Here is a 56,904-nt window from a genome sequence, read left to right as displayed (position 1 = left end):
GGCACCTCGGGTATCGGCCTCGAAGCTGCGAAGCTGTTTCGCCAGGAAGGCGCCAACGTCATCATCGTCGGGACAAATCAGGTCCGGCTCGAAGCGGCAGCAGGTCAGATCGGCGACGGCGTCACAGCACTACGTGCCGACGTGACCAAGTCTGGGGATGTCGAAAGCGTTGTCAGTCAGATCCGCGAAAAGTTCGGCCGCATTGACGTCGTGTTCGCCAATGCCGGTATGGGCCTGGCGGCGCCGCTCGAAGCCGTCACTGAAGAGCAGATTGACACTCAGTTCGACGTGAACTTCAAGGGTGTGTTCTTCACCGTTCAAAAGGCAGCGCCGCTGCTCGCCAAGGGTGGCAGCATTGTCGTGACGACGTCGTTCCTGAACGAGGTCGGCACACCCGGCCTGTCGATCCTGTCGGCTACGAAGGCAGCTCTGCGCTCGCTGGTTCGATCGTTGGGTGCTGAGCTTGCGCCACAGGGCATTCGCGTGAACGCTGTTAGCCCCGGACCGATCAGTACGCCATTTCACAGCAAGCTTGGACTTTCCAGCAAGCAACTCGATGAAACTGCCTCGGCGATCGAAGAACAGGTCCCTCTTCATCGCTTCGGCGAACCCGTAGAAATAGCCAGGGCGGCACTGTTCCTCGCGAGCGATGATTCCGCATTCACGACGGGATCGGAGCTGGTCGTCGACGGTGGCATGTCTCAGCTTTAATTTCACGAGGAAGCGACGCCTGCTAGGGATCACAAGCCGAAGATGGGATGGCTGGAGTCCAAAGGAATTGCGGTGATAGGGCACTCAACTGGCTACCGGATCACCGCTCGCTCAACCGCCTGGTCGGTAGTTTGCAGCCGGACACCTGCTCGGACGCGACAGCAGTGTGCCAGCTGGCTCAACACACAACGCCAAAACAAAAATGGCCCGCTTCAAGCGGGCCATTTTCGTATCGGATCCGGTAAAATCCGAATTTGGTTGCGGGGAGGCGCAACCACCGATACCGACATTCCGTTCAGGTGGCGATTTGACCAGGGGAGTTCACTGCGTCCCGAACGCAGTGAGCATCTTCTAAGTTATTGATCTTTCTTGGTGTGGCGATCCTCTCCGTCCTGTTTTGTTCACGGTCGTTTCACCCAATTCGTTGCGATTTCATTGCGGCCTCTCGCAACGAGAACGCGCTCGCTGAGACATCGAACGTGAGCGTGGCAAGGCAACCTGATCAGGATCGAAATCAACAACACTAGATCCGCTCAGAAAGAGGAGCATCTGCAGCGGCTTCCAAATGCGCTCAAAACTCTGACCCGTGCGCTGGTCTTTACGTAACAAGCTCAATGCTTTTCAGTCTTGGCTGAGGGGGACCGGCCGGAGATGGAATGGCGGAATCAAAATCCGCTTGATTGTTCAATGAATTCAATGGGCTTTTGGAAAAAATGACAGAAATGCCGACTAGCGAGGTCAATAGCTTGCCGGTCGTTTCCAAACGAAACCCGCACAGAGACCGTCTGGTCAGGCCCTTAAAATTGCTACTGTCTGTTACCGTAGGGCCGCCAAACGACGGCAGTCGCGCGCGGAACGGCTTCATGGTCACGTTGTTGGCCCGCTATGGGCGCAGCTTGAAAAGCCAGCGCGATGCTGGAGACGAATGACCCGCTGATTAAGTGTCCCCGGTGCAACGCCTCGCCGATGGCCGTGAGTTCCGAAAGGGACACGTTCGCGTTGCGCGATATCGCCTTCGGATGCCGCAAGTGCGGCAGCGAGGAAACCGGGCGGCTCCGGCGTGCCGCCCACTCGCCGGTCTCGTCGACTGGCGGTCTTGATGCCGCCTGAGCCGGCTCGCGGTTCAGTCGCCAGGAACACCCCTTGTGCGCGCGACTTGATCCAGCGGACAACTGAAGAATGGAGGACATCATGAAGCCAATCCTAGCCGCCATGAGCCTGCTGGCACTGGCATCGGTTTCCCCGGCGGAAGCGAAGGGCTGCATCAAAGGGGCCATCGTCGGCGGTGTCGCCGGCCACATGGCTGGGCACGGCAAGCTCGGCGCGGCGGCGGGATGCGCGATCGGGCACCATGAAGCCAACAAGGAGAAGAACCCGAGCGACTCGAATGCCCGGGCCCCCTCGGGGCAGAAGTAGCGACCGCCGGCCTGGGAGTCAGCAACATGGCCCGATGAAGATTCGCTCCCACTCCGAGAGCCACATCGAGCGCAGCGGCGGAGAACGCCGCAACCCGCTCGGACGACGCGGGCAGGAAAGGCAATAGAAGACGAGAAGACTCAATTGCTCGATGGAGCCCGGAGGTGCCGGCGCCTGGCTGCTGCCATCACCGATCCAGAGGTCGTCGAGCGGCTCATGGCTCTCGCGCAAGAGTACGAACGCCGGGCCGATGCCTCGCCGGGCACGCAAGCGCCCGACACGAAAGACGAGAAGCACCGAGTCAGACCTCTGGCGATCCCGAGAAGAGCACCGTTGGAGGTATTGCGCGCGGCTCCGGCATCCGCCGTGGCTCGATCCGCTGCTCTTGAGATCGTACCCATTTGGCCAAGTCGAGCAGCCGTCGTCGAGTGAACGGATCTCGGCACTCAACTTCACGGTCGCGCCGCGGGTTCACATTGGCGCATCTCAAGTTCACGTGCGGCCCGCTGCCGCTCATTCACGTCATTTCGATCGCGCCCTCCTCAATCTCCTCTCCCGCTGAGGGAATAGCAGCGCGTGTCGTCCCGCAGGATTCACGTCGAGAGGCCGCGTGCGACCGGAACGCATCAAGCCAGAAGGCTCCGGCGTAAGGCGAGAGCAATGGCACCGGGCAATCGAGACCGCTCCAGCTTTGCGGCGTGCGTTCTCGAGATGAAACACGACGGAGCATCGTCTTTCCGTGCGCCGCCCGTCAAAGCGGCTCGCCAAACTCGGCTCAACGGAACCGATCGGATGTGCAAGCGTTTCAGCTAGCCCCGTCAGCCAACGCAGGTCGCCTCTGCTTAGCACGTCTTCCATTCTCATCCCCGGCGATACCGTCTGGCGACGATGCCGAGCAGACCGCGTCGCGATCCTGAACGATGCTGCCGAATATTTTGCGGCACTGCGGGCCGCGATGGTCCTCGCCGAGCGCGAGGTATACATAATCGGATGGGACATCCATAGCGAGACACATATCGTGGCTCCCACCGGTCGCGTGGATGATGGCCTTCCGCCAATGCTTGGACCATTCCTGAAAGCGTTGATCGAGAAGAAGCCAAAGCTCGTTGTCAACATTTTGGATTGGGACTTTGCTACTCTGTATGCCGCCGAGCGTGAATGGAATTCAGCGGAAAAATTCAGCTCCGGCACCGGTGGCCGCATTCGCTTTTGCCATGATGACAGCCTGCCGCTTGGATCGGCGCAACATCAAAAGATCGTCGTGATTGACGATCTCGTCGCCTTCGTCGGAGGCCTAGATCTCACGGTGCGGCGCTGGGACACGAGCGAGCACGCTGCCAACAATCCGCTTCGCGTCGATCACGAAGGAAAGCCCTATCCGCCATTTCACGACGTGCAATGCATGGTCGACAGCGATGCCGCGGCAGCGCTGGGCGAAGTTGCCCGGGCGAGATGGGGCGCCGCCGGTTGCGCCGTGTCGCACGTCCGGCGGCGGAGCGGCAATCGATGGCCGGACTTCGTCGCCGTCGACGGACGCGATCTCATGGTCGGCATCGCCAGGACCGCACCGCAAACCGTCGATCAACCCGGAATCACGGAAGTGTCGCGGTTGTTCGAAGCCTCGATCGCAATGGCCAACCGGCTGATCTACATCGAGAACCAATTCACCAGCGCCAACGAAATCGCGCTTGCTCTGGCGCATCGCATGGCGCTCGTGCCTTCGTTGAAAGTGCTGATCGTAGCGCCGCGGGGGCACTCGTCCTGGTTCGAATCGCACGCTATGCAGGGAGGCCGGCTCAGTTTCATGTCTCAGTTCGTCGCCGCCGGCGTCAGCGAACGGCTGCGCATCCTCTATCCCACTTCGGAGCAACCGCAATCTGATGCCGCCGCCATCATGGTCCACAGCAAGGTCATGATCGTCGACGACGGCTTTCTTCGTGTTGGCTCGGCCAACCTCAATAACCGCTCGCTGGGTGCCGATTCCGAATGCGACCTCGCCTTCGAGGCAACCTGCGATGAGCACGAGGCGTTCATCCGCAGCGTACGGCATCGATTAATCGGCCACTTCCTCGGGCTCCAGGCGCGTGAGATCGCGTCCAATGAGCAGGACCTTCTGGGGTTCATCGACCGTCACCGATCGTCCGGGGCCGGCAAGAAGCTGGTGCCGATTGAAGAGGAAGGCATCTCCATGCGCGCCGTGACGGAGTTTGTGCAGCCGATCGCCGATCCCAGGAGGCCGCTCGACCTGCGGCGCACCGCGCGCCGGATGTGGACGGCACGGACAATGATCGCGGTCGCGAGCATTGCGCTGTCGCTCGTCGGACTGACGCTCGCATGGCAATACACGTCGCTCAATGCCTTCACCGAGGTCGGTTACGTAACCGGCATCATTTCGCAGAATACACAGTCGAAATTCGCTCCGCTCTTGGCGATCTCGGCGTTTGTGCTGGGCGGACTCGTCGTGTTTCCGGTCCTCGTTCTCATCGCCGCGACAGCGGCCGCGCTCGGCCCATGGCTCGGCTTTGCGGGTTCCCTCACCGGCGTGCTACTGAGTGCATCGCTTCTGTTCATGATCGGCCGCTTCATGGGACACAAGCGGCTGCAATCGCTTATGGGCATGCGCGCCCTGCGAATTCAGAATCGCATCGTGGGCAAGGGGGTGGTTGCGGTCGCCTTGATCCGCATGGTGCCGATCGCGCCGTTCTCGCTTGTCAATCTACTTGCCGGGGCCAGTCAGCTGACCCTACGCGATTTTCTGATCGGTACTATATTGGGAATGGCGCCAGGCATTGCCACCATGGCGGCCCTCGGTGCGCAAATCGCGGACTTTGCCCGCAACGCATCCTGGTCTAGCGCGGTGCTGCTCGGCGTTACCATCGCGGCCTGGATCGGCGTTTGTCTCGGCGCGCAGTTCGTGGTCACTTGGCTTGCCGGGCGCAAGCGGTGACGGACTCTCTTCGCGTCATGACATGGAACGTGCACGGCACGTTCAACCTCAATCCCGATTTTGATCTGGAAGGGGTCAGCGCCATCATAAGAAAATGGTCGCCGGATGTGGTCGCGTTGCAGGAGGTCGATTCGCGCGGACGCACCGACGATCCCTTCACAAAGCTCGCAGATGTAGTGGGCGAACATCGCGCAGAAGCCCGCTCAATCGTGACCGCGGACGGCGACTACGGCCAAGTCTTACTTAGCAGGCTTCCGTTCGCAGCCCCGCCCGCGATTACAGACGTCTCCTATCAGGAACGGGAACCGCGCCGCGCGATCACGGTCTGCATCCGGACATCCCGCGGCGAGGTCACCGTCGTTGCCACTCACCTCGGTCTTTCGATCCATGAGCGCCAGGCGCAGGCCCGCGCGATCGCCCGCCTCGTCGATAGTCCTTGGACGGTGGTGGTCGGCGATTTCAACGACTGGCTTTGGGTTAAATCCGTACGGCGCGCATTGGCTGGCCGTTGCCCGGTGCGTACGCGCCTGCGAACATTTCCATCATGGCTGCCAATCCTACGCCTCGACCGCATTTACACCACGGCCAACGGCGAAATCCTGGAGGCGTGGACTGATAGTGACGCGAAGGCCTATTCGGATCATCTGCCCGTCATCGCCGATATTGCGTTTTCCGGCGTTACTGCCTCGGGTAGCGCAAAAGAGCAAAATTGACGAGCAACGCGTAGCCGTCCGGCGGCGCCCGGTCTCGAGCGGCACGTTGGTCAGGCAGTTGGACGCCTGGCCGCAATCGCCACAATCTTCGCAAACCGTGCTGTTGATGAACATGTACTTGTCGGGGACGGGATAACGGGCGATGCAGATTCAGGATCACGGGCTGGATTTCGGCGTCAACGATGAAGCTATAAGCATCATCCTGCATCTACCCCACCAGTTGCACGGTTTTCAGGTGAGGCTGGCGGCAAGCGCAGCGGCCTCAAGAACAAGTTCAGCGGCAATTTCAAACGAGCGCAGTCGCGCCGTATGGTCGTAGATCTGGGCCGTAAAAATGAGCTCATCCGCACGGGTCTCGGCGATGATCCGGACCAGCCCGCTTTCCACGGTGGCGGGGCTGCCCACGGTCGAATAAGCCAGCGACTCCTTGACCATCGACCGCTCTGTGGGCGAGCAGCGCTGATCCATGTCGTCGACCGGCGGCGGCAGCGGTCCTGGTGAGCCCCGCCTTAAGTTGATGAACTGCTGCTGCAGCGATGTGAATAGATGCTGCGCCTCCGCATCAGTATCTGCCGCAAAGACGTTGACGCCTACCATGGCGTACGGCGCCTGCAGAAATTGCGACGGCTGAAACCGGGAGCGGTATATGTTCAGCGCGTTGAGCAGCTCTCCGGGCGCAAAGTGCGACGCAAAAGCGAATGGGAGCCCAAGCGTCGCGGCGAGCTGCGCGCTGTACGTGCTCGAACCCAAGAGCCAGACCGGCACCCTGAGTCCGGCGCCGGGAACGGCCCGTACCGCCTGACCAGGTTGCACCGGTCCGAGCAGCGTGATCAGTTCCATGACGTCGCGGGGGAAGCTTTCGGCGCCTGCCGCCAGGTTCCGTCGCAAAGCACGCGCCGTTCGCTGGTCCGTTCCGGGCGCGCGGCCGAGACCAAGATCGATGCGGCCCTCGTAAAGGGACTCAAGCGTTCCGAACTGCTCGGCAATGACCAGAGGCGCATGGTTCGGCAGCATGATGCCGCCCGAGCCCACCCGGATCGTCTTGGTGCCCCCGGCAATGTAGCCGATCACCACCGCAGTCGCAGCGCTTGCGATGCCCGGCATGTTGTGATGCTCGGCCAGCCAGAAGCGCCTGTAATTCCAACGCTCGGTATGCTGGGCGAGATCGAGCGAGTTGCGGAAGGCCTGGGCGGCGTCGCTGCCTTGGGTGATCGACGCAAGGTCCAGTACTGAAAAGGGAATCACAATCGCCTCCACCTTTCCCTTCCAGGTTCTCAAGCCAGCACGTCGTCAACTTTCGCGGCGCTGGCCGAACAATTGCATCAGCATCATGAACAGGTTGATGAAATCGAGATAGAGCGCGAGCGCGCCCAACACCGCCTTTTTGCCGGCAGTTTCGCGCGATTCAGTATCGAGATACATCTGCTTGATCCGCTGGGTGTCGTATGCGGTCAAGCCGACGAAAACGATCACGCCGATGATCGAGATCGCGAACTGCAGCGCGCTTGAGCCGATGAAGATGTTGACGAGAGAGGCAATCACAATGCCGATCAGGCCCATCATCAGGAAGGACCCAAAGCCCGATAGATCGGACCGGGTCGTGTAACCGTAGAGGCTCATCATGCCGAAGGTCGTTGCCGTGATGAAGAACACGCGCGCGATCGAGGCTCCCGTGAACACCAGAAAAATGCCCCCCAGCGACAGCCCCATGACGGCGGCATAGAGCGCGAACAGCAGCATCGCCGTGTCTGCACTCATGCGCTGGATGAGAAAGCTCAGGACCAACACGAAGCCGAGCGGCGCCAACATCACCAGCCAGATTAGCGGCGTCCCTGCGATGGCTTGATAGAAGCCGGAAGCTGCGGCGGCATAGGCCACGATACCCGTCAGCGTGAGGCCGCCGGCCATATAGCCGTAGACCCGCTGCATGTGGACGCGCAGCCCCGCCTCGATTTGGGCATCCAGTGACGGCGGAAAACCTGCGCCGCGCGACGGTCGCTGCGGGTTGTAGTCGTAATAGCTCATGGCTTGCTCCGTACGTTGGCTTATTGCCGCCGGGCCGCGGTCGCCCCTGACGCGCCCGTAATGCGCATGCAGGTAAGGCCGATGCAAACCTCATCGGCGGTGTATGCGCTTCTCAGTCGAAAGCTTCCCCCCTGGCTTTCCGGTAAGGCTCGCCGTACTCCTGAAGCGCGATGTATCGACGGAGGCCAGTCTCATTCATCGCCCGCAGAGTACCTTGACGAATATCAGTAATATCAGCATTTAGTCGCTGCCATGCGATGCGCTTGGCTTTCACGCGCTGAGCATTCATCTATTCCTGCTCGAGAGCGGCATCGACTGCGAAGTTTTCAGGAAGGAGCGCTTGCGCGCCCTCGGCACCGTCTCCGTGGAGTTGCCGGCGTAGCTGTCTGTACGCAGGTGGTTCAGTCACTTTTGGCCATTTGGCAGCGTTCAAGGAGCCCCTCGGGATTTCGCCACTTCCACCGCCTGCAGCCAATCTTGCCACGCCGCCGGATCAACCGGTGTCCCGTCGGCCCATTTCAGCGCTCCGATGAGACGCTCCAATTCCGCCGAAGTCCAACCCTCACGTTGCCGTACCTCTTCCAAGAAGACCCGCATCGCATCATATGCCTCGACCAACGTGACGGTCTCAGTCGCATTCATGATAGTCTCGCCCTTCGAGCCTGCTGCATACGATTCATTGCCTCTCTCCGTTAGAGAATTACCTGGTCCAATCAACCACGCTACGCTCCTATTTGGGGGGACCGCTGCTTCCCCTGGTGCTGTAAGCACGGGTGTCATTATTGGGCTCGGGCGCAGCAGGAACGGGGCTCGCGCTAGGTTGGGTATATGCGCTTCGCGGTATGTCGGAGGCCTGGTGCTCCCGTCGTCCGCTACTGGTCCCTTCCAAAGCCCAGAGCATCAGAACGGCGCCAACGCAAGCCATCGCGATCACGAAGATGATCGCATAGGGTACATCTCTGTTCATGCGGTGCTCCTTTGGTATGGCGCTGCTAGCTTCCTATCGACCATAGCTGTCTGACGGCAAGGCGCATGACCGTACGCAACTGCTGCGGGTGTGGAGAACAAATCGACTGCGAGGCATTCCTACACGTTCCCTTACCAAGCGGATGGGGGCGATGCCATCGCATGCGATGCGCTTGGGCGCATTGACGATCGTCAAGGCCGCCCTCGAACTCTCAGCCGATAGTGAGACAATGAGAACTGAAGCAGTAGAGCAAGGGCGAGCGGCGAGTCCGAATTCGCAACTGATTGACACGAGACAAGAGCCCAGATCACGCACCACAGATGGCAAGCGGAGGGCGTCATGGGCATCGAGAAGATGCATCCACCAAAATACTGGGAGATGCGCGCAGAGGAGTTCCGCGCGAAGTCGGACAACTGCGAGCATAGGCAGGTCAAGGAATCGCTCCGTAAGATCGCCAACACCTATGACGGACTCGCCCGACGAGCCAAGTTGATCCGCACCGTTCAGGCCGCCGCAGAGTAATGCCGCCTCCACCTATTGGGAACTATCGCATTTTCAGCGAGTGTTCATCGCGTCCGCTCTATCGATGGAGATGGTGGTTTCCGGGGTGATCCCTGGTGCACCGGGAGTACCGAGGCCACTGGGGCTCCGGCGCTTCGGCGTCGGAGTTTCCCGGCTTACCCCCAAAGTTCACTTTTGAACCAAGCCGCCTACCGTTCGTTGACGCTCGAATGGAGAAAGGCGGCCCCAATGCCTCGTTACTTCTTTCATCAGCATGTGGGTGGGCAAAAGAGTGAAGATACGCGTGGGGAACTATTCCCGAGCGCTGCCACAGCATGTCACCGAGCCGCGCAGCGGATGCCGGCCGGCCTGAAGAGAGCTGCGGAGCGTTCCCGCAACACCTATGTCGCCACCGAAGTAACTGACGGCACCCGAACCCTGTTCGTGGTGAGGGGAACAGTCATTGTCGAACGGCGGTAAGGCCGCCTCTGCGGCGGCGAACCTATTGGCGTCACCGTGCCCGCGATCCGGTTCAGTTGTGCTCCTCCAGTTGGATGGCGCCGCCATGGACCAGACAGTTTGCGTCGGCAGCCGCAAGCATGCCGGCGGGCTCCAACTCCTCCGTCTTGGTCTCGTGGTAGATCACGTTGCATGTGCAACCAAGCTGAAGTGCTTCCGTGGTTCCAGGTGGTGGCACAGAGTAGTCCTGTGTGTGCGGTACTCGCATGACAATCTCCGTTTCTTCGACATCATGCCGCAGCGGCGGTCTGCACCGGCTGCCCGCTTCGATTGGTCCGGACCATCTCCAGAAACGCGTGAATCTGCTGCGCGACGGTCGCCCCCTCGTCGCTGCTGACGCGATTGACTGCGTCACTGAAAGATATCTGAAGTGTTCAGGCGCGAATCGTTCGGTCGGACCAGCCGCTGAGCGATCACACCGATTCCGTGGCGGGTACCAGCCGTTCGGCCGCCCGCTCGGCAAGCCGATCGTACTCCTCGGCAATCTTCAGCAGGCGATCGCGCGAGTGTCTCATGCTGAATTGCTCCGCCTTGTCTCTCGTCCTCTCAGCGCGTTCTTGCCAATGTCGCGGATCAAGCACGTCTGTCATGGTCGGCATCTCCGTACTCATTTTTGTAGACAAGGGGCGTTTGAGGCAACGTTACGGCTCAGCGGCATTTACATGTCGCAACTAGAACCGGCAATTTGTTGAAACTACTTAACTGCGGTGTAAGCGAAGCGTCATGGCCCGCCTTATCGCGGCCGCGTCCAGCAAGCACTTGTGGATCGGGAACTGAAATCAGATGGCGATAGCTGTGCATGACAATGACGGTCAAAGCGGCCGCCAGCTGCGGCCATCGCGCTTCAACAATTCGAATGCCCCCGGGGGACCCTCGCTGCCGGCGGGATAAAATTCCAGACCCTTCGCGCCCGCTTTTTTCCAGGCATCGAGGAACGGTTGCACCGCCCGCCAGGCGGCTTCGACACCGTCAGCCCGTTGAAACAGAATGTTGTCACCAATCATGCAGTCGTAGATCAGGGTCTCATACCCCGTCGCTGGTTCGATCTTGAAGTAGTCTCGATAGCGGAACTTCATTTGTACGCCGCCGGTCCTGATCAAAGGCCCCGGCACCTTGGTATTGAATTGCAGCGTAATGCCCTCTGTCGGCTCGATACAGATGACGAGATAGTTCTCAGCCAGCTGCTGGACGTGCGTAGACTGAAACATCGCAAAGGGAGCCTCGCGGAATTTTATCGCAACTTCCGTGCGTTTCATGGCGAGCGCCTTGCCGGTGCGCAGGTAGAAGGGGACGCCGGCCCACCGCCAGTTGTCTATATGCAGCTTCATAGCGACGTAAGTCTCCGTAACGCTATCCGGCTTTACATTTGGGGTCTTGCGATAATCCGGAATCTCGTTATCGCCAATCGTCCCGGCGGTATACTGCCCACGCACGGAGTTGTTCAGCGCATCCTCCTCGCTCTGGGCCTGGATCGCAGCCAGGACCTCGTCCTTTTCTGAACGCACGTTGTGGGCGTCGAAACGTGTCGGAGGCTCCATTGCGATCAGCGATAGCAGCTGAAACAGGTGGTTTGGCACCATATCGCGCAGCGCGCCAGTCGCGTCATAGAAGCTGCCGCGGTGGCCAACGTCGATCTTCTCAGCCACGGTGACCTGCACATGATCGATATGATGGCGGTTCCAGATCGGCTCGAACATTCCGTTTGCGAAGCGCAGAACCAGAATATTTTGGACTGTCTCCTTGCCCAGGTAGTGATCGATTCGGTAAATCTGGTGTTCATCGAGAATACTCAGCAGTTCCGCGTTCAGTGCGTGCGCTGACGCCAAGTCCGTCCCAAACGGCTTTTCCACCACTAGCCGTCGCCAGGTGCCGTTTTCTTCCTTCAATAAGCCGACACGACCGAGCTGGCGCGCGATCGGCGCGAAAGCATCAGGCGGTGTCGCCAAATAGAATAGCCGATTGCCGCCGGTATTGCGCGAGGCCTCCAATTGTTCGAGCCGCTCCTTCAGCCCATCGAAGGACAGGGAGTCCCCAGGGTCGGCTGCGACGGAGGTGACGCATTCGAGAAGGCGATGCGCGACCTTGTCATCCACGGGGCGGGTTGCGAACTGACGCAACCCCTTCATGAGCTTCTCGCGCAGCGCTTCGTTCGACATGGGATACCGCGCAACGCCGACGACGCAAAACTGTTCCGGCAATAATTCGGCTGCCGAGAGGTTGTACAGCGAAGGGATCACTAGCCGGTTGGTCAGATCCCCAGTGACACCGAAGATGACAAGGGCACAGGATCGTGGCTTCTGGTTGGACTGGAAATCTATCACGAACAGCTGACCGTGAATTGGTGAAATGGCGCTGACTTCCCCGAGCCGAGACCGCCGTGCTGCTGGAGCTCTCGGCCGCCTTCAAATCGGGGAGCAACCGCCATCCACTCTCGTGGAAGGAGTTCAAGTGGCTCTCTGCTGATGCCATAAAGCGCGCGCGCTGCCTTGACCGCCGTCAATATATCGAGGGCCTATAAGACGATTGCGACCGAGGCGGACAGAGTGCGCAGACCACAGATTCAGAGAATACGGAATCGAGAAGGACCGCAGCCGAGATCACGTCATGCTACCCGGCATGAAGCATCGAATCGTGGTACCCAACGGCGCCTTGATCGGCCAGACCATCGTCCTGCCGTCCCGGTTCGGCCCGGTGAGCACGGCATCATCGGGAACTACGATCCACTCGTTGTCGATGCGGACACGAAAATGACCGTCTTTCGATTCCCAATCCGGGTCGGCAATCGCGAGACCGTCAGTTACCGAACAACATGGACCTTTGCCGGACTTGAGACTGTCGAACCATGGCTTGAGTGGAGATAGCGAATAGCGGCCGTCGTCACGTGCGTGGACGGTGCCGATCAGCAGCGAGACGAGAATGATAAGGCTCAATCGCGCAAGGAAGTTTCCATGATTGCGTGCCAAGAGCTGGTAAGGCCGTGAGCTGTTAACGCCATGGCGATCGCGCCTAGCGGTTCCTAATTCAAGGTTCAAGGAAAGTTATGTGATCACCGGCGCCGACCTTGATAACAGTCAACCTGGCAGATCATTGCCGCGGCTGCGCAAAAGCGCTTGCGGTCTCGTGTGGATATTGGCTACGCACCGCGCCCTTTGGCCTCGCAGTTCGCACACTAGAGAGGTCTGGGCCGTTAGCAAGCGCCGTGTGCAGCTCTGCCCCGACGATGGCGCCCGCGCCGAATGCAGCCCGCATTCGCTTTGGGTGTCCAGAAGAGTTGCTGGATGAAACCGTCCTTTCCGAACCCGGACCAAGGCCGACCAGTATCTGCAATGACGGGCGTCAATGCAGCGAGCGCGATTGTAGCGTAGGTGCTGCAATAGAGTGCAAAACCCTCGGGCCAACAATTAGCGAACCGGGGGCCAAGCAACTGAGCTTTGCAAAGGCAGCACGGTTGGCAATGGAGAAGACGATATGGTGACCACAACGCAACGCGCATCCGCGACCGAGCGCGGAACTACATCCTCACTGATCGCAAGTGACCGCGTGGAGGGAACTGCTGTCTACGACGCACAGGGAAAGCGTATCGGAAAGGTCGAACATCTCGTGATCGACAAATCCGGCGGTCGCGTCATCTACGCCGTCCTAAGTTTTGGAGGCTTCCTTGGTATCGGCGCGAACCACTACCCGATTCCCTGGCAGATGCTGGATTTCGATGAGAGGCTCGGCGGATACCGCGTGGGCATCACCGAACAGCAACTCAAGAACGCTCCGAAAACCGAGCAAGGGGAAAGCTGGGAGCAAGCGAACCGCGAGCGCGACGAAGAGGTCTATGGCTATTGGGAGCAACCCGCACCAGAGCAGACTTCGTCTCTCATATCTAGCGACAGCGTCGAAGGAATGCCTGTCTTTGACCTACGCGGCAAGCGCATCGGTAAAGTCGAGCGCCTGATGATCGACAAGCTCACCGGCCAGATCGCCTACGCGATCCTGAGTTTCGGCGGCTTCCTCGGCGTCGGCGAGGATCAGTATCCAATACCCTGGTCGATGCTGACCTACAACGAAAAGCCCGATGGCTTCCAAGTCGACATCACCGAAGAGGAGCTAAAGAACGCCCCGAAAATCGAACCAGGCGAAAACTGGGAGCAAACAACTCGGACCCGCAATCAGGACGTCTACGACTATTGGGAAGTCAGGTACTATTGGATCGTCGGATCCGATATTGCGTAAGCACTAGTGAGGTGCTGATCGCGCTTTTGAGCAGGCTGCGGTGGATCGCCTCGCCCCGGTTGACCGTCGTCATGGTGGAACCAAACCCAGCAACCTAGATTACCCGACGGGTGGGGGGACCAACAGGAGAGTCTCCCATGAGGATAAATTGGCTTTACACGACGGCGATGGCATTGGTGATTTGCGCCGGTCCCGCCATTGCGCAATCGCCGGAAGGTTCGCAGAAGCGCGAGGAGAGCCCACGCGCCCAGTCACCGGCATCTCAGTCTAGGGAAATGGAGCGTCCATCCGCCCAGTCGAAGGAGATGGATCGCGGCGGCGCGGCTGATCGCAACAAGGAGCGCGCGCAGTCCGAGCCGAAGGGCGGCGCCAAGGACATGCAGCGCGGTGAGGCCCCGTCACCGGCCGAGCGCAGCAAGGAGGCGCAGAAGCCGCAGGACCGCGACTCCAAGGAGCCGACCCGTGAGAGCCAGGATCAGCCCGGCCGTGGCGAACGCGTACCCTCGAGCACGGCGCAGCAGAAGGACCTGCAGCAGGGCCGCGATGCCAAGCCGGCTGCCGACCAGAAGCAACAGGCTGAGGAAAAGCTGCGGGGCCGCGAAGGTCAAGCCAAGCAGGACCGCGCGCAGGACGCCACCAGGCCGGCCGATACGAAGCAGCAGCAGACCCAGCAGCAGATCGATCGCGATCGCAAGGAGCAACGCGATCAGGCCGCCCAGCCGTCCAAGTCCTCGCCGCAGCAGAGTTCGCGGCCGGCCGACAACACACAGACCCAGAAGACCGGCGAGGCGCCGGATCAATCGAACCGCCAGACTTCCTCGGGTGCGGTCAAAGACGATCAGCGCAGGCAAGTCGTCGATCAACTGCGGCGCGACAGGACTGCCACCAACCAGAATCTCAATGTCCAGGTCAATGTTGGCACGCGGTTGCCGCGGGGCGTGCAGGCGCGCCGGTTGCCGCCCGATATCGTGCGGATCATGCCGCAATACCGGGACTACGAGTACACGGTGATCGATAATCGCGTTGCCATTATCGATCCGCGACGGCGCGAGGTCGTCGATATTCTCGACGACGGACCGGGTTACACCAGGACGGCCGCTTACAGCCGCGACCGGGTTGTCATAGACGATGAGACGCGTAGGCGGTTCAGGGAATTGGTGCGCAACTCCTCGACGACGGTCGGCTCGACCTCGCCTTCAGCAGGCGGAGGCGGAACCTCCGCGTCGAACTGTCTGTCGCTACAGCCGGTGCCGGAAGAACTGGCGCGCAACCATCCAGAGCTCGCCAACTACCGCTATCTCGCTATCGGCGACGAAGCAGTGCTGGTTGACCCGCATCAGCAGAAGATCGTCCAGGTGATCGACTAAGGCTGGCTGCTCTCTCTCTCTCCGTTCTTCTCGGGGAGAGGGTTGGGGTGAGAGGCCACACGTTTCCGCGATATCCCGGCCCATCGAATGGCGGCCACACTATGCGCAGCAATCAGGCAAGAAGAGTTTCACGGATTATTCCTAGCTGCAAAGGAGCCGCGACGACAACCAAAGGCCTGCGCCGATCGATAAGCGTAGGTGTGAACTTGGACGGCAAAACTGATGGCCATCAATGAACGTCAAGCAATGATGCCTGATGCTCCAGTGCCACGGAGGCGCTGAACAGGAGCAACCTTGAGGTGAAGATATTGATCGTACTAACCTCGCACGACCGACTTGGAGACACTGGAAAGAAGACGGGCTTCTGGTTCGATGAGTTCGCTACGCCCTACTACATCTTTAGGGATGCCGGCATCGCTCTTACACTTGCGTCTCCCGAGGGAGCCTGCCGCCGGTCGATCCAAGAAGCGAGTGGCCCGAGGCGGAGACCGCGGCGACTATTCGCTTTCGGCGCGACGGTTACGCGCAAGCCGAGCTGGCGAACGCCCGGATGCTGTCTAGCATATCGGCCCGCGACCATGATGCCGCCTTCTACCCAGGAGGCCACGGCCCCTTGTGGGATCTCGCCAATGACCCCCACTCAATCGCGTTGATCGAAACCATGTTCCGCACGGGTCGTCCTCTGGCCCTCGTCTGTCATGGGCCCGGCGCCTTGCGCTCCACCATGGCTTCAAATGGCCGTCCACTTGTCGACGGCAAATCGGTCACCGGGTTTTCCAACCTCGAGGAGGCTGCAGTTGAACTGACGGACGCCGTACCGTTCCTGGTCGAAGATATGTTGAGGAACAACGGCGGCAACTATTCCCGGAAAGACAAGTGGCAGCCCTATGCCGTTTGCGACGGCGATCTGATCACGGGACAAAATCCGGCATCCTCGGAAGCCGTTGCGAACGCTCTCCTTGATCGATTACGGATCAAGGGTCAGGCCATGAAAGGTGGCAACGCCTGGACCCGGAACGCCTGAGTAGTACCGGAGACGCGGCGCCGGCCGATCGGACAAACCAAATGGGAGCTCGTCACCGTGGAAACCAAGTCTTTCTCGGGCGCCGAAGACATTCTGTGTGGGTGCCACAACCTTAGGTGACGGGCCGCTCGCACCCGCGCATTCCGAATGCCAGAAATAACACAGCTAAGGAGAACTTCATGAAATTCCGTCCGCTCCATGACCGCGTCGTGGTCAAGCGCATCGAAGCCGAAGAGAAGACCAAGGGCGGCATCATCATTCCCGACACAGCCAAGGAAAAGCCTTCCCAGGGCGAGATCACCGCCGTAGGCCCAGGCGGCCGCGACGAAGCCGGCAAGCTAATCCCTGTCGATCTCAAGGTGGGCGACCGCGTGCTATTCGGCAAGTGGTCTGGCAATGAGGTCGTGCTCGACGGCCAGGATCTGCTGATCATGAAGGAGAGCGACATCCTGGGCGTCCTCACCGAGGCTTCCACCGCCAAGAAGAGCGCGGCTTAGGCGCTTAGCCCGCTCCCTCATCCTGAGCAGCCCGCTTCTCGAAGGATATGCTGCAAGCTCAAATCTGATCCCTCGAGAACCCGACGAGCCGCTTGGCCTCCAGGCGAGGACCCTGAGCCTGCGCGAGCAGGTGAGCTGTGCGGGCAAACTTCCAGCCGGAGTTCCTCAACAGCGTCGACGGAATCTCCTGCTCCACCGCTTGCAGAAGAGCGAGAGGGGGCCAGACTGTCGGGATACAGCTCGGTCGCCTCGAGCTGCTGGAGCCCGTCTTCAGCGTCGACCCGCAACCTCGTCGATGCGACCCAGGAGATCTGCTGGATCTTCATAGACGCGGAACGCTCCGGATTGTCGCAACTCGTCCGGCCCGTAGCCGCCGCTTAAAAGACCTACGCCCAACGCGCGACATCGGATCGCCGCCAACATGTCCCAGATACTATCGCCAACAACGAATGCGGTTTCGATGGGAACGCTCAGCCGTTCGGCAGCTGCCAAAAACAAATCCGGGTCGGGCTTGGCATATTTGACGTCATCACGCGTCACGACTGGAACCACATCCGGATCGACCCCAAGCGAATTCAGATTGACGGCTGCGGTTTCCAGACGGCCGCTGGTCGCAATCGCCCACGGAATGCCGGCCTGCGACAACCACTTCAACAATTCGCGAGCTCCAGGCAAAGGCCGAATCCGATTCGACTGCTGTCGGTAAGCGGCAGCATGGGCGCGGCGAAGCCGCTCAACGCGTTCAGTGCTAATTTCAATGCCGGTTTCGCGAAGAAGCTGATTGATGAATAAGCCTCCGCTCATTCCTATCCTGCGATGGATGCGCCAAACCGAGAGTTCGATGCTCTCTGCATCGAGCGCCTCCTTCCATGCAAGAACATGCTGATAGACGCTGTCAACCAGCGTGCCATCGAGATCAAACAGGAAGGCGGGTTCGATAACTGATGAGTGTCTCGGCATTCTATTCGTCAGGTCTCGACGCCAATCCATTCACGCCAAACGGTGAGCAGAGCCGCCATAATCACCGGGCCGAGAAAGAGACCGATCAATCCAAACGATTCCACCCCGCCGAGGATTCCGATCAGTACCAACAGGAAAGGTAGCTGCGCAGTGCCTCCAATCAGCGCCGGGTGAATGAGATTGTCACCGATCAGCAAGATCGCTGCGCCAAAAACAATTAGGCCTACGGGCGCCAGCAACGTACTGCTGTGAGAAGCCAATATCAGTGCAGCCGTGGTGAGCGCGATCCATGCGCCTAGAGGCACCATCGCCAACGCCGTCGTCACAGCAGCGAACAGCAGCGGATGCGGCACTCCCGTCGCGACATACGCGACACCGATGGCGGCGCCTTTCAGGATCGCAGCTGCGATCGTCCCGTTCACTGTGGCGCGGATTGCATCGGCGATCCTGCTTATCAAGCGCGCGCCAGGATCCCCGATTAGATCGCCGGCGGTGGTCATGGCGCGATCCGCCAGCCAGACGCCATCACGGAACGCTACAAATAGTGCGATCAGCGTAATTGCAAAGAGAAATAGACGATGCAACAGCGCGCCCCCGAGGGCGCCCGTCCACGACGTGAGATTTTCGATATTCACACCGCGAAGCCATTCCCTCAGAACGTCGGGATTGCTGAGGTTGGTGCGCCACCAGAGCTCGAGCTGCTGGCCGGCGATCGGCAGCTGCGCAAGCCAGATCGGGACTGCAATTCCACTCTCACGCAGGCGGTCGAGCGCACGTAGAAAAGCGCCGCTTCCCTGGGCAATCTGATGCGCCACCACAATCAGGGGCACAAGCAGAACAAGCCCGGTCAGAAGCGTAAACAGCAACGGAGCTAACAAGGAAGAACGACGGCTGGAGATCAGCCGCGCGAAATGAATGTAAACCGGCCAGATCGCAATGGCGATTAACGCTGCCCAGGTCAGCGCCACCAGGAACCCACGCGCAACCCAGAGCGCCAAGAGCACTACCCCGATCGCAATAGCTGATTGGGTGATCGCCCGGACGCGTGAATCGAAGATTGGCTCCAACGTGCCGATCGACCGAAGCCCACCGTCATTGCTCGGTGTGAGTTCATGAAGCTGCATAATAACTCACGAGTGTTTCGCCGCAAAAACGACCGGTTGCGGCAGACAGACTACAACCACATGCCTCTGCGCACATTGACGACCATCAACTGCCAGCGCCGCCGCGAGGGAGTCTGCGAGCATAGTCCTGCGATGAACATCAATGACCAGGAGCGCGAGCGGAGTTACTTCAAATCGGCATCACCCCTCATGCCACATCCGGCTTAGCCGATGGCACTCTGGTTCTGAGGGCACTCGTGAAGCGGCAGTCGAACTCCAGCTTCGGTCTGTGGAAAATTACTGCCGACAGCTTGACAACAATCAAGGCTCGATCCCCGCGCCGCGCGGAGATTAGAGTGACAACCGAGCTGACGCGCGCAAGTGTCCCGGCTGCAATGGTCGCCGACACAGCACGTGCTTCACCGACGCAATGGTGTCGTCACTTATTCAGTAGCCATCGCTGTGACGCGCCCGAAAGGTACGGCTCGGATCCATCACAATCAAGGAGACCACCATGAACCGACTTCTCTGTTCCGGCGCTTTGCTCGTGATTCTCGGCGGTACCGTCGCCACAGCTCAGAACGCAAGCGACACTCCTCAAAGCAACAACGCTCAGGGGGCGCTGAACCCGGCACAGCAACAGATGGTCAGCAATAGCCTCTCCAGCACGCCCTCGCAATCCGCGCCATCTGGCGCGCAGCCGCAAGTCGGTGACAAGGTTCCGGAGTCCATGTCGGCGCAATCCATGCCGCATAATGTCGTTGACCAGGTCCCCGAGGCGAAGGAGCTGCTCTTTGTCAAACTGCCAGACCGTATCCTGCTCATCGACCCCGACACCAAGCTGATATCCGAAATTGTCACCGAGCCGGCCACCACAGGGTCGACCGCCGGCAACCAGGATCGGTAGGACTACCAGTGCCTCGCCAACGGCCTGGCCCAACCTTGAAGGCGAAGGAGCTTTGATGAAGACGTCTCACCTCCCGCTGCTCCTGGCAGCCACCTTGGCCGTCGTCACGCTTTCGAAGCAGATCGATCGCGCAGCGGCCCAAGAGATCGGGCTGACGCCTCTGGAGGCGACGGAGGTCGCCAAAGGCTATAGCGCCGAGGCGCTCAAATTCCGGTCTGTAGTCGGCGACAAGCACGACAGGATAGGAAGAATCAGCGACTTCATCTTCGGCAAAGACGGCAATATTTATGTGGTCGTTGCGGTAGACGATTCGACGGGCCTGCCTGGCCATCCCGTGGCGATTCCACTCCGTCAATTCAAGCTGGACGAGTCGCCCGACTATGCCGTTCTGCCGGGCGCAAGCCGCACTTCGCTCGCAAAGCTGCCGGTTTATGTCGGGCACTGACACGGTGGTCCGAACCTTCGCATTGCTTGTTACTGATCGTCGGCGCACACCCTAGCCGCATGGATCACACGCTAGAACTTGCTGCCGAAAGGAGCATTCTGAATTGAGCCTCGTCAGTGCGCGAAGGCTATGGTCCCGTATGCTTCAAGTTGGGAGAATGCCATGGCCAGACACAATGAATTCACCCGTCGATACCTCGTCCGTCGCTGCCAGCGATGGGCTCGCGCGAAACTGGTGGCTGTTCAATCTTCGCGGCATCTTCGGAGTCCTGTTTGGCTTGACTGCTTTGCTCTTTCCCGGACCAACCATGTTGTCCCTCGTGATATTGTTCTCGGCCTATATGCTGTTTGACGGAGTGGCAGGCATCATTTCCGCGGTCCGTGCAATGCGCCGCCGGGACCAATGGGGTTTCTTGATCTTCGAGGGTCTCCTCAACATCGCTGTTGGCGTCGTCGCTCTCCTCTGGCCCGACCTCACCGTGGTTGCGTTCGTGCTCCTGGTCGCTGCATGGGCCATCATCTCGGGTGGATTGATGATGGCGGCCGGGTTCCGACTGAACATCAGTCATGGACGATGGTGGTTGGTGGTGGGCGGATTGTGTTCGCTGATTTACGGGGCGCTGCTGATCGCTATGCCACTCATCGGTGCGGTCGTGCTCACGTGGTGGATGGGCGCTTATGCGCTCGTATTCGGTATCTCTTTGATCATTCTGTCGTTCCAGCTCCGCTCCAGGCATCGGCATGCGGTCACGCCCAGCACGGCGGGAACTCCGGCATAGGTGACATTTTTATGACTTCCGCCACACGCAAGCCGAGCCAATCGGATGGTCCGCCACAGGATCGTCTGGTCAGTGATGCCGAGAAGGCCAATGACGAAGAGTTGCTGGAGGAAAGCTTGATCGAAACCTTCCCGGCAAGCGACTCACCATGCTGGACCGCCTTGACGCGCGTCGGGCCGCCTGACCGAAAAGGCCACTATGTGAAGCGCAAAAAGAAAGCGGCTTAGGGCGCGGACTCCTTAGCACGTAACCAAAATCGGGCTGCGAGTTTGTCATATCGGATCGCGACACGCCGACATTGCTTGAGCCGCGACATTTCCGTTCTGGAACAGCATCAAAGTGGGAATGCTGCGGATGCTACGCGGCAAGATCCACTTGCGGATCGGTATCGACCTTCAGAAATCACACCTCGGGTTCGCATTCGGCAGCGACCTGCTGGTAGATTGGATTGGCGAGATTGAGCTCTCGCTTCAATCAGCCGCGGCAGGCTGCCGCGCCCGACTGAACAGATCGATCATTGCGCGGTTGAAAGCCGGTATGTCGTCAGGCTTTCGGCTGGTCACTAGACCTTGATCGGTCACCGCTTCCTCATCCACCCACAACGCCCCGGCGTTTCGAAGGTCGATCTCGAGTGACGGCCAGGATGTCATGCGCCGGCCGCGCGCTTCATCGGCATTAATGATGGTCCATGGGCCGTGACAGATCGACGCCACTGGTTTGCCAGCATCGAAAAAGCTTTTCACGAACGCGACCGCCTTTGGCTGCATCCGCAAGGAATCAGGATTGATGACGCCGCCGGGCAGTAGCAATGCGTCGAAATCCGCCGAACTCGCATGGTCGAGTTGCACGTCGACGGACAGCTCATCGCCCCAATCGGTGAAATTCCAGCCGTGAACGCGGCCAGTCTTCGGCGAAACGAGGCTGGTCTTGGCGCCAGCGTCGTCAAGCGCCTTCCGCGGCCTGACCAATTCGACGTACTCGAACCCGTCGGTGGCAAGAATGGCAATCTTGTAGTCTTGAAGTGATCCGGCCATGGTTCATCTCCTTGTCTAAGCGAAGGTCAAGAGGAAGCTCGCGCATGTACGCGTTCACCGGTCCCCCTCGTCGATGCGAGCTTGGTGGTGTTGTGTGGATCGATCACGTATTTCTTGGCCGATCCGTCATGGAAGCTCTGATATGCTTCTACCGCCCTCTCGAGTGGTATGACTTCGGTATTTAGAAGTCCCGTGAGATACGGCAGCCGGTCCCAAAGAATGGCCATCATCAGCTCGCGATTGTAATGCATGACCGGACACTGACCGGCGGTGAAGGATGGCGATTTGACCCAAGCCGCGGGGAAACCTAAGGTCATGAAGCCCTTCTTGTTGAGTTCGTTCGGTGCATCCGGATCGAGATTGGTATAGACGCCAGGGATGCCCATGGCGCCTGCGGGCTTGATCACCTCCATCAAGATGTTGAGGACAGCCTCCTCCTCGTTCTTTCCGCTGCCGTCCGGCCCATAACCGTGGCATTCCAGTCCGACACAATCTACGGCGGCGTCCACCCAGCGCGAGCCGTTGCCGAGGATCTTCTCGATCTGATCGGGAACGGGCGTGGCGCTCGAGGGATCAACAACCTCGTAACCGGCGTTCTTGACGAGATCGCGCCGCGCCTTGTTGTGGTCGCCGACGATAATACAGGAGGCTCCGAGCAAGTGTGCGCTGGCCGCAGCGCAACGTCCGACCGGGCCGGCGCCGGCAATGTAGACGGTTGAACCCGTGCCGACGCGCGCCTCGACACAACCGTGATATCCGGTGGGCAGGATGTCCGATAGCAGAGTGAGATCCCTGATTTTCTCGATCGCCTGCTCCTTGTCAGGAAACTTCAAAAGCTGGAAGTCCGCCCAGGGCACCATCATGTATTCGGCTTGGCCGCCCTGCCATCCGCCCAGGTTGAAGCCGTACGCTCCGCAATATCCGAGCTCCTCATTGGCGTTGAGACAAACATCGGTATGACGTTCCTTGCAGTTCCGGCATGTGCCACAGGCAACGTTGAAAGGCACAGAGACGATGTCACCAACCTTGATGCGCTCCACATGCGAGCCCACCTCAACCACTTCGCCCGTATTCTCATGACCCAACTGCATTCCTGAGGGTGCAGCGAAGCGGCCATGATAGATGTGCAAGTCGCTGCCGCAGATATTCGTCGTGATCAGCTTTAGAATAACAGCATGTTCGATTTTCTTCCCTTTGGGGTCCGCAAGCTTCGGATATCCTCTGTCCTGGACCTCCAGTTTGTAAGGCCCTAGAAACGTGACTGCACGGTTGGTTGCGGCCATGGCTTGCTCCTCATAGGATCCGCTTGAAAACGGTGGCGCTACTCTTTCGTCCACGAAAATAAGCGACCCAGAAGAACGGCGCCTTGGCAAAGGTCAATCTTTTGCGGGCTGTTCGTTGACTTTCGATGTCCACGGTAACAGGGAGCGACCGGGCCGCTTGCCGATGGAGAAGGTCCGGCCGCGGCCCGTTCTGGCAGAACGCAACGAGCTGTCTGATTCTGACAGCCCTATTCCAGGGGCTCGGCCGAGCCGCAGATCAGGAAATCGCCCTGACGCCGACGGAGTCAAAGGAGGTCGCCAGAGGCTATTGGGCTGAAGCCCTCAAGCCAACAAGGGCGAAATGATCGTAAGGATCAGCGACTTCATCTTTGGCAAGGATGGCAACATCTACGCCATCCTCGCGGTCAGCGATCGCGTTGGCCCCGGTCGTCATCTCGTCGCAATTACCTTCCGTGTCCTCAAGCTCGACGATCCACGCGGGGAGATCGTGCTTTCAGGCGCCAGTCAGGCAGCTCTTGGAAAACTGCCTTCTCGGCAGCCCATAGCGCCACCGTGGCTCTTTCCTCTAGGCTGTTTCTTCCCGTCGGCAATCGCTGTCGCGTATCAGCCAATACACCACACCCAGCGCGAGGATAACGGTCGCGAATGCCAGCGTGTGCAGGGCATCCGTTTCGTTCAAATCGAGAATGATGATCTTTCGGCAGATGGCAAGCAGCGCGATCACGATCACGGACCGGATCTGCACCACTGCCTCTCGACGTTCAGCCACCACCAACAGGGACTTCTTGAACTCCAACGCAATGATCACGGTAAAGATCATGCCGAAAACGGCCTGGAATACCCTGAAATCAGACGGATCCAGACTGCCCGCCAGCACCAGCCCGAACAATATCTTCAGGCTCAGTGTCCAGACCGCCGCGACCACTACGATCGCAATCAGGAACGTCAGGAAGAGCACTACAGCGTGCTCAAACCATTGATAAAGTGACGTCAACCCGAACTCGCTCTTCGTCTCCTGGAATTCATCCTTAATCGACATGATCGCCTTCGCCCTCTTCCTTTCGCTGGCCTGACGCGCATTGTCGGGCCTAGCCGTCAGCCGGGACCGCACTGGACCATATGGCCGGTGAATATTCTTCCGCCTTGACTGCTGTCAGCAGATGTCCGGCGCTCATAGTGCCACGCTCATTTTTTACGCGATCCAATTGAGAACCATCAATGCACGGCCCTTTGGCGCTTGCGATGATCCAAGTGCGAGGTGTCCCACCCTCGCTGCCCGTTCCCGGGCGTCCTCCCTTGACTTGGACCGCCAGCACTCAGCTGCGCGGTCCTTTCTTTCTCCACGCGAAATGAGAGATCAGCTGTCGCCGGCGCGGATCCACGACCGAACGGAAGGCGGCGCATCAGGCATCACATTGACGCGATATGGCGCCGTTGCCGGGCTCCGCGACTTTGAGCACCTCAATGGCGCAGTACACCGAAGCTCAACGTCCCGATCACAGAGCGTTATTCGCCGCCTGAAGGCCACAAGGCGCACTTACGTCTCGAGACAAGCGAGGTCCTTGGAACACACTGCCAATAGTTCACGGCACGTGATTGCAAGAACTCGTCCCCTCTACGAAGGGTGGCCTGGGTCCAAATAGTAGAGCGGCGTCTTCTTGGCGCGCTGCGGCGTCATCTTGGCAGGGTCTGGCGCTCCGGGAACGCCGCGCGGCCCCAACAGCTCGCGTTGAATGTCATCTTCTGACTTCTCGGGTTCAACCCCGTTCATGGGAGGGTCTTTCGGCATGCTCTTCTCCTTGCCTCGACACAAAGTACTCTGCGCTGTGGCTCATCATGCTGCTCACGAAGCGGCGGTACGGCGATCTAGGAGTACTAGTAATCGCCATTCGAATAGTTTCGCAGCGAGCAAAGCTTGATAGCTGTCAAGGCACGTCGTCGCGGCAGGCCGCTACTATGGTCGGACCCGGAACCGACGGCTATTCTTGGAGTTAGACATGACCAGCACGACCTTCAACAGCAATGCTGACCTTAACATCGACTCTGCCTCCGCGATGCTTGCCAAGAATTGGTGGCTGTTCCTCCTGCGGGGCATCTTCGGAATTATCTTCGGATTGCTCGCTTTTCTCTTTCCGGGTCCCACCATGCTTTCGCTGGTGCTGTTCTTCTCGGCCTACATGTTGGTCGACGGCATAGCTGGAATCATTTCCGCCGTTCGTGCGATGCGACGAAAGGATGAATGGGGACTGTTGATATTTGAAGGCCTTCTTAATATCGCCGTCGGCGTTGCTGCCTTTATCTGGCCTGGCCTGACAGTGCTTGCCTTTGTTTTTATGGTCGCCGCCTGGGCGATCATCTCAGGCGCGCTGATGCTGGCTGCCGGCTTTCGCCTCAAGCTTGATCATGGCCGCTGGTGGATGGTTCTGGGCGGCTTGTTGTCGCTCGTTTATGGCGCGCTGCTGGTCGCCATGCCGCTGATCGGGGCGGTGGTGCTGACGTGGTGGATGGGAGCTTACGCGATGGCCTTTGGTATTGCGCTGGTCGTCCTGTCCTTCAAGTTGCGCGCCCGACAGAACGAGCAGGCAGGCACCTCCGCTGTGGCGGCGTGAGCGACGAGCGGGGTTCCGTCAGCGCATCTTCGCGGATGGGGCCAACAGCGGACGTAACCAGACAGCGTACCGCCGCTCGTGTCGAGTGATCTTGCTAGGAACGGCCCGGAGCGTCGGAACGAAGACACAACTGCGGCATTCATGCTCGACAATCGGAAGTGATCCGATGCCTTTGGTCCGACATGAGCACGGCAATCGGACGATGTCCGCCGGAACCTTTCTGATTGCCGCGCTGGTCATCTGCCGCGATGCTCGTGACCCGCAACGAGACCTGACGTGTTAACTTGGCTCTCGCCCGCCTCTGAGGGCGTTTCGTCATGATCGCGCGAACGATCGAGATTGTCGCGGGTGCCGTTCTGGTCGTTCTTACTCTGCGCGACGTGTTCGACACGGTGGTGGTCCCTGGCGAGAGCAGAGGCGCCTTGCGCGTTGCGCGCAGGCTTCTCGTGGTGGCGGTCCCGATCTGGAAGTGGGCACGTCGCGGCAAAAAGGCGGTTTCGACCAGTTTCGCACCAGCGATCCTGATGGGATCCTTTCTCATCTGGATGGGCCTGCTCCGGCTGGGTTTCGGACTAGCTGCGTATGCTTTGAGCGACTGGTTCTCACCGTCTCCCGATTTCCAGCAGGCGCTGTTCATCGCCGGAAGCGCCCTCTGTACCGTCGGCCTGAGCGGCATCGAGGCGCACGGGCCCGCGCGCTGGGTCCTGGTTTTTGGCGGCTTCTCAGGCCTGTCGGTCCTCACGATGGCGGTGACTTACTTGCTCGAGGTGCAGGAGGGCATATCTCGCCGCGACTCCGGGATTTTGAAGCTCACGACGGCCGCAGGCGAGCCGCCGTCTGCGCTAGGACTGCTGGAACGTTACGCGGACCTCGACTCACCCGAGGAAATCAGGCGCGTTCTCTATGGCGGGCGCGACTGGTGCGCACCGGTGCTCCAAAGCCATGCTTCGCACCCTACCCTGATCTACTTCAGGTCGGCGTCGGTAGGCGCCGGATGGCCGGCGACCCTTGGGGCAATGATGGACCTCGCGCTCATCCTCGAACTGCTGATCGATGATCCGGGCAGCCGAGCTCCCGCGGTTCTCCTTCGCAGCGAAGGGTTGCGGCTCATTGACGAATTAAACCGCGTGATCGGCCTCGATCCGCTAGTTGACGATACGCCAGCAGCGTCCGTGCCGCAGCTCTGCGCCCGGCTGGCTGCCGCAGGCTACAAGCTGCGACCGTCGATCGATGCGCTGGCGTTTGCGGATCGGCGCCGTAGGCATGGAGCGCGCGTCAGGGCCGCTGCGGCGCATCTTGGTACGACGGCGACGCCGTTGCTGCCCTGATTGCCTCGCCGCGCTATGCGGCCGTTAGCCGACAGCACAGTCGCGCCAGAGCTTCAGGCCAGAAACGGGGAAGAACGGACTGGCGGGTGGGTGTTCGGAACAAGGCCAGACAATCGGTCTATGAAACGTCACGTTGGATTGCGTCGAACCCTACATCCGTCAGTTCGACTGTCCCCGAGTCCGGAACGCCGACGTATCCAAGCTGCTTCAACTCGGAAACGGCGACCGCAACGCTGGGATCGGTCCCGAAGTGTGAATCAAGAGTCGCGATAGTCATGCGGGCACCGGGTTTTCGGTGTGTTGCACGAAAAAATGCGAGGATCTCGCAGGCGGTTTCACTGAGCGGCATTTTTGCTTCCATCTGATCCACTTTCTTCGGCTGATCGGGCATGCCTAGGCACGGTCAGGACCATCCGCACAGCGCCGTTGACCCAGAAGCGATACATGGAAGGTCCAGTTTTACCGGGCTGCGAGGGCGCGATAGTGGCGCAAGTAATCCCGTGCCATCCGCTCCGCCGTGAAACGCTCTTCGAAGCTCGCGCGTACGCGCCGGCGATCGATTTGCCCAAGCCGCGTCACGGTCTCGATTGCTTCGTCCTCATTTTGGACGATGAAGCCTGTCACGCCTTCCTCTATAATCTCAGGCACCGAACCGGACCGGTAGGCGATGACCGGCGTTCCGCAGGCCATGGCCTCAATCATCACTAGTCCAAACGGCTCGGGCCACTTGATTGGGAAGAGCAAAGCAGCGGCTCCTGCAAGGAACGGCTGTTTCGAGGCGTCATCTACCTCGCCGACGAGCTGGATTTGTATGCCGTCGATCTGAGGCTCTATCTTCTCTCTGAAGTACCCACTTTCGGCGCGAGGGACCTTGGCAGCAATCCTAAGCGGCATTCTTGCTGCGAGAGCGATGCGGATAGCATCTTCAGGGCCTTTTTCGGCGGTCAAGCGCCCGAGAAACGCCAGGTATGATCCGGCAGCAAATGACGCACGGAACTGGTCGATGGGCAGACCGTGATACACCGTTCCGCACCAGTTTGCGTTGGCGAGCGGAATGCGCTGATTATCCGAGATGGATGCGAAGCAAGCTTCTGGAAATTTGCTGGCCACGGCTGGCAATCCCGGCAGATCCAGCCGGCCGTGCATCGTTGTGATGAATGGTACGCCCGCTCGCTTGAGGATAGGCAGATGTAGCCAGTCGATGTGAGCGTGAATCACGTCGAACTGATTGGAGCAATCGGATACTGCTTCCAGTTGGGCAGCCAAAGCCGCGGTGGGGTCTGAGCGTGGTCGCCCAAGGCGAAGGGCTTTGGGCCAAACGGGACAAAGTGTGGCGCGGGTCCTGGAATCGCCGCTCGCAAAGAGGGTGACGTCCTGCCCGAGTCCGACGAGTGCATCGACGAGCCAGGCGACCACTCTTTCCGTTCCACCATAGAGCTTCGGCGGGACGCTTTCGGCCAGCGGAGCAATTTGAGCTATCTTCATTCAATCACTCCCAAATGGCGCTTGCGCTCCGGCCGCCAGCATTCAGACCGGCGAGCATCAGCGAAGGACCCTGGCGAGGGCCGCGTATATCAGTCGGAGCGCGTTCATTGGTCGACCCGAAACCAACGATATCCGTAGCCGTCGAGTTCGATCGTCGAGTCCCCGCAGGAGTTCGATGAGTACACGCGATTGCCGAATAGATCAGTTAACTTGGGCGCCGCCGGGAAGTCATCGACTTGCGCTCGGCACTCGGACTGCGACAGGTTGTGCAATATCAGCACCGACTGACCTTCCCACTCGAATTTCTGAACCAGAATGGAGAGAGAATTCGCGTTCGGAAAACTCAGATCACCCCACCCAACTTCCGTGCAGGACTTGCGTAATTCGACGAGGCGCCGCATCCAGTTGTAAAGAGAGTCCGGATCGCGCTGCTGGGCGGCAGCGTTGACCTTGGACGGCGCGTACTCGGCCTCTTGGATCATGTCGTAACGCAATCCGGCCGCCGGGTGAGTAGAGAATCCACCGCTTTCATCATCCGTCCATTGCATGCAAGTCCGCACCGGCCATCGCTCCGGAAGCGCGAGATTGTCGCCCATTCCCAGTTCATCTCCGTAATAGATGACCGGTGTGCCAGGGAGACTGAAGAGCAGGCTGTATGCGAGTTCGATCTGCCGGCGGTCATTGCCAAGGATGCAGGCCAGACGACGACGAATTCCGCGTCCGTAAAGTTGCATTTTTCGGGACGGGGCAAAGGCAGCATAGACTTCCTCACGCTCTTCAGGTTTCAAGCGCCCGAGGTCAAGCTCGTCGTGATTGCGCAAGAACTGGGCCCACTGAGCGAACGGGGGCAACCGAGGCAGTGCGGCCAGACACCACTGCAGGGGCTCGGCACTTCCGCGCGCGAGCGCCAGAAACAGGTGCTGATTTAGAAGAAACGCGAATAGAAGGTGTATGCGCGATCCACTGCCGAAGTAGTGGTCGAGTTCGGAAGGGGCAACATTCGCTTCCGCCAGCAATACAGCGTCACCTTTGCGCCATGACAAGAAGTCACGCAGCTCTCCGAAGAACTCGTATCGGCGCGTTGGAGGACGGTCCGGGCGTATCTCCTCCACAACGAAGGGGGCGGCGTCGATGCGAAATCCCGACACGCCGAGTTCAAGCCAAAAGCCAACGATTTTGAAGATTTCTTCGCGAACGGCAGAAGATGCAATGTTCAGATCGGGCTGGTGCTGGTAGAAGCGGTGATAATACCAGGCTCGGGCGCAAAGATCGTAAGTCCATACACTCAGTTGCACGCCCGGAAATACGACGCCCTCCGTGCTGTCTTCCGGTTCCGTGTCTGACCAGACATAGTACTCGCGAAATGCCGACCGATGATCAGCGCGCGCCTGTTGGAACCATGGATGCTGCTCAGAAGTATGGTTGATTGGCAGATCGATGATCAATCTCATACCGCGCAGGCGCGCTTGATGGCTGAATTCAACGAAGTCACCGAGCGTTCCAAGTGCGGGCGCTACATTGTAGTAGTCCGTCACGTCGTAACCATGATCGAGCCCTGGACTTGGATAGAATGGAAGCAACCACAGGCAATCCACTCCCAGCTGGGCGATATGGTCGAGCTGCGCTACCAATCCCTTGAAGTCGCCGATACCATCGCCGTTGCCGTCTTTGTAGGTGGCCACGTTCAGGCTGTAGATTGCTGCGTTCTTGTACCAGAGGTCGAGCAACGGCCATTCCTTTTTGAATTACTCTTGCAGGACAACCGCGCTTACGTCCGCTCTATCGCTGTGGGCGGCGCGCTACGGCAGGCTCGCCGCCAACTCTTGCCTTCGTCTAACTCGCCTCCATCCAGCTGTGGTTGGACGCGCGTTATGAGTCCGCGCCCTGGAGCGCAATTAGGCAGCGATCATGGCAGAACCGGCGATCGGATACTTTCTACCGATTTGGTGCTCCAGTGCATCGCGATCCACAATTCGGACCGTTCGAATCCCAATTAGAGCAATGACACCGCGCTGCTGCAGATCTGAAAACGCACGACACACAGTCTCCACGGACACGGCGAGGTACTCGGCGAGATCATACCGCGTGATCGGAAGCCGTATGTCTCCTCGCTGGTCTCCGTAGCGGTCCTCAAGCAGCAGCAGGAACGCACTCACCTTGTCCGCCGTCGTGACACCCCCGAGGACTATGAGCTGCTGTCGGGTACGTTCTAACGATTGAAAGGTGATCTCTCTCAGTTCTCTTGCGAACTGGCGATCGCGCTCGCCGAGATTCTCTAGCCGCGCCCCGGAATAGCCCGCGAGCACGGTCTCTTCCGTAACGGCCTCGATCGCTACTTCTCTCTGGCTGTTCCCGACAAAGAAGAAATCCCGCACCAGCATCAGGTCCAGGATCTGCCGCCGTCCATCGGTGCGGATAGTCGACCATCGTACCGCGCCGGCAATCACGTAGTACCAATGTCCCGCGGTGCCGTTGTCTTCCGGAACCTGCTGGTCGCGGTTCAATTTGACAATTGCCGCCGACCCATCGAGCCCCTTCAGCGCGTGCGGCTGTGCGGCGAGCATCCTTCGATAATAGTCCGCTGGGTGGATTATCGGCTTCATCTCGTTGTCCTTTTTTTCGGCGCACTTTCGGTGGGAGGAACGATCCGCTCGTCGGCAGTCAACTATCAGCAATATAACCGCGTAAACTTGGGAAGTTTTCGTACGTAGAAACACGTAACGGCCCGGCGATGCCCTGCAGGACGCCCTCCTGACCGCGCAGCATCGCGGACAAGGTCCGTCGCTCTCTCATGGCGATGTGTGCGACGGAGTCATCGCCCCCTGCTTTTGCGCCATCGGACTACGGCACAATGGTCCCTATGACTTCACGTCGATCCAGGCGCAGGCTGCCGCATGTGCGCAGCAATGACGGTTGGACAATCGAGGCATTCAGCCGCGGTGTCGATTAAGCGATCTGCGAATTGACAACGGTCAGCGCACCCGTGATTCAAAGGGTGTACTCGCTAAGCCCACTAACAGTCACAGGAGCGAGACATGGAAGCAACCACGACCATCCCCCGTCCCCTTTCGAAACTCATCATCAGCGCAGCCACGCCGTGCCGACAGAACGCGGCGAAGTGGACGCGATATTCCGGCCTGGCGGCGCTTGCCGGAATATTGGCCGTCCTCAGCAGCAATCCCGCGCTGCCGCAGGCTGGCGTAGCTCTCGTCAAGGTTGACTTAAGCGTCGTCGCTCAGGGCTATCGCATGAGCAAGGTGATCGGCAGCACCGTCATGAACGACAAGAATGAGAAGATTGGAAGCCTGGACGACGTGATTGCCGCCAAAGATAAGAAACAACTCGACTTCGCGATTCTGCAGGTCGGCGGCTTTCTCGGCGTAGGCGGCCATCTGGTCGCAGTCCCGTTTGATAGCCTCGTCATCGATGACACCGGCAGCAAGATCACTCTTCCTGGCGCATCCAAAGAAGAGCTCAAGAAGCTATCGGAATTCCACTACCGATCCTCTTGACGGTCACGTCATATGTCGACGTCAAGATCAACCGACACGATCCTGGACCGGACCCGCACCCGCGAGGTGACCGCTGTGTTTCACTCGCGACGTGCGCTCGATGACGCGGCCCAGGATCTTCTTCTTTCAGGATTCGATCGCTCCGACATCGACATCAGCGCGTCTCCCGACGAAGTGCAGCGACGGCTGAATTACGCGGTCATTACTCCGGCCGATCTCGCCGACCTGCCGGCCGCGCCGAGACAGCCCTTCTTTGGTGGCGACGATTTGCTTGGCGTTGAAGCCGTCGCCAGCAGTGTTCTCGGTTGCATCGCAGCGGTTGGCTCCGCTCTTTTCCTGATAATCAAAGGCTATGAGTCTATGGCAGTCGCCATGTGGTCGATCCTGATCGGGATCTTCACAGGTGCCGTCGTCATAGTTCCCATATACCGACTACTGCGCCGCGAGCGCGTCAGAGGCCTGGAGCCGGTTGCAGAATGGGATGGCCTCTTGATCTGGGTTCGGGTTCGCGCACCTGAGAAGGAAGCTCAGGCCCAGGAGATTCTGATGCGGCATGGCGGGCAGGCTGTGCACGTTCATGAAATCGATCTGGAAAAGCGGCCGGAGGATCTACCACTGCACTTACTTCGTCCGGATCCCTGGCTGGGTGACGAACGCCTCGGGCGACCGTAAACGGGCCGCGACAAATGCTGCGCCCGCGTCATTTCGCCCAGCCATTCTCACACCGTCCACAAAGATCATCTTTGGCGATCTTCAGCCCGTCCGGCTTCAGAAGCTCAAGCGAGAAACTCGAGACGGAAGTTGACGGTCGTCATGGCCCGCTTGCTCATCGCGCGTAAATTGCCCCGTGGCGGCAATGACGGAGCCGTGCCGATAATGCCACTCGCATACGCCAGGAGCCGGTCGTGAAGTCAGACACTGAGATCGAACGTGATGTCCGCGACGAGCTGAAATGGAACCCGGACCTCGATGCCGATGACATTGCCGTCTCGGTCAAGGACGGTGTTGTGGCGCTTGCGGGCTTCACCCACAGCTACCCCGATCGGCTTGAGGCCGAATCCGCGGCGAAGCGGGTCGCGGGCGTTCGCGCAGTAGCCAACGACATCGAGGTTCGGCTGCCATCCATCGAACAGCGCCCGGATCCTGAGATCGCACGCGACGCGGTGGCGGCCCTCGTGTCAGAGCTTCCGATCTCCCACGACAAGATCAAGGCGATCGTCAGAGACGGCTGGATCACGCTCGAAGGCTCTGCTGAACGGCAAGATCAAAAAACCGTAGCTGAAAACGCGGTTCGCAAGGTCAAAGGCATCAAGGGCGTCCTCAACGTGATCATGGTCGAGCCGAATGTCGAGCCCTCCGAGCTCAAGCAGAAGATTCAGGACGCGTTCAAACGAAATGCCGAAGTCGACGCCGACGGGATCCAGGTCGAGGCGAACGGAAGCGAAGTGGTTCTCAAGGGCGCGGTTCGCTCTTGGATCGAACGCGAGGAAGCCGAGCGCGTCGCCTGGTCGGCGCCCGGCGTGAGCAGGGTCGACGATCGCATCGTCGTGAGCCCCTAGATTGGTCGCATCTCAAACTCAGAAGGAGAAGTCAAAATGAGGTTAGGTTCACTGGTCCCGTCTCGTGATGCAGGAATGCTGATGCGGCCCGACTTCGGCCTGTTCGGCCTGCATCGGGAAATCGACCGCCTGTTCAGCGAGTTCTCGCAGAGCCTAGGCCCCAACGGACAGCAGCTCGTGCCAAGCATCGAGATCGCGGAAACAGACAAGGCGATCGAGGTCACCGCCGAAATGCCGGGACTCGAGCGCAAGGACGTCGACATCTCCATCGAGGACGATACGCTCACGATCCGCGGCGAGAAGAAGGTGGAGCAGAGCACGGACGGCGGCAAGGATAAGAGTGACAAAAATGTCAAGCATAGCGAACGCAGCTATGGCGTGTTCCTTCGCGTGCTGCAGCTGCCGCCCGGCATCGACCCGTCGTCCGTCCAGGCGACGATGGCCAACGGCGTCCTGAAGATCACGATTCCAAAGCCCGCAAAGCCAGAACCAAAGAAGATCGAGGTCAAGGAAGCTGCTTGACCGTTGGCGCGGCGAGACGCCAGAGCCCGTTCTCTCCTCACAGCACGACTCGAAGCGTCTCGCCCCCCGTCGCCGAACATCCAGGACGTCACAGCCGTCCGCCGTATTTAAATCGAAGGAACCTGATCATGGCAAAAGCAATCGGCATCGATCTCGGAACCACCAACTCTTGCGTGGCCGTAATGGAAGGCAGCAAAGCGAGGGTCATTGAGAATGCCGAAGGCGGGCGCACCACGCCGTCCATGGTTGCCTTCACGGACGATGGCGAAGTCCTGGTCGGGCAGCCGGCCAAGCGGCAAAGTATCACCAACCCCGAGAACACGATCTATGCCATCAAGCGACTGATCGGCCGGCGTTACGACGACCCGATCACAGCAAAAGACAAGACCATGGTGCCCTATCACATCGTGCCGGGCGACAACGGCGACGCCTGGGTCGACGTCCGGGGTAAGAAGTACAGCCCGAGCCAGATCAGCGCTTTCATCCTCACCAAGATGAAGGAAACCGCGGAAGCCACGCTCGGCGGCGCCGTCACACAGGCCGTCATCACCGTCCCCGCCTATTTCAACGACGCGCAGCGCCAGGCAACCAAGGACGCCGGCCGCATCGCCGGGCTGGAAGTCCTGCGCATCATCAATGAGCCGACTGCGGCCGCCCTGGCCTACGGCCTCGACAAGAGAGGCAGCGGCAAGATCGTGGTCTATGACCTCGGTGGCGGCACGTTCGATGTCTCGATCCTGGAAGTCGGCGACGGCGTGTTCGAGGTCAAGGCAACCAATGGCGACACCTTTCTCGGTGGAGAGGATTTCGACAAGCGGATCATCGACTATCTGGCGGACGAGTTTCGCAAGGAAAATGGAATCGACCTCCGCAAAGATCGCCTCGCCCTGCAGCGGCTCAAGGATGCGGCCGAGAAGGCCAAGATCGAACTCTCCAGCGCCACCCAGACCGACGTCAATCTGCCCTTCATCACCGCAGATCAGGCCGGACCGAAACATCTCAATATCAAGCTGTCGCGCGCCAAGCTTGAAGCGCTCGTCGACGATCTGATCCAACGCACCATCGATCCGTGCAAGGCAGCGTTGAAGGACGCCGGCCTGCAGCCATCGGACATCAACGAAGTCGTGCTGGTCGGGGGTCAGACCCGCATGCCAAAGGTCCAGGAGACCGTGCAGAAGCTGTTCGGACGCGAACCTCACAAGGGTGTCAACCCGGATGAAGTGGTCGCGGTCGGTGCCGCGATCCAGGCCGGCGTTCTCCAAGGCGACGTCAAGGACGTCCTGCTCCTCGACGTGACACCCCTGTCATTGGGCATCGAGACCCTTGGCGGCGTCATGACGAAGCTGATCGACCGCAATACCACGATCCCGACCAAAAAGAGCCAGGTATTCTCGACAGCGGAGGACAATCAAACCGCGGTCACGATCCGGGTCTTCCAGGGTGAACGCGAGATGGCAGCAGACAACAAGCTGCTTGGACAGTTCGATCTGGTCGGGATCCCGCCGGCACCGCGGGGCGTGCCGCAGATCGAGGTGACCTTCGATATTGATGCCAATGGCATCGTCAACGTATCGGCCAAAGACAAGGCGAGCGGTAAGGAGCAGAGTATCCGGATCCAGGCGTCCGGCGGCCTGACCGAGGCGGACATCCAGAGGATGGTCAGGGAGGCCGAAGCCCACGCCGATGAGGACAAGCGGCGCAAGGAGCTCATCGAAGCCCGCAACCAGGCCGACGCGGTGGTCTACAGCACCGAAAAGGCCCTGAAGGACTCCGAAGGAAAGATCCCCGCCGACGTCAAGAGGGAGATTGAGCAGGCGATCGCCGAGGCAAAGCAACGGATGAGCGCCGAGGACGTGACAGCGATCCAGCAGGCAACCCAGCGGTTGCAGCAGTCGGCATCCAAGATCGGCGAAGCCTTGAACCGCGCGGCGTCCCAAGGCGGCGCTGCCGGCAGGGGACAGGCGGGATCGTCTGGCAGCGGCGAGGACGTCGTAGACGCGGAATTCGAAGAAGTCGACCCCGGCGATCGGAGGGCTTCTTGAAGCCTTCCGATCCGGCCGAACGCGATAGATGGAGCACGACATGGCTACCAAGACCATGGAAGATGGGCTCGGCGAGCTTCCCGCAGGTGAGCACAAGGAAAGCGACCAGCCGCAGGAGAGCACCGCCGAGCGCGACCGCCTGATGCGTGCACTTGCGGACGCCGAGAACACGAGGCGCATCGCCGAGCGTCGGGTCCAAGACGCCAGGCAATATGCCATCGCCGACTTTGCCCGCGAACTGCTACAGGTGGCGGATAATCTGCGGCGCGCCATCGACACCGGCTCGCCGGAGCAGGGAGCCAAGGACGATGGCCTGCTGGGCGGAGTCGTCGCCACCAATCGTATCCTCACGCAGATCCTGAAACGCTTCGGTGTTGAAGAAATCGAGGCTCTGAATCGGCCATTCGACCCGATGAAGCACGAAGCAGTGATGGAAACCGATCGGTCCGATCAGCCTCCCGGGAGCGTCGCGGACGTTTTGGAGAATGGCTACATGCTTCACGACCGTCTGTTGCGGCCGGCCAGGGTCGTTGTCGCCAAACCGCCTAGAACAGAATCGCCGTCACCCCCGCAACAATGAACGGCGGTCCGCTGGTTCGGGCCGACGCGTAAACAGGAGCTGGTGTTGGCTGCAGATCCATATGCAACGCTGGGCGTCAAGAAAGACGCGACAGAGGCCGACATTCAAAAGGCCTACCGGCGGCTCGCGAAGAAGCTGCATCCTGATCTCAATCCCGGCAACAAGTCGGCGGAGGACAAATTCAAGGAGCTTTCCGCCGCCTACACGCTTCTGAGCGATCCGGACAAGCGCGCCCGTTTCGACCGCGGTGAGATCGATGCATCAGGTACCGAGCAGCAGCCCCGTCGATACTACCGGGATTTCGCCGATCGGGAAGGTTCGACGGGCTACACCAGTGGTGCGGGCTTTGCCGATTTCAGTGACTTCGCCGGCAGCGATGATATTCTCTCCGAGATCTTTGGACGTGCCGGCCGCACCACCCGGCGCGGGCGCGGGGCTGACGTCCGATATCACCTTGAGCTCAACTTTCTCGATGCGGTCAACGGCGGCAAGCAATCCATTGTCCTGCCCGACGGGAGTACGCTCGAGGTCAACATTCCTCCCGGCACCAGCGACGGCCAGATTCTCCGCCTGAAAGGTAAGGGTCGTCGGGGAGCCGGAGACGGTCCGTCAGGCGACGCCCTGATCGAGATCAGTGTCCTGCCCCACCCCTACTTCGTCCGCAAAGGCGACGACATCCACCTGGACCTGCCGATCTCATTGAAAGAAGGCGTGCTGGGCGCAAAGCTCAAGGTACCAACCGTGAGCGGCGCAGTCGCAGTCTCTGTGCCAAAATGGTCGAGCTCGGGCCGAGTTCTTCGGATCAAGGGACGCGGCGTGCCGCGGGCCGATGGCAGCAGAGGGGACCAGTACGTCACGCTGAAGCTGGTTCTGCCGAAAAAGCCGGACCGGGATCTCGAACGGTTTGTAAGTGAGTGGCAGCCTTCTGATAGCCCAAGACAATCGATGGGAGTGTGACAATGCAGCTCCAGGAATTCGCCGATCGATCTCACCTCGATTCCTCCACGATTGAAGCCTGGGTGAGTGCGGAATGGCTGGTAGTGCAACCACCGGGGCATCAGTTTTCCGAGCAGGATCTCGCCCGTGCGCGCCTCATCCAGGATCTCAAGGGCGACCTGGGCGTCAACGACGAAGGTATCGCGCTGGTCCTGTATCTGCTGGATCAAATGTATGGGCTGCGCTGCCTGCTGCGAGACATTCAGGCGATGCGTACCACAGCTTCCGAACGCCCGCATTGATGCCTTTGCGATTGAACGGCTATCATGAGCTTGCGCGTTCGGGCTCTGCTCTTCTCTTTGAAGGTCACGGATCATGCAGTCACTTCTCTCGGCACTTCGCGACGCAGCAATGTCACGGGATGCTTGGCCAAAAGCGCTTCAAAGACTGATGGATAAGGCGGGCGTGGCGGGTGCGGCGCTCATTGTCACGAACAAGACGACGGGTACGGTCGACGAAGCCGTCTTTTGCGGTCTCAGTGCCGAGTTCAAGCCCCGCTACGTCGACCATTACGCCGCGCTCGATCCATACTCGCCTCTGCTCGATGCACGCTGGACCATGCTCACAACGTGTCTTCCAGAGGCACTTTTGCGGAGAAGCGAGTGGTACAATGATTTTGTGCTGAGCTGCGGCGTTCGCGATATCCTGGGAACGCGGCTCTCGGACACTGCGGGCCATTCCGTCATTCTTGGCGTTCACCAGCGGATCGGACGCCCCTTTTCTCAAGATGTTGAACCCCTGATCGCCGCGATCACGGAACCCCTGAGGTATGCGGCGCGCTGCCATCACGATCGCCTGAATGGGGGCCATCAAGTTGGCGATCCCCAAACGACGAAACCCGCAGAAGGAAGCCGCTTCTTCTTTCATATCGAAAATGGAGCGAAATATCCCGACGAAAGCGGTCGCGTTTTCCTCTCGCCCGCCCACGCTGCGGAATGCGGACTGACCATTGCTCGTGAGCTGGCGCAGGATGGCGACTGGTCTGGCTTTTCTATCGTTGTCACCGATGAATGGGGACGAACGATCACGCGCGTACCAATTGTCTCTCGGCCATAAGCCGGGCATCGCATTCGAAGAAACATACCGATGAAAAGCTGACCGCGCTGGCCGCCTTGCAAGATCGGATCTCGCGTCTTTGACGCCTGCGTAACCCCACCTCCATTCTCCAAGGTTGGCGCATTGACAATTGTCAGCGCAGTCTAGCGATCCGCCATTAGGTTAGGGTCCAGAGATCCAAGGATCTTCGCACACTTAACTCCTTCGACTGAGGCAATATGGTCACCGCTACCACGCAAAGCCGCGTGCTCCACGCGGTCCCAAACGGGGACACGAACCCCCTCTTCCAACCATGCCGGCTCGGGCCGTTCAGCCTGCCCCATCGAGTCGTCATGGCCCCCTTGACCCGATCAAGAGCACGGCAGCCCGGCAATGTACCATCTCCACTAGCAGCCTGCTATTATGCGCAGCGCGCCTCTGCCGCCCTGATCATAAGCGAGGCCACCCAGATCTCGATGCAGGGCCAGGGATATGCCTGGACCCCAGGTATCCATAGCCGCGAACAAGTCGAAGCCTGGCGGCAGGTCACGAAAGCTGTGCACGAGAATGATGGACTGATCTTCAACCAGCTTTGGCACGTCGGTCGCATTTCGCATCCGGCCCTGCAGCCGGACAACATGCTGCCCGTAGCGCCCTCGGCGATCACGCCCGCGGGCAAGGCCTTCATCGAAAACGAGCGTGGCGAGGGAGAACTGGTTCCATTTGTGCGTCCACGCGCGCTGACGCTGGAGGAGATGCCATACCTCGTCAAACAGTATGAGCGCGCGGCGCGAAATGCGGACGCCGCCGAGTTCGATGGCATCGAGATTCATGCGGCGAACGGCTACCTGATCGATCAGTTCATCGAGAGCAGCACCAACCGACGCAGCGACGCTTATGGCGGATCCGTTCAACATCGGGCGCGGCTTTTGCTTGAAATCACGGAAGCCCTGATTCCCATTCTCGGGGCGGACAGGATCGGCGTCCGGCTCTCACCTCTCGGCAAGATGAACGACATCAACGACGACGCTCCGGACTCGACGTTCGCTTACGTCGCCGAGCAACTTTCCGGCTATGGTTTGGCCTATCTGCACATCGTCAATCCCGCGCTCGAACAGATGCAGAAGGGCGAGAAGCCGGAGCCGTACGCCCTCAATATCGCCCGACTGATCCGGAACACATATCAGGGAACGCTCATCGTCGCTGGAGGCTTCAACGCCGATACCGCCGCGCAATGGCTACGCGATGGCCAGGCTGACTTGATCGCCTTCGGCCGCAAGTTCATCGCCAATCCCGACTTGCCCGAACGGCTGCGTGTCGGTGCCCCACTGAACATAGACGACCCGACGACATACTATGGCGGCGGCGAGAAAGGTTACACGGACTATCCTTCACTGGAACAGGACCGCGGCGAAAAGGCGAAGGCCTGTGTCGATCAGCGTTGGCGATGATGCAGCAGGGGGCCGGTCCGCATGAGAATATTGATTGTCATCACGGCATTCTGAAAAGTATTTCCTAAGGGGAGAGTCGAAGCACGCCTTGCGGAGTCGAATCAGCCAATATCAATAGTCGCACAGCTTCTCCAATCTGACGCACTCCCAATCTATGCAGCATTCGCGCCCGATGGACCTCAACCGTTCTGATACTGATGCCAAGCCTAAAGGCAATTATCTTGTTTGGTTGTCCGCCTGCAATTGCATCGAGAACCTGGCGCTCTCGTTGGCTGAGCGCAGCAATCCGACTCCATGCCTCTGACGCCTCACGAGCCTGGTGTGGACGACTGCCCCGCGCCAGCGCGCGTTCAATCGCATCGAGCAGCACGTCATCATCGAACGGCTTCTCGAGGAAATCCACCGCACCGGCCTTCATCGCCCGAACCGCCGTCGGTACGTCACCTTGGCCCGTCATAACGACCACAGGTATCGTGGAGCCCATTCTGTCGAGTGCCGCCTGCACTTCGAGACCGCTCATGACGGCCATCTGCACATCCAACAGGACACAGCCCCTTGCAAGATTGGGAGCTGCATCCAGAAACTCGATCGGTGCCTCAAACGAACGTGTAACAAAGCCAGCTGACTCAAGCAGGCGTCCAAGCGATCGGCGAACGGGTGCATCGTCATCGACTATGTACACTACGTCCTTCGGCATGGTCCTATTCCGTTGGCTCTGCGGATGAGAGAGTGAATCGAAACGAGGCTCCGCCACCGGGATTTGGCTCGTACCAAAGCTTCCCATTATGCGATTCCACAATTGAACGGCAGATGGCGAGGCCCAAGCCCATACCATCGTGCCGCGTCGAGACAAAAGGTTGAAACAGCTTATCGACCACGTGGGGCACCACGCCGCGCCCATTGTCGGACACGGAGATCTCGATCTCCTTGCCGCCGGTTTGTCGTGTCACAACATCAATTTTGGCTTGCGGTATGCCCGCGACTTCCTCAAGGGAATTACGGATCAGATTTACCAAGACCTGCTGGATCTGAATTCGATTCGCGCAAATATGCGATACGCGGGGATCGAAAAGCAGGCTTACCGAAACCTGCAAGCCTTCTAATCCGGTGCGCGCAAATGCATTCGCTTCACGGATCAGCGTCTCGATGTCCTCGCTCTTCTTTTCGCTCTTCCCGCGAGTGACAAAGTCGCGAAGACGCCGAAGTATTTGCCCGGCGCGTAATGCCTGCCCGGCAACATCATCCATTATCTCGCGCACCGACTCTGTCCGCATCGACCCGGATCGCGCAAGAAGACGTAGAGCAGAGTTGGCGGAATTCGCAACCGCCGTGAGCGGCTGGTTCAACTCATGCGCCAGAGCGGCAGCCATTTCGCCGGCAACACTTAGCCGGCCCGCATGCGAGAGAGCTGACTGCAATTCCCGCGAGCGTTCATCCGCCCGCTTGCGCTCTGTGATCTCCGCCATCAGCTCGGCGGTACGCAGCTCCACGCTTCGTTCGAGCGACTCGTTCAAACGCCGCAGTTCGCGTTCGGCTTGTTTTTGCCTTCTCAGATCGCGGCTGACGGTGGCAACGTTCATAGGCCCGTGGCCTCGAGGATCGTCGATTCTGAAAATATCGACTAAGAATGGAATTTTTTCCCCCGTTTTGAAATGACATAGGTTAAGTTCCCCCATCCAGCGTCTGTCTGTCAAAGCGGCGGGCCAACATTGATTCAGCAGAAGCTCCTGATCGCTCGAGCTAACGAAGTCGACGACGCGCAAACTTGAAATATCGTCTGTCGGCTCAATTCCCACCAGCTCGCGGCCAGCCAAATTGACGAATTGGACCCCGCCATTCAGGTCCGAAAAGGCAACAAAGTCGGAAGATCGCTCGACGAGCGCTACAAAACGCCGTTCGTCCGCCTCTGCCTCCCGACGCTGCAACGCTATTGCGACATTACTTGCAGCGATGCTGAGCATAAGTCGGTCGGTCTCTCTCGGAAACCCTGGACCAAACGACCCAGCCACAAGTAGGGACCGCCCCAATCCGATCGTGGCCGTTGCGATGTGCGCATTGCCGGGGCCGAGCGGATTGGACATCACTTGAGGCCGCCCTGCGCTTTCAAACCATTCAGGCGAGATCTCGAGCCGGATCGCCTCGGTGACTTCCCGCGGCATTTGTCCGACCGGCCCATGGGTTACAGCGATTGGTCCTTCGTCCTGTCCGACAGAAAGACTGACATGTACGAAGTCGACCGACAGGATCGACTGGAGAGCAAGAGCCACACTATCGGCTATTTCCTTCGCAGAGTACCTCTCCCAAAGGGCAGGCAAGGTCGATAGTGCCACTAGGTCCCTGATGCAGCGCCGGAGTTCGCCGGGATCTGAAATCTCTTCCACCCAAGGCATTGGCGCGCCGATTCCGATCTATGTTGCGAGCTTGCTATCTCCTACTCCCAACAGGCGATAGGACCGATCGTTCGGTTCCCGACGCCTTATCGACACCAAGGACAGCGTCTCAAGACTGCGAAGCAGCAACCGGTCGCCTATGAGATGCTGAATTCAAGTAAGCAAAACTACGTAATGGACGGCGGCCCCACAAAGTTCATGCTGCTTATGGCGTCCCGCCGCGAGGATTCCGATGCAAAACCGCCAGCCCGGCTCGGAGGCAAGGTCCGGCAAGACCTTCCAAGATGGCAACAACCCACTGACCCGCGCAGGACGCGGCGACGAACCGATGCAAGAGGTTCTGATCAGTGCTATCGGGGCAGCCCAGGCGGATTTAGGCACTGTGCAGCGGTACGACAGCGCGGAGGACTGCCTCAGGATCGTTGCCAGTTGCGGATTTCCCGATGAAGCTCTGAATGTGTTTCGAATTGTTCGCCGCGACACTAACTCTACTTGTGCGGCAACGCTGAGGAAACGCATGCGCACAGTTGTTGGAAATATTGCCGCAAGTTACCTGTTTGTTGGCACGAGCGAGCTGGTAGCCTTACAAGAAGTAGGCGTCGCAGCGGCGCATTCGGCGCCCATCATCGTTGATAAAGGCCGGCTCTGGGGCGTGCTCACGGTACATTTTCGCCAGCCCTGGGAAGATGCTGAGTACGATCCCGCGCCAATGGAGCGGGTTGCCGTCCGCTTTGCCGAGCGCCTCAAGGATAGAACCTCAGAGCAGACTTTTTCAGACCGCGACGCTTCGAGGATCGCACACTCACCCGTTCCAACGAAGACGGGGCCGGTTATGCGCTCTTCCGCGGCACCGATTCCCTTCGCTGGCTCCATGCTTCGCGAACACCGGCATGTTTGCGCCTTTTTTTGCTCGGCGGATGACGAATACAATACGCTTCTGCCGTTTGTCTGCGATGGCCTGAATTGAGGTCAGCGCGCTTTCCACGTGCTACCTGAGCGGCATGTCGACGATCACGTGACACGACTCCGGAGCGGCGGCATAGATGTTGAGGCCGCGCAACGATCGGGTCAGCTCGAGATCGCGCTGCCGCAAGACACGTATTTGCGAACAGGCCGTTTCAACAAGGAAGACATGCTCGATCTCATCCAGAAAGTGCTGCAGAACGGGGCCGCGCTTGGATTCCCGCTTACGCGCATGATCGCACACCCCGAAACCGCCTTGGACAATTGGGAGAGCAGGAATGATTGGGCGGAATATGAAATGCGGCTCAATAGCGCGCTATCGAACTTCGATGATGCGGTCATCTGCACCTTCGACGTCAATCTCCTGACCACGGCCCTGGCGATCGACATTCTGCGCACGCATCCGGTCGTCGTGATAGGCGGCGTTCTCGTTGAAAACACGTTCTTCAGCAAGCCCGAGGATTTCCTTCGCGAGGTGACGGAGCGGACGTCGGCGTCCCAGCCGTATCGGGGATAAAGCGTGCAATTCCGTCGCGGCGACGCTCCCCTCTCAATGGCGGCTCAACCCGTTTGGTCGCTTGAGCGCACCCCGCCGTTGGACCGCCAGCGATCCTCCCCTCGGTAATTTCTTCTCGATCCATTGACGAGCATCATGGCCGAAATCTCGGCATTGTTGAAAACTACTTACTGTTCAAACAGGGCAAGTACCGATGGACAGAAGCTTTGGGTCATATCGTTGTCCAGAATGCGCGAAAATGCTGCGTCTGGTTCGCAACCGACAGACCAGCGCCAGCCGGATAGGCGCCACTTGCAGCGATCCGATGCAGCGACGCGATATTGCGAACCTCCTTAACAGCGAGTTGCGGCCGCCACGTGAGCTCGCTTGGATAGCGACCGAGACGGGGAGATCAAAATAATCAGCCCGCCATTCATCCAAACTTCTGTCAGATACGCTTCGATGCGCCAAATACACGCAGCCATCGATCATTTCCATCGCGGCGATTTCGAGTGCGCAGCGACCCTGGCCGCTGCCGCCTACGGAATGCTCCCGGCTATCGACAACGCCGCCCTTTGCGCGTCGGACACCGGTTCAGCGCCCGTCGAGACCGCTGCCCAATGGCTCGCGCATGGCACGTTCCACGATCGGACCGGCAAGAGTAAGCGAAAGGAGAGTATCGTTATACGTACGGCGCAGGTCGAGATTGCGATTCATTTGGCGATCACGAGGTTTGATATCGCGTTTCCAGATCAGAAAACGCCTCAGATGATCGGCTTCAGGCGCTCGTATCGATTCTGGAAAGCGCACGCAATCGAAGCCCGTCAGCTGGCGTAAGACACCCGCTCTGCAGTTCATGACGCTGCAGGCGCTGAAGGCGCATGCTGGCGTAACCAGTCGCGCAAGGCCTCGACGCCGACGGCGCCGGCGCGTTGGGCGACGACGTTGCCTCTGTGGAATAGCATCAGGGTCGGAATGCTTCGAATGTTGTAGCGGGCCGACAGCTCCGCCTCCGCCTCGGTGTCGACCTTCAGGAAGCGAAGCTCGGGTTCGAACTCGCCGGCGGCGCGCTCGAAAGCCGGCGCCATGGCTTTGCAAGGCCCGCACCACGCCGCCCAAAAATCGACTACAATCGGAATATCGTTGCGCTGGATGTGAGTGGCAAAGCTGCGGGCGGAAACCGGCATCGGATGTCCCGTAAAGAGGTGCTGTCGACAGTGCCCGCATTTCGCTTGGCGCGCATCCCTCCGGGCCGGAATGCGGTTGGTGCTCGTGCAATGCGGGCAAACGATGTGGCGTTCCTGATCGCTCATGGCTCAATGTCTCCTGAATCAGTGAGATGCCAGAGGTTGCTTGCGATCCGGCGGCGGAAAGGTTTCATCGAGTTCGGCGAGATCCTGGGGCGTCAGCCGAACGTCGAGTGCACCACGGTTCTCGCGCACATGCTCCGGCTTGCCTGATTGCGGTATCGCACATACGCCATCCTGACGCAGCACCCAGGCCAGCGCCACTTGTGCCGGTGTCGCGCCGCGACGCGCTGCAATCGTCTTGAGCGTGACGTGATGCAACACACGGCCCTGCTCGATCGGTGAATAGGCCATGATCGGCAGGCCGCTGCGCTGGCACAAAGGCATGAGATCGAATTCGATGCCGCGGCGCGCGAGATTGTAGAGCACCTGATCGGTCGCGACGTTTGCACCGTTGGGCAAGCCGACGAGCTCCTGCATGTCGGCGACGTCGAAATTACTGACGCCCCAGTGTCGGATCTTACCCGCGCCCACCAGGGTTTCGAAGGCATCCACGGTCTCTTCCAGCGGAACCGACCCCCGCCAATGCAGCAGATAGAGGTCGATCTCATCCACGCCAAGGCGCGCCAGACTTCGGTTGCAGGCTGCCATCGTACCATGCCGCGTGGCGTTCTGAGGTAGCACCTTGCTCACCAGAAAAATCTCGTCACGCCGTCCCTTGATCGCCTCGCCGACGACACGCTCGGCACCACCGTCCGCATACATTTCGGCCGTATCAATCAGGCTCATGCCGAGATCGATGCCGAGACGCAGCGCGTTGACCTCCTTCGATCGATTCAGCGCATTCTCGGCCATGTGCCAAGTGCTTGGCCAAGCCTCGGAATATGTTCACCTGAAGGAAGTACGATCGTCCGGGTGGTCTCCATCACAGTCATCAGGGGCACTCCCTTGTCTTTTACAACGGGACTGAGCTTCATATCGCAAAAATGAACATAGCCCCTGCCGAGACCGATAAACGAGATCACCAGCAGATGACTCCGATATCGATGTGCGAACTCCAGCGGGATCAGGTGCGACAGCTATAGCAGAAGCTCGAAGATCCGGGAGGCGAGTTCCCACTCCTTGGTCTGCGGATTTTTCAGATCCGGCTCGATGATCTTCAATGCTCGAGCGAGCGCGACGCCAAGACCCCCGGCAAGGTCCGGCAGCATTGCTTCGGTTTCGTCGCTATAGCTGAATTGCAGCGGCGGCCGATGAGCCAGACGGTCGAGAATCGGCGCCAGCTCTATCGTTTCATCCATTTTCCTGAATTGCTCGATGCATTCCTGGAGCCCGGCCGTGATCGGGAGATTCCAGGGCTCGATCAGGACGTCGCCGCCAGCTTTGGCGTCAGCCTCGGCGCGCAGCAGCAGCCGATAAATTCTATGATCGATGAACTCCTCGTAGCGCTTGAGATCAGCCTTGTCGAAGTCGAGGCCAGCCGCCTCGCGAAATAGTCGCTGGAACTGCCGCACGCCCTCTGGGCGCGGCGGCGGCATCTTGTCGGGGGGGGAGTTGCGCGATCATCGGGTACGTTTGCCATTTTTCGCCGCCAATCGCATTGACAGGCATCATATGCGCGGGAATCTTCTTCACGAACCGCTTGCAGCTCTTATCATTCCGCGGCGGCTTGCACTGGCTCTTCGCTTCGGCTGGTCCGCGCCGTCTCGAGAAAGGCGTGGATCTGCTGCACAACGGTTGCTCCCTCGCCGATCGCCGCGCCGACGCGCTTGACGGATCCGAAACGAACATCACCCACTGCAAACACACCAGCCACATTCGACTCGAGCGATGGCACGCTCGCGCCGTCAGCCGATAGAAGGTCATCAGGTGGTATGTTCGTGCCTGTTCGCACAAAGCCCTTGCTATCGCGGCTGACGTTGCAACCGCTGAGCCACTCTGTTGCGGGCTCCGCACCGATGAACATAAAGACGTTGCGGATCGTTTTCTCAACTTCCGCGCCGGTCCTGTCGCGCCAGCGGACCCGTTCGAGTTGGCCCTGCTCGTTACCCGACAGCCCTACGATCTCCGTGCAGGTGAGCAACTCGATGTTTTCTGTCGCCGCGATCCTGTCGATCAAATACTGCGACATACTCGCAGCCAGGCTGGGTCCCCGCACAAGCATCCATACCTTCTTGGCATAGCGGCCTAGAAACACAGCCGCTTGCCCTGCGGAATTGCCTCCGCCGACCAGCGCCACTTCCTCGTTTCGGCATAGACGAGCCTCGATCGGGGAGGCCCAATACCAAACTCCCCGTCCCTCGAAATGCTCCAAATTCGGTATCTTCGGCCTGCGATATCGCGCGCCACTCGCGATCACTACGGTCTGCGCGGTGACGCTGCGACCGTCGGAGAGCTCGATCGCGAATGGATAGTGCTCACAACGAAGGTTTGTGACCGTCTCGGGAATGATCATCTCCACACCGAACTTCTGTGCCTGCACATAGGCACGCCCAGCCAGCGCCTGGCCTGAAATTCCCGTAGGAAATCCCAGATAGTTTTCGATACAGCTGCTGGCACCGGCCTGCCCCCCGAACGCCCGTGCGTCGAAGACGCCGACTGACAAACCTTCGGATGCCGCGTACACGGCAGCAGCAAGTCCTCCTGGGCCGGCACCGACAATTGCTACGTCGTATCGGCGCCCTTCGAGATCCGGGGGCACCATCCCCAGGGCCCGCCCCAAGTCAGCTTCACTCGGGTTTTTCAGGATGGCCCCGTTCGGACAGACCACCAACGGCAATTCTTCCGACTTGCAGGGATAGTGCTTCAAAAATGCTCGCGCATCCGGATCCTTCGTGGGGTCGAGCACCTGGTGCGGATAGGCGTTGCGCGCCAAGAATTCCAACAGACGCACCATTCCGGGATGGCCCTCGCGCCCGATGAGACAAGGGCCGCCAGCGCCGGCCTCGATCAGGAACACCCGTCGCAAAATAAGGGCACGCATAATGCGCTCGCCGAGTTGAACGTCGGCGATCAGCAAGGCGCGAAGTCTGGCTGGCAGAAAGAGTAGCGATTCAACGGGCTCGGTTGCGCGCGCATCGACCAGGGCGGGTCCACCAAAGAGTTGCGCGACTTCGGCGACAAATTCGCCTGCACCCAATTCCACGATTTTCTCCACCCGGCCAGGTCGATTGCGAGCTTCGACGGATACCCGACCGGAAATGATGACAAACGTCCCCGGCGGAACCTCACCCGTGCGGAATAGATATTCATTGACAGCATAGTGCTTGATCTCGCCGAACCGGCGCATACGGACGATCTCGTCGGGCGCGAACTTGGGAAACATATGCTCGTGGCGGGACTCCAGCATGCCGTTGCTGCTCGTCTGGAGACCAGCGACAACCGTGTTGGATAGGTCGTCCATCCTATGCGCCTTTCATGACCACGGCCCCTGCACGGCGGAAGCGCTCCAGGGATAGCCTCGGGGCGCGTGCTGCGCGGTCAGCCACTGGTCCGTCGTGAAGGCCTCGATCGCCCAAGTGCCATTGAATCGGCCAATGCCGGAATTCTTCTCGCCGCCAAACGGACAGGTCGGCAAGTCGATGACGGGTTGATCATTGACATGGGCCATACCGACCTGCATTCGCTGGGCAAAGTGTACGCCCCGGTGCAAGTCGCGCGCGAATACGGCGCCGCTCAACCCAAAACTCGTTTCATTGGCCACAGCCAAGGCTTCTTCGGCACTGCCGACCCGGAGGATCGGCGCCACCGGGCCGAATATTTCTTCCGCTGCAAGTTCCATCTGGTTAGTGACGTTCACGAAGACATGCGGCGGCAGCACGAGCCCGTCCGGCTCGCCTCCGAGCACCTGTTTGCAGCCGTCGTCGGCGGCGCGGCGAACGCGTGCAATCAGCTTCTGAAGCTGCGAGTTATTGATGATCGGACCAACCATGGTATCGCCATCGCGGGGGTCGCCGGTTTTCAATCTCGCCACCCGCTCCGTGAAGCGTTCAACGAACGTGTGATAGACTGGCTCCTCGACAATGAGGCGGTTTATGGCGATGCAGATCTGGCCCTGGTGCAGAAATTTGCCGAACACTGCGGCCTCAACGGCCTGATCCAGATCGGCGTCCGCGAGCACAACGAAGGGAGCATTGCCACCGAGCTCCAGATCGACGCGCTTGATAATCGGCGCCTTCGCGGCAAGTTCCGCGATCCCGCGGCCGACCGGCGTCGAGCCGGTAAACGAAATGACCCGCGGAACGGGATGACTGACGAAGGCGTCGCCGATGTCGCTGCCCGCGCCGACAACGACGCTGAGAAGCCCCGCCGGCAGGCCGGCCTCCTCGAAAATTTTCGCCAACAACAATCCGCCCGTGACCGGCGTATCACTGGCCGGTTTCACCACAACGGCATTTCCTACCGCGAGCGCCGGTGCGACAGTGCGATTGCTCAGATGGAGCGGCCAGTTCCAAGGACTGATAGCCCCGACCACTCCGACCGGCTTGCGCCGCACCTGATTTTCCTTGCCCGGGATGTCGGACGGAATGGAGCGGCTTTCGACCGCATGGGGCACCGAGCTCGCCCACAGCATCACGGTATGAGTCACTTCCCACTCAAGGTTCGCCTTCAGTCGCGTGCTGCCGGATTCCTTGATCAGCCAGTCAACGATTTCGCCACGGCGCGCTTCCATCACGCCGGCCGCGCGGCGAAATACCTGCGCCCGCACCACCGGTGCTGAAGCGGCCCACGCCACCTGAGCCTTGGCAGCCGCTGCAAACGCCGCATCGAGATCACGACGATCGGCCTGTTTGATTTCGAGCAGGACGTCGCCGGTGAAAGGGTTCGTATCGCCCAGCCTGTGATCTGCCTGCCCGTGGCGCCAGCTCCCGGCGATCGGCAGTAGCTCGAACTGATCATAAGGTTGCGGATCTCTCGCTTGAGGTTTGGTGCCATGCGGTACTGTGGCTTCGCGTCGGTCGGAACTACGTGTGGCAGTGCGCGCGACCATGTCCATCTCCCTAGCAGGCTGCTTCTCAGCTGAAGATGACGCGTCGAGCGACGCTCCACCTTGACAGCCGTCAACGCAAACGCCGGAAAGCGTCGTGCATCATCGACTGTTTACGGTTAGCCCACGCATTCGGAGCCTCTGATCAGGCAGCCTGAGGTGGCGCATCAATAGAATCTTGGGATCGGACCTAGTTGCGGCGTGGGCCGATCCGACAAGTCAAACATCAGTTCATCAACATAACACCAGCCCCAGCCTTCGGGCGGATCATAAGCTTCGATGATGGGGTGGCCCGTTGCATGAAAATGCTTCGTCGCATGCCGATTGGGCGACTGATCACAGCAACCGACATGACCGCAGGTTCGGCAGACGCGCAGGTGCAGCCATGGGTCGCCCAGCTGCAGGCATTCTTCACACCCAAGAGAATGGGGAACGACGTCATGAATTCCTGCCAAGTGCCTGCAAAGCTGTGCCATGTCATCCTGCTCAATATCTGCCTGCTGCGTTCTGTCTGATCGACCGTTCAGTGCAATCTCCGTTTTGGAGATGGGGCGTTGAATTGCGCTATTTCCGCCGTCTGCGGCGACTTTCCGTTGAATGTCAGGACATTGCCTTCCGCCGAGATCGCGACCTTGTCGCCGTCCTTCACCTCGCCTGCGAGGATCATTTCGGCCAGGGGGTCCTGCAGATACTTTTGGATCACCCGCTTCAGCGGCCGGGCGCCATAGGCGGGATCCCAGCCCTTGGCAGCGAGCCAGTCGCGCCCCGCAGCATCGAGCGTCAGCACGATCTTGCGATCGGTCAGCAGCTTCTGCAGCCGCGCGAACTTAGTGCAAGAGTCGAAATCCCCGTGTGAGATCCCTCACATCTCTCTTTCTCTTGACTCCGGTCTCCTTGGCTTCGTGAATGGCCGCTCCGCTGTAACCGCTTGTCAGCAGGATCGGGATGTCGCTTCGCCTTTTTTGGATTTCGCGGGCAAGCTCAACTCCGTTCATCCCGCCTGGCATCATGACGTCCGAAAAGACGATATCGACAGGTCGTCCATCAGCCAGAGCGCCAAGTGCCGCCGCGGCACTGGCCGCGCGGGTCACCTCATACCCCAAGTCGTCGAGCATCTCGCTGACCAGGGTAGCGACCTCATCGTCGTCTTCGACCAGAAGAATCCGACCTTCATCTCGAAGCCGTCCATTTGGTTTGTGAAACTCCACAAGCCGGCGTTGATCGTGAGACGGCGCGTGTCCGGATTTCGGAAGGTATAGAGAGATCGTGGTGCCAGAACCGAGCTCTGAATCGATACGGACGGTCCCTCCTGACTGGGTGGCAAACCCGTAGACTTGAGCGAGACCTAGTCCCGATCCTTTGCCGACGTCTTTTGTGGTAAAGAATGGCTCGAACACCTTGGTTCGGACCTCTTCGGTCATGCCAGTCCCCGTGTCGATCACTGAGAGCCGGACATAATCGCCCGCGAGTTCGTTCTCCGTGAGATCAGGTACATTCTCTGCACGGACGATGATCGTGCCGCCGGCGGGCATTGCGTCACGCGCGTTGACGGCAAGATTCAGCACGACCAATTCGAGTTCACCTGGGTCGACCTCGACGGGCCAGAGAGTCGCAGGAAACTCGAACTTCACGTGCACGTCGCCCCGCAAGCTCCGATCGAGCAATTCGCGCATCCCGCCAATCTGGCGCGCTATATCCACGGATTCCGGCTTGAGCTCCTGCCGCCGAGAGAACGCGAGAAGCTGGCGGGTCAGGCTAGCTCCGCGCTGCGCCGCCTGGATCATTCCGTCCATCAACCGGCGGCGCCGCGCCGGGTCGGCCTGGCGATCCAGCATGTCGAGCCCGCCCGAGATGACCATCAGCAAATTGTTGAAATCGTGAGCCACGCCGCCGGTGAGGCGTCCGATCGCCTCGATCTTCTGTGCTTGTCGGAGCGTTTCCTCCACGCGAGCACGCTCCGCCATCTCGCGACGGAGATGGTCGTTGGCCTCTGCAAGAGCGTGCGTCCTCTCGATAACCAGGCTTTCGAGTTGCTGAGCCGCTTGGTCACGCGCCTGGATCAGCGCTCGTACTTCGTACTGGCGCCGTCTGGCGCGAAGGGCCGACTGAACCGCGCTGGTGAGCGTGATCGGCTGGATAGGACGTTCGAGTAAGGACACGTTGCGCAGCACGTTCACAAGGTGGCGCCGCCAAGCGACTACTTGCGGCTGGTGGTGATGACTCGTGAGCACAATGAAAGGCAGGTCCGACCAGGCGGGTTGCCGCTGGACCCATTGGCTCAGCGGCGTATCCTTCGAGAACAGTCCTTCTTCGGCAAGAAAAACCACTCCTGCTCCCGTCTCCATCTCGCTCACCAATGCCTCGACGTCAGCACAAATGGCGGTCGCGAGTCTCGAGCTGCGGAGCAACTCTGCGGACGCGAGCGCATCGCGCCCGATCGGCGCGAAGATCAGCACGCGGTGCTCTCGCTCAGTCTCCATCTGACGTGTCCACCTCGGGAATGTCCGTCCCCAGAAACCGTGGATTGCCTGAGAAGATGCCGCTGAAATTGCTGAGGGGGGGCCCCAGGCTGATGCCTGCGCCACTCAAACGAAATTCACGGATACTGTGTTCATGATTGCCGCTTCGCTTCTTCACGGCCGACAAGGCGCGTCGAACCGTACCGGCGAGTTCGAAATAGCGCAGCATCAAAACGGCGTCGCTAAGATAACTGATGTCCAGCGGCGTATCCATCGGGCCAACCAGCCCATGCTGCGCAAGCACGAGGATGGTCAGCACCCCTTGCTGGCCGAGATAGGTCAAGAGCTCGTGCATCTGAAGGACGAGAAAACGCTCGTCCGGCATCGCGTTGAGATAGCCATTGAGGCTGTCGATGATAACAATACGGGCATTTTCGACCTCAACGCTATGCCGAACGTTTGCCGCAAACTCGCCTGGCGACAGCTCGGCGGGGTCAATCTGCTGGAATCGGATGAGCCCGGAATCCACATGTTTCTGAAGCGGGAGGCCGAGCGTTCGCGCACGAGCCTCAACAGTGCCGCGGCCTTCGTCGAAGGCAAAAAACACGGCATGCTCGCCGCGTTCCGCGGCCGCTATTGCATAGGTCAGTGCCAGCGAAGACTTGCCGACGCCGGCTGCGCCGATGAAAAGCGCGTTGGTGCCTCGCTCAAGGCCCCCGCCAAGAAGTTCATCGAGCTCGGCATTGCCGCTCGGAGTGAAGTCGCCCGGAAACGATTTATGATGCTCAGAAGCAATCAAGCGCGGGAAGATCTTGAGGCCGCCGGGCGCAATGACGAAATCGTGGAAGCCTCCTCGAAACGGAATGCCTCTCATTTTAATGACGCGCAGGCGGCGGCGTTCGGCGCCGTATTCGAGCGCGAGCTGCTCCAGCATCACAACGCCATGGGCTATGGAATGGAGCTGCAGATCCTCGTGCGAAGCAGTCAGGTCATCGAGTAGGATAACGGTGCAGTTGCGTTGCGCAAAGAAATGCTTCAAGGCCAGAACCTGGCGACGATAACGCAGCGCATTCTGAGCCAGAAGGCGAAGCTCGGAAAGGCTGTCGATCACCACGCGTGTTGGATTTATTTGTTCGACCTCCTTGAATACGAGGTTCGTGGTCTCGCTCAGCTCCATTTCGGCGGGGTGAAATACCGTGAGTTCGCGTTCGGGATCGAGCGTCGTCTCCGGGGGAACGAGCTCGAAGATGTCCACCCCGGCGAGCGACCAGCCATGCCGCCGGGCGACGAGCTCAAGCTCCCGCCTGGTTTCGGAAAGAGTGATGTAGAGCGCGCGTTCGCCATTCGCCGCCCCTTTTAGCAGAAACTGCAGCGCGATGGTGGTCTTGCCGGTGCCCGGCCGGCCTTCGTAGAGGTACATGCGGTTAGCGTCGAAGCCACCGCCAAGAATGTCGTCGAGGCCCCCGCTCCCCGTGGAGATGCGCTGCAAATCAGCGATCGCGCCGTTTTCACCTGGCACAACCTGCTTCACCATGACCGTTTCCCCCGACCAACCTTCAAGAATGTTCCCGCACGGAAGCTTGGACGGTAGCCAACTCCGCGATAATCATGAGAGAACGAAATAAAGCCGGTTCCGGTTCCCGGCCTGCTATCGCTGGCGGCGAGCGAAAAGGAAGCCGCCTTCAAAAGCCAGCTTTTAGCGCAGGCCCAAGCCTACCGGAAAATGGCCGCGCAAAGGGCCAGGGATTATGGGCTCCCCGCACCAAGTCCTCCCAACGCGGCCTGACTCGCCAAGTGTCCCCACCCGGAAGACTGAGCAAACGTCCCGTTGCCGAAAATTCATGTTCACTTTGGTACATAGGGTCGCAAGATCAGCGCGGGGTGATTCCATGCTGTCCATGATCCTAATCATGATTGCCATCGGTGGCACACTTGTAGGTAGTAGGCTCAACCGTAAATTCCCGAAGCCCGAAAACCAAAGGGACCGCTGGTCTGGTCCAGCGGCCCTTCCGGGTTTCCACTGACACGAAATGAAATTTTTTGGCGCTCCCGGACTCCCTATTTTTCCCGGAGCGCTACTGCTTGCTTGGTTGATTCTTTCCTTCCGCAAGCGACTCCTCAGCGATGATGCGAAGAACGAATAGCGGATTCCGGAATTGGTCCGTGACTTCCATGCGCCATTCGCGGCCGGGCTTTAGGTCGCCATCGAGCCCCTGCAGAATCTGCCCGGCCGTGACTGTGGCTTCTTTCCACGCCGCGCGATGATCCGCCAACTCTTCACCAACGTGGTCCGTGGTCGAACGCTCATGCGTAACGTTGAAAAAGTAGCGTGGCATTGTACATTTCAGCTTCCTATCGAAAGGTATTTTCGTAACGCTGCGGCTCTTTGATCCGTTCCCGCCCCTTAATCGCGCCGGAGAAGTTCAGCAAAGCAGCGTTCAAGTTGTTCGACCGTAAACGGCTTTTGCAACCACGGCCGTCCCCGGAATTCTTCGGGCACTCCAGACTCACCAAAGCCGGTCGCAAACGCGAATGGGATATTGCGCTTGGCCAGAGCCCTCGCAACCGGCTCAATGCCGTCACGCCCCAGCTGCACGTCTAGCAGAGCGATGTCAAAGACAGCGTTGTTCGCCTGCTCCAGTGCCGAAGGCAAATCCCCAACCTCCGCCGCCACCGTGTGGCCAAGCTCCGTCACCATATCTTCAACCATCATCCGGATGAGCGTTTCATCCTCGACCAACAATACCGAAGCCACGGCCCTCCCCCAAAAACCTACTGTCGTGTGATCTTCGTTGCGCTCGCGAATGCCCGAAGCGCTACGCCTCGAAGCTCACCCAAACTGCCTTGGCCTGCTTCGGCCGCTAGCAATAGCTGTTCGGCGATCACGCGTCGGCTCTCATGATCCCCGCCGTGCGGAAGCTCCCGGCAGGTCTCCTCCAGCACAACTTCCATATTCGTTTTCACCCGGTCAGACAGAGCCATCCCAGCTTCTCCGGCTTCAATGTCGGCGAGTTCCGGAAATATGGAAGCGAAGGGCCTTCTTAGTCAATATGACTTTGCGCTTCGGGTTAGCCACGTCCTACCATTCGGATTCTTTTGGGGAAGGCTGTTGCGTTTTACGGCCAAGAAGGCATCCTTATCCCTGAGCGCGGAGCCTCTGTGCTGCTCCTCCCTTGTTAGCGCATCGAGCCGATCCAACTGGCCCGCCAGCCCGGCAAGGCTCCGGGCGATGTTCTTCATCAGGAAGGCGCGGTCGGGGGAGGTGTTCGGGTTTTTGCAGAGGACTTTATACTGGCGTGCAAACTCTAAGCATTGCGCAGCGGAAATCATCTTGCCTCCGAGGGCCACAAAAAACGATGAAAACTCTTAACCTCTGGCTTTGTTCCAAAAACGAAAACTACTATAGAATGCACTTATCTCGGATGGCAACTTCAACTTTGCTAACGTGCGGAACGCAGGGCGCGCTCCGACTGGAAAAAGATAAAATTGTCTCTATTTGAGTGCCTATGCGATGGCGCTCTAGTTTTAGAGTACGCCCCGCTTCCGGCTTCATTGAGCGCTGCCTTCCAACCGTAGCGAAGACGGCTCCGGTGGGGCCGGATTGGGTGTACGCAATCAAGCACGACGGCTACCGGCTCATGACGCAAAAGCACGATGGCCGCGTGCGCGTATACACTCGGCGCGGAGCGGATTGGGAGCGCTTCCGCCGCGTTGTGCAGGCCGCCCCGCGATCAAAGCTACGTCCTTCCTGTTACGGTGAGGGCATCGTTTACGACGGCAAAGGCATGCCGAACTTCGCGCTTCTCCACTCTCACGACTAGG

At 59.5% G+C, this 56,904-nt stretch carries 54 protein-coding genes and 6 pseudogenes (1 of these 60 only partly in view); 30 read left to right on the top strand and 30 right to left on the bottom strand.

The genetic code is table 11. The features are described from left to right. The 4 genes from FOM02_RS46505 to FOM02_RS46490 all read left to right on the top strand — a co-directional run. Positions 1-711 carry the 3' portion of an SDR family oxidoreductase gene (locus FOM02_RS46505; protein WP_027565078.1) on the top strand. The gene continues 36 nt to the left of window position 1, outside the view, so only the last 711 of its 747 coding nucleotides appear in the window; its start codon lies off the left edge, out of view; it ends in the stop codon at positions 709-711. Between the two features lie 1,191 nt (positions 712-1,902). Continuing rightward, positions 1,903-2,127 carry a hypothetical protein gene (locus FOM02_RS46500; protein ID WP_265442284.1) on the top strand — a complete coding sequence of 75 codons (225 nt, stop codon included), beginning with the start codon at positions 1,903-1,905 and terminating at the stop codon, positions 2,125-2,127. 955 nt (positions 2,128-3,082) lie between these two features. Then, positions 3,083-5,074 (top strand): VTT domain-containing protein, encoded by a 1,992-nt coding sequence (locus FOM02_RS46495; protein WP_265441379.1) that lies wholly within the window; start codon positions 3,083-3,085, stop codon positions 5,072-5,074. A 17-nt stretch (positions 5,075-5,091) separates the two neighbouring features. Continuing rightward, positions 5,092-5,787, top strand: coding sequence for an endonuclease/exonuclease/phosphatase family protein (locus FOM02_RS46490; protein ID WP_265441378.1), 696 nt, complete (start codon positions 5,092-5,094; stop codon positions 5,785-5,787). A gap of 231 nt (positions 5,788-6,018) precedes the next feature. Here the strand turns inward: FOM02_RS46490 and FOM02_RS46485 are convergent, their stop codons facing one another. The 4 genes from FOM02_RS46485 to FOM02_RS46470 all read right to left on the bottom strand — a co-directional run bounded on the left by FOM02_RS46485 (position 6,019) and on the right by FOM02_RS46470 (position 8,454). Next, a complete protein-coding gene (locus FOM02_RS46485) occupies positions 6,019-7,032 on the bottom strand; it encodes an LLM class flavin-dependent oxidoreductase (RefSeq protein WP_265442283.1) in 1,014 nt (337 codons plus the stop codon). A gap of 45 nt (positions 7,033-7,077) precedes the next feature. After that, the gene (locus tag FOM02_RS46480) at positions 7,078-7,812 is read right to left on the bottom strand and encodes a Bax inhibitor-1/YccA family protein (RefSeq protein ID WP_416207754.1); all 735 of its coding nucleotides are present in this window, start codon (positions 7,810-7,812) and stop codon (positions 7,078-7,080) included. A gap of 112 nt (positions 7,813-7,924) precedes the next feature. Next, positions 7,925-8,101 (bottom strand): hypothetical protein, encoded by a 177-nt coding sequence (locus FOM02_RS46475; protein WP_265441377.1) that lies wholly within the window; start codon positions 8,099-8,101, stop codon positions 7,925-7,927. Positions 8,102-8,241: 140 nt separating this feature from the next. After that, a complete protein-coding gene (locus FOM02_RS46470) occupies positions 8,242-8,454 on the bottom strand; it encodes a hypothetical protein (protein ID WP_265441376.1) in 213 nt (70 codons plus the stop codon). Between the two features lie 664 nt (positions 8,455-9,118). On the opposite strand from FOM02_RS46470, the gene FOM02_RS46465 reads away from it, so the two are divergent. After that, positions 9,119-9,301, top strand: coding sequence for a hypothetical protein (locus FOM02_RS46465; protein ID WP_265441375.1), 183 nt, complete (start codon positions 9,119-9,121; stop codon positions 9,299-9,301). Positions 9,302-9,529: 228 nt separating this feature from the next. After that, the gene (locus tag FOM02_RS47475; RefSeq protein ID WP_416207753.1) at positions 9,530-9,760 is read left to right on the top strand and encodes a DUF6894 family protein; all 231 of its coding nucleotides are present in this window, start codon (positions 9,530-9,532) and stop codon (positions 9,758-9,760) included. Positions 9,761-10,212: 452 nt separating this feature from the next. Here FOM02_RS47475 and FOM02_RS46460 read toward each other — a convergent pair whose 3' ends face one another. From FOM02_RS46460 to FOM02_RS46450, 3 genes are all read right to left on the bottom strand, one after another. Then, a complete protein-coding gene (locus FOM02_RS46460) occupies positions 10,213-10,389 on the bottom strand; it encodes a hypothetical protein (RefSeq protein ID WP_265441374.1) in 177 nt (58 codons plus the stop codon). A 222-nt stretch (positions 10,390-10,611) separates the two neighbouring features. Beyond that, complete coding sequence (gene zwf / locus FOM02_RS46455; protein WP_265441373.1) at positions 10,612-12,120, bottom strand: glucose-6-phosphate dehydrogenase; 1,509 nt, start codon at positions 12,118-12,120, stop codon at positions 10,612-10,614. Between the two features lie 276 nt (positions 12,121-12,396). Beyond that, entirely contained in the window at positions 12,397-12,729 is a 333-nt protein-coding gene (locus FOM02_RS46450; protein ID WP_265441372.1) for a hypothetical protein, read from the bottom strand. Positions 12,730-13,267: 538 nt separating this feature from the next. Between FOM02_RS46450 and FOM02_RS46445 the strand changes: the two are divergent. The 5 genes and pseudogenes from FOM02_RS46445 to FOM02_RS46425 all read left to right on the top strand — a co-directional run. Then, positions 13,268-13,636, top strand: a pseudogene (locus tag FOM02_RS46445) (PRC-barrel domain-containing protein); the annotation flags it as partial. A gap of 33 nt (positions 13,637-13,669) precedes the next feature. After that, a complete protein-coding gene (locus FOM02_RS46440; RefSeq protein WP_265442281.1) occupies positions 13,670-14,023 on the top strand; it encodes a PRC-barrel domain-containing protein in 354 nt (117 codons plus the stop codon). 137 nt (positions 14,024-14,160) lie between these two features. Further along, positions 14,161-15,390, top strand: coding sequence for a DUF1236 domain-containing protein (locus FOM02_RS46435; RefSeq protein ID WP_265441371.1), 1,230 nt, complete (start codon positions 14,161-14,163; stop codon positions 15,388-15,390). A gap of 299 nt (positions 15,391-15,689) precedes the next feature. Further along, positions 15,690-16,414, top strand: a pseudogene (locus FOM02_RS46430) (type 1 glutamine amidotransferase domain-containing protein). Between the two features lie 179 nt (positions 16,415-16,593). Further along, complete coding sequence (locus FOM02_RS46425) at positions 16,594-16,911, top strand: co-chaperone GroES (protein ID WP_265441370.1); 318 nt, start codon at positions 16,594-16,596, stop codon at positions 16,909-16,911. Between the two features lie 270 nt (positions 16,912-17,181). Here FOM02_RS46425 and FOM02_RS46420 read toward each other — a convergent pair whose 3' ends face one another. Beyond that, positions 17,182-17,871, bottom strand: a complete 690-nt coding sequence (locus FOM02_RS46420) for an HAD family hydrolase (protein WP_265441369.1) — start codon at positions 17,869-17,871, stop codon at positions 17,182-17,184. Between the two features lie 8 nt (positions 17,872-17,879). Then, positions 17,880-18,995: an AI-2E family transporter gene (locus FOM02_RS46415; protein WP_265441368.1), complete on the bottom strand. Its 1,116-nt coding sequence runs from the start codon at positions 18,993-18,995 to the stop codon at positions 17,880-17,882. A 493-nt stretch (positions 18,996-19,488) separates the two neighbouring features. On the opposite strand from FOM02_RS46415, the gene FOM02_RS46410 reads away from it, so the two are divergent. The 4 genes from FOM02_RS46410 to FOM02_RS46395 all read left to right on the top strand — a co-directional run bounded on the left by FOM02_RS46410 (position 19,489) and on the right by FOM02_RS46395 (position 21,331). After that, positions 19,489-19,881 carry a hypothetical protein gene (locus FOM02_RS46410; RefSeq protein WP_265441367.1) on the top strand — a complete coding sequence of 131 codons (393 nt, stop codon included), beginning with the start codon at positions 19,489-19,491 and terminating at the stop codon, positions 19,879-19,881. Positions 19,882-19,936: 55 nt separating this feature from the next. After that, positions 19,937-20,326: a PRC-barrel domain-containing protein gene (locus FOM02_RS46405; RefSeq protein ID WP_265441366.1), complete on the top strand. Its 390-nt coding sequence runs from the start codon at positions 19,937-19,939 to the stop codon at positions 20,324-20,326. A gap of 175 nt (positions 20,327-20,501) precedes the next feature. Beyond that, positions 20,502-21,104, top strand: coding sequence for an HdeD family acid-resistance protein (locus tag FOM02_RS46400; protein ID WP_265441365.1), 603 nt, complete (start codon positions 20,502-20,504; stop codon positions 21,102-21,104). 11 nt (positions 21,105-21,115) lie between these two features. Continuing rightward, positions 21,116-21,331 (top strand): hypothetical protein, encoded by a 216-nt coding sequence (locus tag FOM02_RS46395; protein ID WP_265441364.1) that lies wholly within the window; start codon positions 21,116-21,118, stop codon positions 21,329-21,331. On the opposite strand, the pseudogene FOM02_RS47470 reads toward FOM02_RS46395, so the two are convergent. The 4 genes and pseudogenes from FOM02_RS47470 to FOM02_RS46380 all read right to left on the bottom strand — a co-directional run. Further along, positions 21,328-21,417, bottom strand: a pseudogene (locus tag FOM02_RS47470) (IS5/IS1182 family transposase); the annotation flags it as partial. The gene FOM02_RS46395 and the pseudogene FOM02_RS47470 sit on opposite strands and share 4 nt — an antisense overlap. Positions 21,418-21,574: 157 nt before the next feature. Continuing rightward, entirely contained in the window at positions 21,575-22,138 is a 564-nt protein-coding gene (locus FOM02_RS46390; RefSeq protein ID WP_265441363.1) for a type 1 glutamine amidotransferase domain-containing protein, read from the bottom strand. A 26-nt stretch (positions 22,139-22,164) separates the two neighbouring features. After that, positions 22,165-23,421 (bottom strand): glutathione-independent formaldehyde dehydrogenase, encoded by a 1,257-nt coding sequence (locus FOM02_RS46385; RefSeq protein ID WP_265441362.1) that lies wholly within the window; start codon positions 23,419-23,421, stop codon positions 22,165-22,167. Positions 23,422-23,986: 565 nt separating this feature from the next. After that, on the bottom strand, positions 23,987-24,460 hold the full coding sequence (locus FOM02_RS46380) for a phosphate-starvation-inducible PsiE family protein (protein WP_265441361.1): 474 nt from the start codon (positions 24,458-24,460) through the stop codon (positions 23,987-23,989). A 958-nt stretch (positions 24,461-25,418) separates the two neighbouring features. Here FOM02_RS46380 and FOM02_RS46375 point away from each other — a divergent pair. Then, complete coding sequence (locus tag FOM02_RS46375; protein ID WP_265441360.1) at positions 25,419-26,030, top strand: HdeD family acid-resistance protein; 612 nt, start codon at positions 25,419-25,421, stop codon at positions 26,028-26,030. A 317-nt stretch (positions 26,031-26,347) separates the two neighbouring features. Continuing rightward, positions 26,348-27,358, top strand: coding sequence for a hypothetical protein (locus tag FOM02_RS46370; RefSeq protein WP_265441359.1), 1,011 nt, complete (start codon positions 26,348-26,350; stop codon positions 27,356-27,358). A 118-nt stretch (positions 27,359-27,476) separates the two neighbouring features. Here FOM02_RS46370 and FOM02_RS46365 read toward each other — a convergent pair whose 3' ends face one another. The 4 genes from FOM02_RS46365 to FOM02_RS46350 form a co-directional block, all read right to left on the bottom strand. After that, on the bottom strand, positions 27,477-27,749 hold the full coding sequence (locus tag FOM02_RS46365; protein ID WP_265441358.1) for a hypothetical protein: 273 nt from the start codon (positions 27,747-27,749) through the stop codon (positions 27,477-27,479). A gap of 68 nt (positions 27,750-27,817) precedes the next feature. Next, a complete protein-coding gene (locus tag FOM02_RS46360; protein ID WP_265441357.1) occupies positions 27,818-28,843 on the bottom strand; it encodes a glycosyltransferase family 4 protein in 1,026 nt (341 codons plus the stop codon). A gap of 104 nt (positions 28,844-28,947) precedes the next feature. After that, entirely contained in the window at positions 28,948-30,570 is a 1,623-nt protein-coding gene (locus FOM02_RS46355; RefSeq protein ID WP_265441356.1) for an alpha-amylase family protein, read from the bottom strand. Positions 30,571-30,738: 168 nt separating this feature from the next. Further along, on the bottom strand, positions 30,739-31,446 hold the full coding sequence (locus FOM02_RS46350; RefSeq protein ID WP_265441355.1) for a helix-turn-helix domain-containing protein: 708 nt from the start codon (positions 31,444-31,446) through the stop codon (positions 30,739-30,741). Positions 31,447-31,878: 432 nt separating this feature from the next. On the opposite strand from FOM02_RS46350, the gene FOM02_RS46345 reads away from it, so the two are divergent. From FOM02_RS46345 to FOM02_RS46300, 10 genes are all read left to right on the top strand, one after another. Beyond that, positions 31,879-32,355, top strand: coding sequence for a PRC-barrel domain-containing protein (locus FOM02_RS46345; protein WP_265441354.1), 477 nt, complete (start codon positions 31,879-31,881; stop codon positions 32,353-32,355). A gap of 12 nt (positions 32,356-32,367) precedes the next feature. Beyond that, positions 32,368-33,027, top strand: a complete 660-nt coding sequence (locus FOM02_RS46340; protein WP_265441353.1) for a hypothetical protein — start codon at positions 32,368-32,370, stop codon at positions 33,025-33,027. A gap of 233 nt (positions 33,028-33,260) precedes the next feature. Continuing rightward, positions 33,261-33,914 (top strand): BON domain-containing protein, encoded by a 654-nt coding sequence (locus FOM02_RS46335; RefSeq protein WP_265441352.1) that lies wholly within the window; start codon positions 33,261-33,263, stop codon positions 33,912-33,914. A gap of 36 nt (positions 33,915-33,950) precedes the next feature. Next, a complete protein-coding gene (locus FOM02_RS46330; protein ID WP_265441351.1) occupies positions 33,951-34,436 on the top strand; it encodes an Hsp20/alpha crystallin family protein in 486 nt (161 codons plus the stop codon). 128 nt (positions 34,437-34,564) lie between these two features. Next, entirely contained in the window at positions 34,565-36,478 is a 1,914-nt protein-coding gene (gene dnaK, locus FOM02_RS46325) for a molecular chaperone DnaK (RefSeq protein ID WP_265441350.1), read from the top strand. Between the two features lie 40 nt (positions 36,479-36,518). Beyond that, on the top strand, positions 36,519-37,058 hold the full coding sequence (locus FOM02_RS46320; RefSeq protein ID WP_265441349.1) for a nucleotide exchange factor GrpE: 540 nt from the start codon (positions 36,519-36,521) through the stop codon (positions 37,056-37,058). A gap of 45 nt (positions 37,059-37,103) precedes the next feature. Beyond that, entirely contained in the window at positions 37,104-38,015 is a 912-nt protein-coding gene (locus FOM02_RS46315) for a DnaJ C-terminal domain-containing protein (RefSeq protein WP_265441348.1), read from the top strand. 2 nt (positions 38,016-38,017) lie between these two features. Beyond that, on the top strand, positions 38,018-38,296 hold the full coding sequence (locus FOM02_RS46310) for a chaperone modulator CbpM (RefSeq protein ID WP_265441347.1): 279 nt from the start codon (positions 38,018-38,020) through the stop codon (positions 38,294-38,296). Between the two features lie 73 nt (positions 38,297-38,369). After that, positions 38,370-39,110 (top strand): DUF6894 family protein, encoded by a 741-nt coding sequence (locus FOM02_RS46305; protein WP_265441346.1) that lies wholly within the window; start codon positions 38,370-38,372, stop codon positions 39,108-39,110. A gap of 218 nt (positions 39,111-39,328) precedes the next feature. Continuing rightward, positions 39,329-40,540 carry an alkene reductase gene (locus FOM02_RS46300; RefSeq protein WP_265441345.1) on the top strand — a complete coding sequence of 404 codons (1,212 nt, stop codon included), beginning with the start codon at positions 39,329-39,331 and terminating at the stop codon, positions 40,538-40,540. Between the two features lie 64 nt (positions 40,541-40,604). Here the strand turns inward: FOM02_RS46300 and FOM02_RS46295 are convergent, their stop codons facing one another. Together FOM02_RS46295 and FOM02_RS46290 are read right to left on the bottom strand one after the other, a co-directional pair. Then, positions 40,605-41,237 (bottom strand): response regulator transcription factor, encoded by a 633-nt coding sequence (locus tag FOM02_RS46295; protein WP_265441344.1) that lies wholly within the window; start codon positions 41,235-41,237, stop codon positions 40,605-40,607. A 4-nt stretch (positions 41,238-41,241) separates the two neighbouring features. Further along, positions 41,242-42,807 (bottom strand): ATP-binding protein, encoded by a 1,566-nt coding sequence (locus tag FOM02_RS46290; protein ID WP_265441343.1) that lies wholly within the window; start codon positions 42,805-42,807, stop codon positions 41,242-41,244. A 355-nt stretch (positions 42,808-43,162) separates the two neighbouring features. Between FOM02_RS46290 and FOM02_RS46285 the strand changes: the two genes are divergently transcribed. The 3 genes and pseudogenes from FOM02_RS46285 to FOM02_RS46275 all read left to right on the top strand — a co-directional run bounded on the left by FOM02_RS46285 (position 43,163) and on the right by FOM02_RS46275 (position 45,226). Continuing rightward, entirely contained in the window at positions 43,163-43,897 is a 735-nt protein-coding gene (locus FOM02_RS46285) for a GAF domain-containing protein (protein ID WP_265441342.1), read from the top strand. A gap of 12 nt (positions 43,898-43,909) precedes the next feature. Next, a pseudogene (locus FOM02_RS46280) lies at positions 43,910-44,410 on the top strand (MEDS domain-containing protein); the annotation flags it as partial. A 441-nt stretch (positions 44,411-44,851) separates the two neighbouring features. Continuing rightward, positions 44,852-45,226, top strand: a complete 375-nt coding sequence (locus tag FOM02_RS46275) for a hypothetical protein (protein WP_265441340.1) — start codon at positions 44,852-44,854, stop codon at positions 45,224-45,226. A 17-nt stretch (positions 45,227-45,243) separates the two neighbouring features. Here the strand turns inward: FOM02_RS46275 and trxC are convergent, their stop codons facing one another. The 11 genes and pseudogenes from trxC to FOM02_RS46220 all read right to left on the bottom strand — a co-directional run bounded on the left by trxC (position 45,244) and on the right by FOM02_RS46220 (position 55,837). Beyond that, a complete protein-coding gene (gene trxC, locus FOM02_RS46270) occupies positions 45,244-45,702 on the bottom strand; it encodes a thioredoxin TrxC (protein ID WP_265441339.1) in 459 nt (152 codons plus the stop codon). Between the two features lie 18 nt (positions 45,703-45,720). Next, positions 45,721-46,565: pseudogene (locus tag FOM02_RS46265) on the bottom strand (aldo/keto reductase). Between the two features lie 150 nt (positions 46,566-46,715). Beyond that, positions 46,716-47,174: a DUF1931 family protein gene (locus tag FOM02_RS46260; RefSeq protein WP_265441338.1), complete on the bottom strand. Its 459-nt coding sequence runs from the start codon at positions 47,172-47,174 to the stop codon at positions 46,716-46,718. A gap of 116 nt (positions 47,175-47,290) precedes the next feature. Further along, entirely contained in the window at positions 47,291-48,985 is a 1,695-nt protein-coding gene (locus FOM02_RS46255; protein WP_416207804.1) for an FAD-dependent oxidoreductase, read from the bottom strand. A gap of 66 nt (positions 48,986-49,051) precedes the next feature. Continuing rightward, complete coding sequence (locus tag FOM02_RS46250) at positions 49,052-50,626, bottom strand: aldehyde dehydrogenase family protein (protein ID WP_265441336.1); 1,575 nt, start codon at positions 50,624-50,626, stop codon at positions 49,052-49,054. 164 nt (positions 50,627-50,790) lie between these two features. Continuing rightward, the gene (locus FOM02_RS46245; RefSeq protein ID WP_265441335.1) at positions 50,791-51,099 is read right to left on the bottom strand and encodes a UBP-type zinc finger domain-containing protein; all 309 of its coding nucleotides are present in this window, start codon (positions 51,097-51,099) and stop codon (positions 50,791-50,793) included. A 47-nt stretch (positions 51,100-51,146) separates the two neighbouring features. Then, a pseudogene (locus FOM02_RS46240) lies at positions 51,147-51,452 on the bottom strand (ATP-dependent chaperone ClpB); the annotation flags it as partial. After that, positions 51,451-53,103 (bottom strand): ATP-binding protein, encoded by a 1,653-nt coding sequence (locus FOM02_RS46235; protein WP_265441334.1) that lies wholly within the window; start codon positions 53,101-53,103, stop codon positions 51,451-51,453. The pseudogene FOM02_RS46240 and the gene FOM02_RS46235, both read right to left, overlap by 2 nt. Beyond that, positions 53,093-54,616, bottom strand: a complete 1,524-nt coding sequence (locus FOM02_RS46230; RefSeq protein ID WP_265441333.1) for an ATPase domain-containing protein — start codon at positions 54,614-54,616, stop codon at positions 53,093-53,095. Before FOM02_RS46230 ends, FOM02_RS46235 begins: the two co-directional genes overlap by 11 nt. Positions 54,617-55,157: 541 nt before the next feature. Continuing rightward, the gene (locus FOM02_RS46225) at positions 55,158-55,418 is read right to left on the bottom strand and encodes a DUF6894 family protein (protein WP_035730730.1); all 261 of its coding nucleotides are present in this window, start codon (positions 55,416-55,418) and stop codon (positions 55,158-55,160) included. Between the two features lie 68 nt (positions 55,419-55,486). Continuing rightward, entirely contained in the window at positions 55,487-55,837 is a 351-nt protein-coding gene (locus FOM02_RS46220; RefSeq protein WP_027565166.1) for a response regulator, read from the bottom strand. Between the last annotated feature and the right edge of the window lie 1,067 nt (positions 55,838-56,904).

This window comes from Bradyrhizobium sp. SEMIA, from assembly GCF_014844175.1.
GTDB lineage: Bacteria > Pseudomonadota > Alphaproteobacteria > Rhizobiales > Xanthobacteraceae > Bradyrhizobium > Bradyrhizobium arachidis.
Note: the sequence above shows the minus strand (reverse complement) of the source record. Positions and strands in the feature narration are given on the sequence as shown.

Coding starts and splice junctions, on each gene's coding strand:
- FOM02_RS46340 (WP_265441353.1), top strand. CDS start 32,368: ATGTCGACGTCAAGATCAACCGACACGATCCTGGACCGGACCCGCACC.
- FOM02_RS46410 (WP_265441367.1), top strand. CDS start 19,489: ATGAACCGACTTCTCTGTTCCGGCGCTTTGCTCGTGATTCTCGGCGGT.
- FOM02_RS46320 (WP_265441349.1), top strand. CDS start 36,519: ATGGCTACCAAGACCATGGAAGATGGGCTCGGCGAGCTTCCCGCAGGT.
- FOM02_RS46480 (WP_416207754.1), bottom strand. CDS start 7,812: ATGAGCTATTACGACTACAACCCGCAGCGACCGTCGCGCGGCGCAGGT.
- FOM02_RS46475 (WP_265441377.1), bottom strand. CDS start 8,101: ATGAATGCTCAGCGCGTGAAAGCCAAGCGCATCGCATGGCAGCGACTA.
- trxC (WP_265441339.1), bottom strand. CDS start 45,702: ATGAGCGATCAGGAACGCCACATCGTTTGCCCGCATTGCACGAGCACC.
- FOM02_RS46350 (WP_265441355.1), bottom strand. CDS start 31,446: ATGAAGCCGATAATCCACCCAGCGGACTATTATCGAAGGATGCTCGCC.
- FOM02_RS46420 (WP_265441369.1), bottom strand. CDS start 17,871: ATGCCGAGACACTCATCAGTTATCGAACCCGCCTTCCTGTTTGATCTC.
- FOM02_RS46375 (WP_265441360.1), top strand. CDS start 25,419: ATGACCAGCACGACCTTCAACAGCAATGCTGACCTTAACATCGACTCT.
- FOM02_RS46225 (WP_035730730.1), bottom strand. CDS start 55,418: ATGCCACGCTACTTTTTCAACGTTACGCATGAGCGTTCGACCACGGAC.
- FOM02_RS46415 (WP_265441368.1), bottom strand. CDS start 18,995: ATGCAGCTTCATGAACTCACACCGAGCAATGACGGTGGGCTTCGGTCG.
- FOM02_RS46300 (WP_265441345.1), top strand. CDS start 39,329: ATGGTCACCGCTACCACGCAAAGCCGCGTGCTCCACGCGGTCCCAAAC.
- FOM02_RS46310 (WP_265441347.1), top strand. CDS start 38,018: ATGCAGCTCCAGGAATTCGCCGATCGATCTCACCTCGATTCCTCCACG.
- FOM02_RS46250 (WP_265441336.1), bottom strand. CDS start 50,626: ATGGTCGCGCGCACTGCCACACGTAGTTCCGACCGACGCGAAGCCACA.
- FOM02_RS46275 (WP_265441340.1), top strand. CDS start 44,852: ATGCGCCAAATACACGCAGCCATCGATCATTTCCATCGCGGCGATTTC.
- FOM02_RS46305 (WP_265441346.1), top strand. CDS start 38,370: ATGCAGTCACTTCTCTCGGCACTTCGCGACGCAGCAATGTCACGGGAT.
- FOM02_RS46460 (WP_265441374.1), bottom strand. CDS start 10,389: ATGACAGACGTGCTTGATCCGCGACATTGGCAAGAACGCGCTGAGAGG.
- FOM02_RS46500 (WP_265442284.1), top strand. CDS start 1,903: ATGAAGCCAATCCTAGCCGCCATGAGCCTGCTGGCACTGGCATCGGTT.
- FOM02_RS46435 (WP_265441371.1), top strand. CDS start 14,161: ATGAGGATAAATTGGCTTTACACGACGGCGATGGCATTGGTGATTTGC.
- FOM02_RS46425 (WP_265441370.1), top strand. CDS start 16,594: ATGAAATTCCGTCCGCTCCATGACCGCGTCGTGGTCAAGCGCATCGAA.
- FOM02_RS46390 (WP_265441363.1), bottom strand. CDS start 22,138: ATGGCCGGATCACTTCAAGACTACAAGATTGCCATTCTTGCCACCGAC.
- FOM02_RS46235 (WP_265441334.1), bottom strand. CDS start 53,103: ATGGAGACTGAGCGAGAGCACCGCGTGCTGATCTTCGCGCCGATCGGG.
- FOM02_RS46400 (WP_265441365.1), top strand. CDS start 20,502: ATGAATTCACCCGTCGATACCTCGTCCGTCGCTGCCAGCGATGGGCTC.
- FOM02_RS46470 (WP_265441376.1), bottom strand. CDS start 8,454: ATGAATGCGACTGAGACCGTCACGTTGGTCGAGGCATATGATGCGATG.
- FOM02_RS46385 (WP_265441362.1), bottom strand. CDS start 23,421: ATGGCCGCAACCAACCGTGCAGTCACGTTTCTAGGGCCTTACAAACTG.
- FOM02_RS46260 (WP_265441338.1), bottom strand. CDS start 47,174: ATGCCGCCGCCGCGCCCAGAGGGCGTGCGGCAGTTCCAGCGACTATTT.
- FOM02_RS46230 (WP_265441333.1), bottom strand. CDS start 54,616: ATGGTGAAGCAGGTTGTGCCAGGTGAAAACGGCGCGATCGCTGATTTG.
- FOM02_RS46405 (WP_265441366.1), top strand. CDS start 19,937: ATGAAGACGTCTCACCTCCCGCTGCTCCTGGCAGCCACCTTGGCCGTC.
- FOM02_RS46370 (WP_265441359.1), top strand. CDS start 26,348: ATGATCGCGCGAACGATCGAGATTGTCGCGGGTGCCGTTCTGGTCGTT.
- dnaK (WP_265441350.1), top strand. CDS start 34,565: ATGGCAAAAGCAATCGGCATCGATCTCGGAACCACCAACTCTTGCGTG.
- FOM02_RS46295 (WP_265441344.1), bottom strand. CDS start 41,237: ATGCCGAAGGACGTAGTGTACATAGTCGATGACGATGCACCCGTTCGC.
- FOM02_RS46360 (WP_265441357.1), bottom strand. CDS start 28,843: ATGAAGATAGCTCAAATTGCTCCGCTGGCCGAAAGCGTCCCGCCGAAG.
- FOM02_RS46285 (WP_265441342.1), top strand. CDS start 43,163: ATGCAAAACCGCCAGCCCGGCTCGGAGGCAAGGTCCGGCAAGACCTTC.
- FOM02_RS46395 (WP_265441364.1), top strand. CDS start 21,116: ATGACTTCCGCCACACGCAAGCCGAGCCAATCGGATGGTCCGCCACAG.
- FOM02_RS46380 (WP_265441361.1), bottom strand. CDS start 24,460: ATGTCGATTAAGGATGAATTCCAGGAGACGAAGAGCGAGTTCGGGTTG.
- FOM02_RS46465 (WP_265441375.1), top strand. CDS start 9,119: ATGGGCATCGAGAAGATGCATCCACCAAAATACTGGGAGATGCGCGCA.
- FOM02_RS46345 (WP_265441354.1), top strand. CDS start 31,879: ATGGAAGCAACCACGACCATCCCCCGTCCCCTTTCGAAACTCATCATC.
- FOM02_RS47475 (WP_416207753.1), top strand. CDS start 9,530: ATGCCTCGTTACTTCTTTCATCAGCATGTGGGTGGGCAAAAGAGTGAA.
- FOM02_RS46255 (WP_416207804.1), bottom strand. CDS start 48,985: ATGCTGGAGTCCCGCCACGAGCATATGTTTCCCAAGTTCGCGCCCGAC.
- FOM02_RS46330 (WP_265441351.1), top strand. CDS start 33,951: ATGAGGTTAGGTTCACTGGTCCCGTCTCGTGATGCAGGAATGCTGATG.
- FOM02_RS46365 (WP_265441358.1), bottom strand. CDS start 27,749: ATGCCCGATCAGCCGAAGAAAGTGGATCAGATGGAAGCAAAAATGCCG.
- FOM02_RS46245 (WP_265441335.1), bottom strand. CDS start 51,099: ATGGCACAGCTTTGCAGGCACTTGGCAGGAATTCATGACGTCGTTCCC.
- FOM02_RS46490 (WP_265441378.1), top strand. CDS start 5,092: ATGACATGGAACGTGCACGGCACGTTCAACCTCAATCCCGATTTTGAT.
- FOM02_RS46495 (WP_265441379.1), top strand. CDS start 3,083: ATGGTCCTCGCCGAGCGCGAGGTATACATAATCGGATGGGACATCCAT.